We start from the raw sequence: 57,671 nt of genomic DNA, 5'->3' as shown, positions 1-57,671 counted from the left end.
CGCCCAACCACTCGATGATGTCTTCGAGTTCCTCAGTGCGCGCTTCGGTCGGGACGGTCTGTCGTAGCGCGCGGTAGGCGTCGGCGAGGTAGCGCAGGACGAGACCCTCGGACCGGGTGAGTCCGTAATGGCTGATCAGTTCGGCAAACGTCATGGCGCGTTCGATCATGTCGCGCACCACGGACTTGGGGGAGAGGGCGAACTCGGTGATCCACGGGTGGCCACCCCGGTACATTTCGAAAGCCGGGAACAGTAAGTCCGACAACGGTTTCGGCCAGGTGACCTCTTCGAGAAGCTCCATGCGCTCCTCGTACTCGATGCCGTCGGCCTTCATCTGTGCCACCGCTTCGCCGCGGGCGAAGTGCTGCTGCGCCATCAGAACCTGACGCGGATCGTCGAGCGTCGATTCGATGATCGAGACGACATCGAGTGCGTAACTGTCGGATTCGACGTCGAGAAGTTCGAATGCCGCCAAGGCGAACGGTGAGAGTGGCTGGTTCAAGGCGAAGTCGCGTTGGAGGTCCATCGTCAACCGAGCCATGCGGCCGTACTCGTCGGGTTCGTCGAGGCGTTCCACGATGCCGGCGCTGAGCAATCCGCGATACAGCGAGATCGCTTTGAGGATGTGCTTGCGTTGCGCCGGACGCGATTCGTGGTTGTCCTCCAACAGATGCCGCATCGCGTCGAAGCAGTTGCCCGGTCGGGCAATGACATTGAGCAGCATCGAGTTGCTGACCGAGAATCGCGACACCAACGGTTCGGGTGATGCTGCGACCAGGCGGTCGAACGTCGCTTCGCTCCAGGACACAAACCCCTCGGGAGCCTTCTTGCGTTGAATCTTCTTGATCTTCTTCGGATCGTCGCCGGCCTTGGCGACAGCCCGCAGATTCTCGACTTCGTGTTCCGGTGCCTGGACGACAACGGTGCCCATCGTGTCGTAGCCCGCACGACCCGCGCGGCCGGCGATCTGATGGAACTCGCGGGCTTTCAGATGCCTGGTGCGGACACCGTCGTACTTGGCGAGACCGGTTAGCAGCACCGTGCGGATCGGGACGTTGATGCCGACGCCCAGAGTGTCGGTACCGCAAATCACCTTGAGAAGCCCGTCCTGCGCGAGAACTTCGATGAGCCGTCGGTACTTGGGCAACATGCCCGCATGGTGAACGCCGATGCCGTGCCGGACCAGGCGAGAGAGTGTCTTTCCGAACCCTGTGGTGAAGCGGAAACCGCCCAGCGCTTCGGCGATCGCTTCCTTCTCTTCTTTGGAACAGAAGTTGACGCTCGTCAGTGCCTGGGCGCGTTCGAGCGCGGCGGCCTGCGTGAAATGCACGATGTAGACGGGGGACTGATTGGTGGTCACCAGATCTTCGATGGTTTCGCCGACGGGTGTGGTCGCGTACGAGAACATCAAAGGCACGGGGCGTTCCGTGCCGGAGACGACGGTGGTGGGTTTTCCGGTACGGCGCGTCAGATCCTCGGCAAAGAAGTCGACCTCACCGAGGGTTGCCGACATCAACAGGAACTGCGCGTGTGGCAACTCGATGAGCGGAACCTGCCACGCCCAACCTCGATCGGGTTCGGAGTAGAAATGGAACTCGTCCATCACGACCTGGCCGATATCGGAGTTCGGGCCCTCTCGCAGTGCAAGATTCGCGACGATCTCTGCCGTCGCACAAATGATCGGCGCCGACGAGTTCACGGCGGCATCACCGGTCATCATGCCGACGTTCTCGGCCCCGAAGACCTCACACAGTGCAAAGAATTTCTCGCTCACCAGCGCCTTGATCGGCGCTGTGTAGTACGTGCGCTTGCCGAGCGACATTGCATAGAAATGTGCGCCGATCGCCACCATCGATTTGCCTGACCCGGTCGGCGTCGCAAGGATCACGTTTGCACCCGAGACCAACTCCATGACGGCCTCTTCCTGAGCCGGATAGAGCGTCAAACCTCGTTCGATGGTCCACGAAGAGAAGGCGTCGAAAACGGAATCAGGATCCGCGTTGTCGGGGAGAAGTTCCGTCAGCAGCACTCGTACAGGCTAGCCGCAACCGCGGATCAGGTTGCGCTTCGCTCGTCCGAGCCCATGGCGTCGAGCACTGCCATGCGGGTGGACGACGTTCCGGTGATGGTGTTCTCGCCGACTCCGGAGATCAGCATGTGACGCCAGCGGGCCTCGTCGAAGACGAGTGGTGCGGTGCTGGAAAGAAAATCTTCGACGATCTGCAGGAAACGCATCGGATCGTCGCGGAACGGGAAGTGGCCCGAGCCGCGGAAGATTTCGAGACGTGAGTTCGGCATCGCCGCGTGCGCGAGGTGAGCGTGGGAGACGGGAATGACGGAGTCGTCGTCGCCCCAGATCAGTTGAACCGGCAGATTCTCGGTCAGATAACAGCGGTCGAGCATTGTGACGACCTGCCCGCGCCAGTCCACGACCGCCCGCAGCGTACGAAGGTAGGCCTCGTAGGCCGTGGGGTCGGGGAGATCAGCGAGCACGCGAATCAGGTCGGGTGTGTCGTGCAGCATGGTGCCGGGACGCAGATTTGAACCGTGGACGACACCGGCAAGGTTTCCGGCCATCCGGACGAGCGGCATCGCGCCAGGTATCCGGAGCAGTTTGACGAACTCGTTGACCACCGGAACGGACATGAGGCGCAGCAACGGGTGGACGTCCTTGGTGACGCCACCGGCCGAGACCAGCACGAGACGATCCACCATGTGTGGGAATTGGTAGGAGAACTGCATCGCGACGCCGCCGCCGAGCGAATGCCCGATGACGGTGACGTGCTCGATGCCGAGCGTCGACAGAAGATCCCGCATGCCGTTGGCGTACGCGGCTACCGAGTAATCCGCGCGTGGCTTGTCGGAGCGGCCGTGACCCAACAGGTCAGGTGCGATGACCGTGTACTTCTTGGCGAGGTGGGGAATGATCTCGGTCCACGTCGACGAATTGTCGCCGATTCCGTGCAGGAGGAGTACTGCCGGACCCTCGCCGGCTATCCGAAATGCGCGTCGGTAGCCGTGAATCGTCCGGAACATCATCCGCGGTTCCTCGTCGGGGACCGGTCGGAGCTGACGGTTCCGTGGTCTGCTCATGTCGCCTCCTGGCTCGGCGTGTGACCACGTTGACTGTCTGCTCCAGTTGTTGAGCCGTCAACGAAAATCACACAGAGTTTGAGGCTATCCGACGGATGTGTCCTGAACAACAGCCCAGGTAACGGAGGGGTTGCGGAATGCGCACAATGTCGAATTATGCGCCCTGCCCGTCACAATTTCGTCAGTTGTCGCCTCGATCGAGGTCTCCAGCTGAGCCGAAGTCGTCATTCCCCGCCTGTTCGGCCAGGAACTTTTCGAACTCTGCGCCGATCTCGTCACCGCTGGGAAGGTCGGCCTCGCCGGCCAGAAGGGACGACTGTTGTTCCTGAGCGGCGACAAAAGTGTCGTATTGCCGCTCCAAAGCGTGGACTACAGTCTGAACTTCTTCGTTCCCGGCTATGTGCTCGTTAACCTGTTCCCGAACGCGCGCCGCGGCCTCACCCAGCGCAACCAAGGGCAATTCCAGATCCGAAACCTCGGAAACGTTTTCGAGCAAAGTCTCTGCGGCGCCCGGGTAGTCCGTTTGCGCGAGATAGTGGGGGACATGCACCGAAAAGCCCATCGCCTCGTGCCCGTGCTGAGACATACGCAGCTCGAGCAGTGACGATGCGCTGCCGGGAACCTGTAGTTCACCTGACCAACGCTGATGGTCCTGGATCAGGTCCTTGTTGGTCGAATGTGCTGTCACGCCTAGCGGTCGGGTGTGCGGGATTGCCATCGGAATCGCGTTGAGCCCGATGGTTCGACGCACACCGAGCTGTTCGGACAACAGACGAACGGCTGTGGTGAACCGCTCCCACTTGAGGTCCGGTTCCATCCCTGCAAGCAGCAGGAACGGTGTGCCGGCCGTATCGCGCAGTGCGTACAGATTGAGCGCCGGAGCGTCGTAATCGGAGAAATGATCGGCCTTGAACGTCATCGTTGGTCGACGCGAGCGGTAGTCGATCAGCTCGTCGACAGCAAACGACGCGACAAGCTCGGTTTCCAGGCTTTCCCGCAGATGCGTCGTCGCCAATTTCACGGCGTGACCGGCGTCGGAGTAACCCTCGAGTCCGTGAATCAGGATCGGTCCCTGGCCGTCGGCAGCCGCCAACTGGGGCGCCGGAAATTCCAGCTCGTACATCCTCGACTGTTCGTCCATCGCAGTCCCCTTCGCTCTTCGGTCTTGATCTCAAGTGTCCACTATCGGCGCACGCTCGACAGCATCGGAGTCGGGTGCCCGACAGCACTGGATCAGACGTTCATCGGTAAGAACACCGAGTCGGTGACCGATCATTCCCGATCCGACGAGACAGGGCGTTCGCCGAGAGCGAAGCCGAGCGGTATCTTTCGACACTTGGCCTGGGCGTTCGGTAGATGTCGGGTGCGCGGCTTCGGACATGGCAGAGTGGAACACAAGGTCGGCACGGCTGATTTGTCCGAAATGGATTGGTCGATTGTCGGGATCGGTCGAGTGCGGAGGCTTACATGCGGGTGTGTCCACGATCGTCCAGGCGAGTGGCCGCATGCTCCCTTGCGGCGGTGGCCGCGGTTACACTACTCGCGGGCTGCTCCGGGTCGGTCCAAGGAGCACCCGTTCCGGACTCCGCGCCGGCGACTGCCGGTGTGACCGACAGCGGCTCAGCGGCGCCGAGTACGACGGCTGCCCCCAAATCCTCGTCGCCGAAATCTGCTTCTCCGAAAGCGGCGGCACCGTTGTCCGAACTCCTTCTGACTCCCGAGGAATTTCCCGAGCCCTTCGGTGCTGTTGTGCTGCCCCCGCAGGCCGTTCCGATGGCAGCGCCGGATCTAGTCGGCGTCCCACGCGGTGCCACCGTCGATCCATCCGAATGTGAGCCACCGGAACAGGATTACGGTCCGAACGGGACCGTGATGGCAGTCGGGACCGACAACGCGACGAGGGCAACGATTTCGGTCGAACTCACCAAGGTCGACGCACCCCTGGACGAGTTGGAAGCGCAAACTCGCCAATGCCCGTCCATGACTGTCACTGCGAACGGCGTCACCACTACAGTGACGACAGAAATTCTTCCGCCGTCGCCGATCGATGCCGACAAGACGATGTCACTTCGCCGCACTGTCGTTTCCCCCAAAGCCGCAGCCGGCGATCAGACGATGCTGACGTTGATCGCGCAGGTCGGCGACGTGCGGGTAGCGACAACACTGATGACGTTCGGTTCTGCGGCACCGTCGACAGCACCGCTGGATCAAGCGTTCACGGCAGCGGTACAGAAGGTCAAAGCAAGTAAGTGATGTCGCAGCACACAGGTCCGACAAGTAGCGGAACTGCTCGGTGCGGCGCGGTACTTGGTCCCCAACACATGCGGTAGTCCACAGATAACTTCGACGCAGCTGTTTTCCCTGGTCGAGCAGACTGCCGGGTCGGGGTGATCAGCGACGGTCTGTGCATGACAACATCACCTCTTCCGGGAGAATTCGAATTCTCCGACGACGACCTTGCCGCCCTTCTCGGATGCGTCGAACGCGTCTCCGATCCAGGGGAATTGATCGCGGCAATACCCGCACTCCTGGGCTTCCATCCATCCAACTCTGTGGTTGCGCTGTCTCTGATGGGCGCCTCCGCCTCGACGCTCGGCCCGGTGATGCGGCACGACTACTTTCCCAGTGTCAGGGGAAAGCCCGCGAGGCAGATGAGCGCGGCGCTGCGCCAGTTCGCCGCTGTCTGTGACGGGGAAGGCGCGCGTGCGGTAGTTCTCGTGGTGATCACCGATTGCTCGGCAGCTGAAACTCTCATCGATGAAACCATCGAGCTGGCCGAGGTATTCGAAGACATGCTCGGCGGAACCTGCGTCGAGCTGGCCGACGTATTGTGCACGGCCGCAATAGAATCTGGCCAGCCGTGGACGAGCGTCACGCGTTCGATTCACCGCGGCACCCTGCCCGACCCGGCATCTTCGTCGGTTGCGGCTGCACAGGTGTTGGGCGGCAGGGTCATTCGCCGTTCGCGTGAGGAACTGGTCCGGTGGGTACACGGTGCCGCTCGCAATCACGACACGATTGCCCGACTGATCGCGAGCCGACGAGAATCGAGTGCGTACAGCGGGGGGCCGAGCGGTGAAACCGCAGTTCAGCGCCGGGTCGATCTGGTGTTGGAACATGTCCGCCGTGTTGAGGCAGGCACTCGCTGCCCTGACCCGCAGGAATGCGCCGATCTGGTGGTCGCTTTGACGGACGTACACGTGCGCGACGTGGTGTTGGGATTGGCGATCACGTCAGTTGCGGCACATGCTGAGCAATTGTGGCTCGTACTCACCCATGAAGTACCGTCTCCCGAACGAGCTTGGCCGGCAACACTTCTCGGGTTCTTTGCATACGTTCGCGGGGACGGCCCTCTGGCGGGTGTCGCGCTGTCGGCCGCACTGTCGGCCGATTCGGAACACACTTTGGCCGGATTGCTGGATCTTTCCCTTCAATCCGGCGTGCGCCCCGACGGGATCCGCGACCTCGCGGCCGTCGGATTGTCCATCGGGGAATCGCTCGGAATCGCCGGCTTGCCGCCGGCACTGCCGAGTGGAAGCTAGCGAGCAGCGTGCGAGCGGTCGCCCAGATCCTGGAGGAACTGCCATGCATCGGCGACGATGACGTCGAGATCGGTACGCGTGGGCGTCCAACCCAACTCGGCAATGGCCTTGTCGCTCGATGCGATCAGCACGGCCGGATCACCCAGGCGTCGTGACGCGTCTTCGACGTTGATCGGCAGGCCGGTGACCCGCGCACAGGCAGCGATTACCTCGCGCACGCTGAAGCCGGCACCACTTCCGAGGTTGTAGATGCGGTGCTCGCCGGGAACCGAGGATTCGAGAGCCAGGAGATGCGCTTCGGCGAGGTCAAGCACGTGGATGTAGTCGCGTACTGCGGTTCCGTCCGGCGTGGGCCAGTCGGTTCCGAAGACCGAGATCTTGTCTCGCTGCTCGAGCGCGACCTGCAGGACGAGCGGAATCAGGTGGGTTTCGATCACCCGGTTCTCGCCGGCGGACTTGTACGCGCCCGCGACGTTGAAGTAGCGCAAGCTGGTCGCGCCGAGGCCGTGGGCGATCGAGTACGAGGTGATCGCATGATCGATCGCGAGCTTGGTCGCGCCGTACGGATTGGTAGGGCGGGTCGGAGCGGCCTCCACGATCGGGGACTGCTCCGGCTCGCCGTACGTTGCGGCGGTGGAGGAGAACACGAGGCGGGGAGTACCCGAGATGCGAATCGCCTCGAGCAAGTCGATGGTCGTGACGACGTTTCCGCGCCAGTACTTTTCGGGGTGCAACACCGATTCGCCGACCAGCGACTGTGCCGCGAAGTGAAGTACGCCGTCGAAAACCGGTGAACCCGCACTGCCGAGGACCTCGGCGGCCAGAGCCCCCGCGTCCCCTTCGATGAACTCGGCACCGGCAGGCACCGCGTCGGCATTTCCGGTGGAGAGGTCGTCGATGACGACAACTTCGTGTCCACGCTCGAGCAACACAGTGCTGCACACACTGCCGACGTAACCGGCGCCGCCGGTGACCAGGAGTTTCATCTACTACTTCCTCAGACCTGCTTGACCTGAACGGCGTGAGCCATTTCCTCGGACAGGTCGAATCCGCTGTGACCCGGCACGATGATGGTCACCGAGCCCGGACGGGTTTCGACCGTCACCCTGGCGTCGGGAACGACGCCGGCGTCACGCAGCTGCGCGATCACCTCGGGATCGGACTGCACGTGCTCGGCGAGTCGCCGAACGACCACAGCTGTCTGTGCGCCGTGCGGAATATCGGTCAGGCGCACCAACGTTTCGGTGGTGGCAACCGGGCCGTCGAGTCCCAACTGGTCCAACCCCGGAATCGGGTTGCCGTAGGGCGACGTCGTGGGGTTGTTCAGAACGACGACGAGTCGACGCTCGACCTCCTCGCTCATCACGTGCTCCCAACGGCATGCCTCGGCATGTACGTCTTCCCATTTGAGACCGATGACGTCCACCAGCAGGCGCTCTGCCAACCGGTGCTTACGCATGACAGAGATCGCGAGATCGCGACCCTTGTCGGTGAGTTCCAGATGTCGATCGCCGGCGACCATCAGCAAGCCGTCGCGCTCCATACGCGCAACTGTCTGGCTGACGGTGGGTCCGCTCTGTTCGAGCCGTTCGGCGATCCGCGCCCGGAGTGGGACTACGCCCTCTTCTTCCAAGTCGTAGATCGTCCGGAGATACATCTCCGTGGTGTCGACTAGATCCTTCACACTCAACCCCTTCGTCAGTTGATCATTCTACCGTTCAGTTCGTGGTTCCGGTGCCGCCTCCACCGCGGCGAGTCCAGCGCGTGTCCGAATTGGATTCGTCTCACTCGATCTCGGTCTCCGTAGCGGGCCACGAGTGTGGTGTGCGGCACGAAACGAGAAGGAAGTAGCGTGATCCCATGACCGCGTCGATCAGATCTGACGGGGACCCCGCGGCGTCTCGAGCGAATCGAGTCGTGGTGTGGAGTCCGGAGTACCTGAGCTATCGGTGGAGCGCCGATCACCCGATGAATCCCACCCGTCTGGATCTCACGATGGCGCTCTCGCGAAGCCTCGGACTTCTCGAGGGCATCGAGTTTCTCGAACCGAGCGCAGCGTCCGATGCCGACCTCCTCAGAATCCACACACCGGCATATCTTGCAGCGGTCAAAGACGCGGGTAACTCTGCGAACAACGGTGTGAGCGGCCAGGATGTTCCCCACGGGCTGGGTACCGAGGACAACCCCGTGTTCCCGCACATGCACGAAGCGAGTGCGATCCTCGCCGGCGGTTCGTTGGCCGCAGCGCAGGAAATCGCTTCGGGACGTACGCGTCGTGCGGTCAGCATCGGCGGCGGCATGCACCATGCGATGGCGGATTGGGCTTCGGGATTCTGCGTGTACAACGATGCGGCTGTGGCGATTTCGTGGCTGCTCGACAACGGTTACGACCGCATCGCCTACATCGACGTCGACGCTCACCACGGCGACGGTGTGCAACATGCGTTCCTCGGGGACCCCCGAGTACTCACGGTCTCGCTGCACCAGCATCCGGCAACGTTGTGGCCCAACACCGGGTGGTCGAGCGAAGTCGGCGACGGCGCGGCCGAAGGTACAGCGGTGAACATCCCGGTGCTGCCCGGGACCGTCGACGCGTTGTGGCTGCGCGCTTTTCACGCTGTCGTCCCGGGTGCCATTGCAGCCTTCCGCCCGCAGATCATCATCAGTCAGTGCGGAGTGGATTCGCACCGCGAGGACCCGCTCGCGGACCTCGCCCTCACCGTCGACGGTCAGCGTGCCGCGTTCCTGGCGATGCGTGACCTCGCCGACCGCTACTCCGAGGGGCGGTGGCTGGCGGTCGGCGGCGGGGGATACGGACTGGTTCGCGTCGTGCCGAGGGCGTGGACCCACCTGATCGCGGCCGCGCTCGATCGCGAGATCGACGTCGACACAGCTGTCCCCGAAGACTGGAAGGACTCGACGAAACTTCGTGCGCCGAGCGTCGACCTCCCGCCGACCATGGGAGATGGCGGCGATGTCGCTTACACGCCGTGGGACGGCCCGGGTGGTACACCGGAGACAGGTGTCGCTTCGGTAGATCGTGCGCTCACCCGCATCGACTCGGCGATCATCGCGACGCGCCGCGCTTCGTTCCCGCTACTCGGACTCGACCCGGAGGATCCCCGTGACTGAACAGTCCGATACCGAAGCAGCCGGCGCCGGAACGAGCGGCGAGGCTCCCGCGACCGATCCCGCCCACACATATCCGCATTCGTGGGTAGTCGACGTCCTCGCCTCCGACGGGGGCGCTGTGGCGCTGCGACCCATCGTTCCCGAGGATGCGGACAAGCTCGTCGAATTCCACGGCAAACTCTCCGAGCGCACACGGTACCTGCGGTACTTCGGCCCGTACCCCACGATGTCGGCGCGCGACGTCAAGAATTTCACGACTGTCGACCACCACAATCGCGTCGCGTTCGTGATGATGCTCGGCGACGAGATCATCGCGGTGGGCCGATACGAGCGACTCCTCGACGTAGGGGACGGCAAGTCTGCCGAGGTCGCCTTTGTCGTTGCCGACGCACACCAGGGGCGCGGCCTCGGACCGATCCTGCTCGAATACCTGGCAGCAGCAGCGGCCGAGAACGGCCTGACGATGTTCGTCGCCGAAGTCCTCTCCGAGAACCGCAACATGGTGACGGTGTTCCGTGAGGCTGGTTACCAGGTGAGTCGCTCGTTCGACGGCGGCGTGCTGCGACTCGAATTTGCGATCGACCCGACAGAAGCGCTTGTTTCGGTACGTAATTCGCGGGAGCGGGCAGCCGAAGCGCGCAGCATGGGTAACGTACTCAGTCCACGATCGGTGGCCGTGATCGGCGCATCGGCGGACCCTGCCAAGGTGGGTAACGCGGTGTTGACCAACCTGCTGCGCGGCGGATTCACCGGACCTGTTTACCCCGTCAATGCCGAGCATCGGTCGGTGCACGGGGTGCGGGCGTACCCGACTGTTCGTGACATCCCCGACGACGTCGACCTGGCTGTCGTGGCGGTTCCTGCGGAATCCATCAATTCGGTACTTGACGACTGCCTCGACAAGGGCGTCAAAGCGCTGGTGGTCGTCTCGTCCGGCTTCAGTGAGAGTGGTCCGGACGGGCGCTCATCCGAACGCAAACTGGTCCACGCGGCCCGTGCCCACGGAATGCGTCTCATCGGTCCGAATGCTCTGGGGGTGGCGAACAACGACCCGGCGATTTCGTTGAATGCGACGCTGGCGCCGGTTTTGCCGGTGGCAGGCAACGTGGGCTTCTTCTGTCAGTCAGGCGCGCTCGGTATCGCCATTCTCGATGAGGCTGCGCGCAGCCGAATCGGATTGTCCGCCTTCGTTTCTGCCGGTAACCGTGCGGACGTCTCGGGCAACGACCTTCTGCAGTACTGGGATTCCGACCAGTCCACCGAAGTGGTACTTCTCTACCTGGAGAGCTTCGGCAACCCCCGAAAGTTCTCCCGCATCGCTCGTCGAGTTGCGCGGAAGAAGCCGATCGTCGCGGTCAAGAGTGGTCGGCACGCGGTTCCGCCGGTGCTTGCCGCCACCGGAGTCGAGATTGACGATTCGATCGTCCGCGCCCTCTTCGAACAGGCCGGCGTCATCCAGGTCGGCTCCATCTCACAGTTGTTCGACTGTGCACTGCTCTTCGGGTATCAGCCGTTGCCGGCCGGTCCACGGCTTGCCGTCATCGGCAATTCGACTGCGCTCGGGGTCCTGGCTGCGGACGCCGCCCGCAGTGAAGGTTTGCAGGTCAGCGACCCGGTCGACCTTGGCGCACAGGCGAGCCCGGATCTGTTCGCCACTGCCGTGCGCGACGCGTTGGCGTCGTTCGACGTCGATGCCGTCATCGCCGTCTTCGTTCCTCCCGTTGCGATACCGGTCGAACCGTTCGCGAAAGCGCTCAAAGACGCGGTGGCCGGCTCGGACAAGCCGATTCTCACGACATTCCTCGCGGCCGAGGGTGTGCCGGACGTCCTGGCGGTCCGTGACGAAGTCGGTAACCCGACCCGCGGTTCGGTGCCGTCCTACCCGGGGCCAGAGCGTGCCGCACTGGCGTTGGCGAGGGCTTGGCGTTACGCGGAGTGGCGCAGCAAGCCTGCGTCGAAGGTTGTCCGCCCCGTGGGTATCGACTCCGAACGAGCCCAGAAGATGGTGGCCGATTGGCTTGAAAACTCTCCTGGGCGTTGGCTTTCGGACGTGGAAGCGGCGGCTCTCCTCGAGTGCTACGGCGTCGCCGTCGTCGAATTCCGTTCGGTCCTGAGCGAAGACGAAGCTGTAGAGGCAGCGGATGCGGTTGGTTATCCGGTCGCGGTCAAGGCAACCGGCGAAATGTGGCGTCATCGACCGGATCTGGGCGGCGTCAGGCTGGACCTGAGTGGACCGGAATCTGTGCGCCTCGCGTACCGCGACCTTGCGGCCGCGTCCGGTGAACCGCTGTTGCACGTGCAGAAAATGGCGACCAAGGGCATCGGATGTGTGGTCGGTGTCCAGGACGACCCGTCGTTCGGCTCGCTGATTTCGTTCGGGCTCGCCGGTGTGATCTCGGATCTCCTCGGCGACCGTGCCTATCGTGTGCTGCCACTCACCGAGGACGCTGCAACGGAATTGATCGACGCGCCCAAGGCAGCGCCGCTTCTATCCGGATATCGCAACGCCGTTCCGGTCAACAAGGGTGCGTTGGTGGATCTGGTTCAGCGCATCTCGGCGCTGGCCGACGACCTTCCCGAAGTCCGCGAACTGGCCTGCGAGCCGGTACTCGCTTCGGCCACGGGAGCGGAGATCACCGATTCACGCGTCCGAATCGGACCCGAACCGAGCGCAATCGACCTTGGGCCAAGGCGGTTGCGGTAGATACGGCGGTTGCGACAGGCGCAGCGAACAACACCGGCCACCGCACATTTCCCGAGGGGGAGGGAAATAGCGGTGGCCGGTGCTTTGTGCGGTGCGTCAGCGCGAGTGGTGTGGCGCGCCCACGCACGTGCTGTGTTGATCAGACGGCAGCGTTGATCAGCTGGCGTATGACCGCAGTTTCTCGGCGCGATCACCGACACGGAGCTTGCCCATGACCTCACGCTCGATCTGACGAACCCGCTCGCGCGAGAGACCAAAGAGCTTGCCGATCTGATCGAGGGTGCGGGGCTGGCCGTCGTCGAGACCGTAGCGAAGTCGGATGACCTGCTGTTCACGCTCGTCGAGCGTCCCGAGCACGCTGCGCACATCGCTGTGGAGCAGACCGGCGATGACGGCATTTTCAGCTGAGGTCGCCTCGGAATCTTCGATGAAATCGCCCAAGGGCGCTTCTTCGTCGTTGCCCACAGGCATGTCCAGGCTTACCGGGTCGCGGCTGTGGTCGAGCAGGTCGGCGATCTTGTGCGCCGGGATGCCCGACTCTTCGGCCAACTCGTCGTCCGTCGCTTCGCGCCCGAGCTGCTGGTGCAGTTCGCGCTTGATGCGGGCGAGCTTGTTGACCTGCTCCACGAGGTGGACTGGGAGCCGGATGGTGCGGCTCTGATCAGCCATTCCGCGGGTGATCGCCTGACGGATCCACCAGGTGGCGTACGTCGAGAACTTGAAGCCCTTGGCGTAGTCGAACTTCTCCATGGCACGGATGAGTCCGAGGTTGCCTTCTTGAATGAGATCGAGGAGCGGCATACCGCGGCCGGTGTAGCGCTTGGCCAGCGACACGACGAGTCGCAGGTTCGCCTCCAGGAGGTGGCTACGCGCCGACTGTCCCTCGCGAACGATCGTTGCGAGATCCCTCTTCTTGGCGACTGTCAGGCGCTTTCCCGTGGCAAGAACGTGGCTGGCGTACAGCCCCGCTTCGATTCGCTTCGCCAGTTCGACCTCGTCTGCTGCTGTCAGCAGTGCGGTACGACCGATCCCGTTCAGGTAGACGCGGACCAGGTCTGCGGCCGGGCTCTGGGCGTCCAGATCTGCGGCGCTCGGACGAATGCGAGTAGTGGTGCTGGGGCTTGTCATGACTTGCCTCCCTATCGGCGGTCTCTCACACAGTTCAACGTGTGAGAGTTCCGGGAAAGTTCCCGTGCCGATTTCCGCTAAATCGTCGTGACCTGCAGTTATTTCCCAGTCGTCCTGAGAAGTTGCTGAGAACACAAAAATCTGCAACTCACCGGGAACTCAATTCGTGACGGGAAGCACCAACCCGTGACGGACCAGCGAGACCAGCAATGTGACGACCGCCTCACGTAGCTGGTCCGGGTTTTCGCCGTTCGCAGCAGCAAGAAGTTCCACCAGTTCGTCGACCACCAATCCGTCCGCTCGGAGCCCAGCGAGCAGCGCAGCACCGAGCTCGTCGATCTCGTGCTGCCAGTGCGGTCCGTTGCCGCGGTGCACACGCGTGACCACTTGCTGCCATCCCTCGTCGCCGGGGAGGTAGACGCGTTCGAGAGCCGTGTCCGGATCGAGGACGAATCGTTCCTCGAGGACGTCGTGTTCACGCAACCAGGCAAGACGATCGAAGTACGCCGACGACTCGGCCCCGAGCGGGTCCGAGAACCCGTGCATGAGGTCCTCGGCCATCAGATCGGTGGGGAAGTCGGTACGCCGGAGGAAGACGAACCCGAATCCGACGCCTTCGACGTCGGCTTCTTCGAGGTGGTCAAGCCAGGCGTTCGCTCTGGACGCCGTTTCCGGGTCCCGTGGATCCTGCCCGCCGTCCTTGAGCCACGTTCCGACATACAGAGCCGGATCCGCCACGTCGCGCTGCACGACCCAGGCGTCGACTCCGTGCGCCGGCAGCCACGACGCGATCCGCGAACGCCAGTCCTGCCCTTCGATGTGTACCCACGACGCCAACAGTGCTGCCGTGCCGCCGGGGTTCAGGTAGTCGATCGAGCGCGAGATCATCAATTCGCTCGCACCGTCGAGATCGAGGCCGGAATCGCGGTACGTGTGATGGACGCGTGCCTCGCCGACGACAAACGGGGGATTGGCGACCACCTGGTCGAAGGTTCGACCCTCGACGGGTTCGAACCAGGACCCTTGAAGGAGTTCGACGTCGAGTCCGTTGAGCGCCATGGTCGCGGCCGTCAGATCGACCGCGCGTTGATTGATGTCTGTTGCCGTGACCGAATCGGCATACGTGTTCGCGTGAAGGGCTTGAATGCCGCATCCCGTGCCGAGATCGAGCACGCTGCCGACCCTCGCGGTGGGCGTGGCCTGCAACAAGGACAGCGATGCATGGCCGACACCGAGCACGTGATCGGCTGTGGCCTTCTTCGGGCGGATTCCGCCGTCGAGATCCGAGATCACCCAACGATCGCCGTCGCCGACGTCGATGGGGCGAAGATCGACCGCGGCCCGCACCAGCGGGTTCTCACTGTCGAAGTTCTCGCCTTCGAGCAGACCGGCGTCGACACACTGCGCCACCGTCAACGGAGCCAGCGCCGCAGCAACATCGGCCGCGGGGCAGTCATCGGCGAGAAGGAACAGTCTGATGAGAACGCCCAGGTCCCCGCGTTCGAGGGTGGCGCGGCGGACAGGTACCGGTTCACTACGGCCGAGAGCGGCGTGAACTTCGGGCCCCAATGCGTCGAGCATGGTTCCGGTGTCGAATCGATTGCGAAGCAGAGCCTCACGCAGCGCAGGGGTGATGGACAGGAGCGTTTCGCTTCTCACCCGGTCATTCTCGCAGGCGGAACTTGTCAGCCTTCGATGGTGTGGTGCGTCGCGGATTCGATCTCGCCTGCGGTCTTCTTTCGCCCGTCGTATCGACTCGGCTCGTCCTTGGTGCGCGGTGGTCGGTCGTTGGCGATCAGGACGGCGATCCAGGGAAGCGGAATGGATGCACCGATGATGAGCATCGAGATCCAGGCGTTGGCCCAGATGCCGTACGCGATCGCCGCGAGGATCAACGCCGGGAACCGGAAGGACATGATGATCATGTACTTGCGCACTCGGGCTTTGTGCTGTTCTTCGACGGACTTCTGCGCTTCGGTGATCAGTACGGGATTGTCGGGAGTCCCGGCCTCGTCGGACCTGCCGAACGCGCCATTTCGTGCCATGTCTCCACTGTTCCACTCTCGGCCGACAATTGCACACGACCCGTGGGTCGCACCGCTGTGACGGAGACGGCATTATTGGAGGGGTGAGCACTCAAACCAAGGAACGTCCCGACGTCTCCACCGACGAAACGACCGACGACGACACCCCGAAGTTCTTCCACTACGTGAAGAAGAACAAGATCGCCGAGAGCGCCGTCATGGGCACCCATGTCGTCGCCTTGTGCGGCGAGGTGTTTCCCGTGACGAAGTCCGCCAAGCCCGGATCACCGGTGTGCCCGGACTGCAAGAAGATTTACGAAGGACTCCGTAAGGGCGAGTGACCTCTGCTCACGCGAGCGGGAGAACTCCCAGAGCTCGGCGGATCGACAGCCTCGACGCAGTCGGACGCCGGGCTCTTCGCGTCTGTGTCCGGCTTACCGCAAGGATCTTGGTCGTTGCAGGAGTTCTGGCGCGACTCCGTTTGTCTGCTGCGCGGCCGTCCATACGAGGGAACCGTGGCCGGATCCGCTTTGTCGCCCGAGATGCGGATCGGGCTGGTGGCCAAGTGCCAGGTCAGGTTGGCGACCGGGCCCGTGGCGTCGTCGGTGTTCTGAGAAGCGAGCCACTCTCGCATCTGCTCCATCCGGGTGGCACGAGCCGGCCAGAATTCCTGCACCGTCGCGTTGAACTCGGCGCCGAGCACGACGGCAAAACCGAGGAAGAACGTGAAGAGCAGAAAAGCGATCGGCGTTGCCAGCGCGCCGTACGTGTATCCGGTGCTGGTGACAAATCCCAGGTACCAGCGCAATCCGGTGCTGGCGGCCATGAAGAACACACCGGCGACCAGAGCGCCGGCGAGAAGTCGATGCCACGGCAGCGACTTCGGCAGAGCGACCTTGTAGAGCGTCGTGAGGCCGATGATCACCAGCAGGCCGACAGCGGGGTAGTAGAAGGTGTCGACCAGATTCGATCCCACTTCGTACCAGGAGGCGGGCAGTGCTCGCCCGACGAGCGTCGGCCCGAGAGCTACCAGCGGCAGGATGAACACCGCCATCACCAGGAACATCACGTAGAGCAGCAGGGCGAAAATGCGCTGCCAGATGGGATTGCGCGCATCCTGCTGCCCGTGTGCTTCCACGATCGAGTCGACGAACGTACTGATCGCCGATGATCCCGCCCACAGGGAGAGCAGGAAGCCCACCGAGATGATCTCCGGGCGTCCGCGCTGAAGGACGTCCGTCACGGTCGGGCGGATGATCTGGTCGACGACGCTTTCGCTGAAGATCGTTCCGCTGAACGTGACGATCTTGGATTCGATGATCTCGACGGTGTTGGGTCCGAACCATCCACCGATGTAGCCGATCATTCCGAGAAGGCCGAGCAGGAGGGGAGCCAGTGACAGCGTTTGCCAGAACGCGGCCGTAGCCGCCTTTCCGAAGATGGAATCGTCCCAGGCCTTGCTCAGTGTGCGACCGATCAACTGCCCGGTGCGGCGTAGCGGATGCCATCTGCGGTGGTGCAGATCACTTCCGCTCGACTTGTCGCCTCGCGCTTCACTCATGATGTCTCCAGCATCCCTGACGACACACCCGGTTGCCCAACCATGGCGCCGACGTGTCGCACATTTCTGAGACAATTCGCGTGCAGGTCGGCAGGATGCGAGAGCAGTGAAACGTCGCCGGCCGGAGTGAGAACGGCCATGAGTACGCGCTTCGAGTGCGGCTTTCGTCGGTGGCGGCGGCTAGGCTCGTCGCCGGACATTGATGAAAATTCGAGGAGCGCGAGACAACAGTGCGATTCCAGTGGAGGCGCGGCCTATGACGTCTGAGACCGTGGCAGCCGAATTCGGCAATTCGACCGAACCTGCCGGAGCCCAATCCGCGGGAACCCAGCCTGGCGCCCCTACCGGTTCCCTTCGTGCATGGCAGCGCCGTGCACTGACCAAATACCTTTCCAGCAGTCCCCGTGACTTTCTGGCTGTTGCAACGCCTGGAGCAGGTAAGACCACCTTCGCTCTGCGAGTAGCGTCGGAATTGCTCCGCGACCGGACGGTCGACCAGATCACCGTCGTGGCCCCGACCGAGCACCTCAAGCACCAGTGGGCCGAGTCCGCTCAGCGCTCCGGCCTGGCATTGGACTCGCGGTTCTCCAACTCGACCGGCCAGACCTCGAGTGACTATCACGGAGTCGTGCTGACCTACGCCCAGGTTGCCTCGCACCCGTCGAAGCACCGTGTGCGCACCGAGGGCCGCAAGACGCTGGTCATCCTGGACGAGATCCACCACGGCGGCGACGCGAAAAGCTGGGGCGATGCCATTCGTGAGGCTTTCGGCGACGCGACCAGGCGGCTCGCGCTGACCGGAACCCCGTTCCGCAGTGACGACAGCGCCATTCCTTTTGTCGAATACGAGCCGGACAAGGAAGGTCTGCTCCGCTCGAAAGCCGATCACTCCTACGGATATTCGGATGCGCTCAAGGATGGCGTGGTCCGACCCGTCGTGTTTCTCGCCTACTCGGGCGAAGCGCGGTGGCGTAACAACGCGGGCGAGGAATTCACCGCCAGGCTCGGCGAGCCGCTGAGCGCCGAGCAGACGACTCGGGCCTGGCGGACGGCCTTGGACCCTGCCGGGGACTGGATTCCTGCCGTGCTGCACGCAGCAGACACCCGTTTGGCGCAGCTGCGCAGTACCGGTATGCCCGATGCCGGCGGACTTGTCATCGCGACCGACCAGACAGTGGCCCGCGAGTATGCGAAGGCGCTCGCCGCGATCACCGGCGAACAGCCGGCCGTCGTACTGTCCGACGACCCCACCGCGTCAAAGCGAATCGCCGAATTCGGTGCAAGCGACCAGAAATGGATGGTCGCGGTCCGGATGGTGTCCGAGGGCGTCGACGTTCCACGTCTGGCTGTCGGTGTGTACGCGACCAGCGCGTCGACCCCGCTGTACTTCGCTCAGGCGATCGGGCGCTTCGTGCGTTCGCGTCGCAAGGGCGAGACTGCCAGCGTCTTCCTGCCTTCGGTACCGGTGCTCCTCGACCTTGCCGCACAGCTCGAGGCTCAGCGTGACCACGTACTCGGGAAGCCGCATCGTGAGAAGGACGGCCTCGAAGACGACCTGCTCGCCGATGCGAACAAGCAGAAGGACGAACTGGGAGAGGAGGAGAAGGCGTTCACGTCCCTGGGCGCCGACGCCGAGCTCGACCAGGTGATCTACGACGGATCATCCTTCGGTACCGCGACATTCGCCGGAAGTGACGAGGAAGCCGACTACCTCGGACTCCCCGGCCTACTCGACGCCGATCAGATGCGGGCGCTGCTGCGTCAACGTCAGCAGACGCAGGTCGAGGCCAACTCGGCCAAGGCCGCCGCCCCGCAACCCACTGCTGCAGTGGTATCCGATCGAGCGGCGACGGCAGATCAACTCGGTGCGCTCCGCAAGGAGCTGAACGGGTTGGTGGCGATGAACGTTCACCGCACCGGTAAGCCCCACGGCATCATTCACGCGGAACTGCGCCGGGTGTGCGGCGGCCCGCCGACGGCCATCGCGACCGTGGATCAGCTGACCGAGCGCATCGCGATCCTACGCAGCTGGTAGCAGCTGATACCGGCCCCAGAACGGCAGAACGGGCGATCACAGTGATTGTGATCGCCCGTTCTGGCGTTCATGGCGCGCCTCGTGAAGAGGCCACCCCCGGCTGACAGGTCAGATTGCGGGTTCGCTGTCGGAGACGACGGCATTCATCTCGCGAAGTCGATCCGCGTGTTCGGTTGCGTGGTGTCCACAGAAGAGAAGCTCGCCGCCGGTGGGAAGCACGGCGCGTACGCGTGCTCCGGCACCGCACCGGTCGCACCGGTCGGCAGCGGTCAACTGTGGGCTGGTCAGTGTTCCGGGCATGACTCCTCCGTACTGGCTTTGCGGCATTCGGGCCGCGTGCCTGGGGCCTGGTCCGCCGCGTCGGAATGGCGCGGTAGATCCACTCTTACAGACGTTTGGGGTTTACGGGTTGTTCCCGAAGCCGTTTCTTAGTGTTGTGTCTCACTGGAAATGCGCTGGGCAGGCATTCTGCGGTGAAGATTGTTCGCTGACAGCTGATTCGAATCGTCGACCTCAGCCCGATATTCTGGGCTGATGAACCCGGGACGCGAACCACGTATCGACGAGAGCGTCGAGTTGCTCCACATGTGCACGCGCGAGGAATGGGCGCGAGCACAACAGATCGGTGAACGCATCCCCGACGGATTCGAGGCCGAGGGATTTGTCCACATGTCGACTCCGGCGCAGGTTCATCTCCCGGCGAATCGGATTTTCGCCGGCCGCGACGACATTGTTCTTCTCACCATCGATCCGGCCTTGCTCGGCGGTCAGGTGAAGTACGAACCCGGTGTTCCCTCGGACCCGGAATCGATGCGTTTCCCGCATCTGTATGCCCCGATTCCGGTCGCTGCCGTCATCGCTGTCGTCGAGTATTTTCCGGATGAGAACGGCGTGTTTCCGCCGGTTCGGTAGGTCGCCGGTACGCCTACCGTGAACGGCTCCCAGCGGATTACGGCCCTCACGCGATGCAGGTCGCCGATCGGCGCTACCGTTGGTATATGAACGTAGAAGTCACCCCACTACCGGGGATCGGGACGCGCAAGGATTTTGTTCTGTCTTCCGGTCGTCGCGTGGGTGTCGTCACCCATCGGGACGGTCATACCGATCTCATCGTGTCCAAGGCAGACGACCCTGACGCGTGTGCTGCCTCGCTGCCTCTGACCACCGAGGAAGCGGCAGCGCTCAGCAATCTCCTGGGTGCCCCACAGCTCGTTGCCCAACTCGAAGAAGAGCACCGCGACCTTCCGGGAATTCGAACCAAACAGCTCTACATCAAGGACGGCTCGCGCTACGACGGGCAGACCCTCGGGGACACCGGCATGCGCACGCGTACCGGAGTCTCCATCGTCGCCGTCATGCGCGCAGGACAGGTGAGCCCGTCCCCGAATCCCGACTTCACCTTCACTGGGGGAGATCTTCTCGTAGCCGTCGGAACGCCGGACGGTTTGGCCGCAGCGGCAAAGATCTTGGCCAACGGCTGACTGGCGCGTGGACACAACCACCCTTGCACTGATCGAACTCGGCGCGGTCTTCTTCGCGCTCGGACTGCTCGGACGACTGGCTGCTCGCGTCGGGATGTCGCCGATCCCGTTCTACCTGATCGGCGGCTTGTGCTTCGGGCAGGGCGGTTTCATCCAGCTCGGAGACATCGGCGAGTTCTCCCATCTGGCCAGTGAGATCGGGATCGTCCTGCTCTTGTTGCTGTTGGGGCTCGAATACACCGCGGCCGAGCTCGTGACCGGTCTCAAACGCTCGCGAGTAGCGGGCATCGTCGACATCGTTCTCAACGCGACTCCCGGCGCGGTCGTCGGCTTGATTCTGGGCTGGGGCATTGTTGGGGCGACAGTCATGGCCGGCGTCACCTACATCTCGTCTTCGGGCATCATCGCCAAGGTGCTCAGCGATCTGGGGCGCCTCGGTAACCGCGAAACGCCAGTCGTCCTGTCGATTCTGGTGTTCGAAGATCTGGCAATGGCGCTGTACTTGCCGATTCTGACCGCGATGCTCGCGGGCGTCAGCTTCCTGGGTGGACTCGAAGCGGTCGGTATCTCGTTGTTGGTCATCACCGTGGTTCTGGTTGTGGCCCTACGATACGGACGGTACGTTTCGGCGCTTCTCGACAGCCCTGACAGTGAGACGCTGCTGCTCAAACTGCTCGGTGCCGCACTGTTGGTTGCCGGTATCAGCTCGGCGATGCAGGTGTCGGCGGCTGTGGGTGCGTTCCTCCTCGGAATCGCGATCTCCGGTTCGACCGCGCACAACGCCAGTCGCGTACTCGAGCCACTGCGGGACCTGTTTGCCGCGATGTTCTTCGTGGTTTTCGGTCTCAACACCGATCCCAGTTCCATTCCGCCGGTCCTCGGGTGGGCCGCGATCCTGGCCGTCGTCACCGCGATCACGAAGCTGATCACCGGGGCATGGGCAGCCAGACGTCAGGGTGTCGCGCGAATGGGCCAGGCGCGCGCCGGTGCTGCTCTGATCGCCCGCGGTGAGTTCTCCATCATCATTGCCGGGCTCGCAGTGTCCGCCGGTGCGGTCGACGCCGAATTGGCGGCATTGGCAACGGCTTACGTACTCCTGATGGCGGTGATCGGTCCGGTGGCGGCAAGAGTTATCGAACCGGCTGCCTCGTTGTACATCAAGGTTCGTACGAAGTCCTGATTGCGGTCCTATTCTGTCCGGATGTCGAACAGAATTGCTCGCCCGGCCGCGATACTCCTGTGTGCGGCGATCCTCGCGTGTGCTCCGGTCCCGGCGCTCGCCGGTGGAATTCCCGCACTCGAACAGGCCGGACCCGCAGCTGCGCAGGCTACCGCGGACCGATCGCTGCACCTCGAGGGAGCGTCGAACGCACGGGACATCGGCGGCTACGTCACCGAGGACGGGCACACGGTTCGATGGGGGAAAGTGTTTCGCTCGAACGCCCTCGACAAGCTGACACCGTCGGATCTGTCGTCGTTGAGCGAACGAGGAGTGGAATCGGTGGACGACTTCCGCACCGTCGTCGAACGTACGCTCTCGCAGGACCGCATTCCGGAGGGGGCACGAAGCAACTGGTTCGATGTCATCGGAACCAATCCGGCCAACCTCCCGGCTCTGGTGGACATGCCCACGATGTACGCGTTGATGGTGACCGATCCGGGGGCGAGCCGCGCATTCCACGACGCTCTCGCGAACGTCGCGACCACCGGCGGTGCAGTCCTCTACCACTGCTCGGCGGGCAAGGACCGGACCGGCTGGATGACCGCGGTACTCCTGACACTCCTCGGCGTGAGCCGCGCGGACGTGAACGCCGACTACATGCTCAGCAACCAGTACCTCACCGGACCTCGAACGGGGAGTGCGTTCATCGACGGTGTCGAACAGTCTTGGCTGGACACGTCTTTCGCCACTGTGGATCGGATGTACGGCAGCTTCGACAACTACGTCCGGGACGGACTGCAGTTGGGCGAGGACGATGTCGCACTACTCCGGGATACGCTCTTGGATTGAGGCGGCAAACGCAGAAGAGCCGCTCTCCGGTAGTACGGAGAGCGGCTCTTCTACGTTTAGCTGGTGTGACTAGTCGAGGTAGTCGCGCAGAACCTGCGAACGCGACGGGTGGCGCAGCTTCGACATCGTCTTCGATTCGATCTGGCGGATACGCTCACGCGTGACGCCGTAGACCTGTCCGATTTCGTCTAAAGTCCTCGGCTGACCGTCGGTGAGACCGAAGCGGAGGCGAACCACGCCGGCTTCGCGCTCGGACAGCGTCTCGAGGACCGACTGCAGCTGATCCTGCAGCAAGGTGAACGAGACGGCGTCGACTGCGACAACAGCTTCGGAGTCTTCGATGAAGTCACCGAGTTGGCTGTCGCCCTCGTCGCCGATGGTCTGGTCGAGAGAGATCGGCTCACGCGCGTACTGCTGGATTTCCAGCACCTTCTCCGGCGTGATGTCCATTTCCTTGGCGAGTTCCTCGGGCGTGGGCTCGCGGCCCAGGTCCTGGAGCAGCTCACGCTGGATACGGCCGAGCTTGTTGATGACCTCGACCATGTGCACCGGGATACGGATGGTGCGGGCCTGGTCCGCCATGGCGCGGGTAATGGCCTGACGGATCCACCACGTGGCGTAGGTCGAGAACTTGTAGCCCTTGGTGTAGTCGAACTTCTCGACTGCACGGATCAGGCCCAGGTTGCCTTCCTGGATGAGGTCGAGGAATGCCATGCCGCGGCCCGTGTATCGCTTTGCGAGCGAGACGACGAGTCGGAGGTTGGCTTCGAGAAGGTGGTTCTTGGCGCGGTTTCCGTCGCGGCAGATCCAGCTCATGTCGCGTCGCTGAGCCGCAGGCAACTTCTCGCCCTTGTCAGCAAGATCCTGCATGATCTGCACGGCGTAGAGGCCGGCCTCGATGCGCTTGGCCAGTTCGACTTCCTCTTCGGCGTTGAGGAGTGCGACCTTGCCGATCTGCTTGAGGTAAGCGCGAACCGAGTCGGCGGACGCCGTCAGTTCGGCGTCCTTGCGTGCCTGGCGGAGAGCCTCGGACTCTTCCTCGTCCCAGACGAAGTCGCCGGAAGCCTTGTCCTTCTCGGACGGCTCTGCAGCGGTCTCTTCGTCTTCGCCGACTGCTACGACCTCGACGACATCGGACTCGACCTCGGCAAGGTCGCCGTCCGTGATGTCGATGTCTTCCAACTCGACATCGCCGTCTTCGGCATCAGGATCGCCGGCCTTCTTGGGGCTGGCCTTCTTAGCTGCTGCCTTCTTGGCCGGAGCTTTCTTGGCCGGAGCCTTCTTAGCTGCTGCCTTCTTGGCCGGAGCCTTTTTCGCCGGAGCCTTCTTGGCTGCCGGAGCGGTGACGGTGGCCGCCTCCACGGCTGGAGATTGTGGCTCTGACTCTGATGGAGAATCAGCAGTCTGACGTGTATCGGTGGCTGCCACGTACGCCCTTTCGTGACGGTGTCGTGCGGCGTCACGCCAGAGTGGTGATCCGGCGGAGAGGTCAATGGTTGTTGGCCGGCGCGCAGCCGGACTTCACCATTGTAACGACTCTCAGGAAACTCTTACGTCACGGCGGGCCGTAACAGGTAGATTTTCCGCTTTTCACGTGCAGGTTTTCTCATCCGGCGACGGGGGCCGGCCTGGTCAGTCCGACCGACGCGAGCGCAGCTCCGGCGATTCCCGCGGTGTTGAGGAGGGTGGCGGGGACGACCTTCGTGCGGTTGGTCAGGTGCGGAATCCACTTCTCGTGCTTGCGGCTGATTCCGCCTCCGGCGATGAAGAGATCAGGCCACAGCAGGTTCTCGAAGGTGGTCAGAACTCGGGAGACCTCGACCGCCCACTCCTTGTAGCTCCAGTCCTTTTTTTCCTTCACCGACGACGCCGCTCGATGCTCGGCTTCCTTGCCGTCGACCTCGAGGTGGCCGAACTCGGTGTTGGGCAACAGAACTCCGTTGTGCAACACGGCCGATCCGATTCCGGTACCGAAGGTCAACAAGATCACGACGCCGGAGGTATCCTTGCCCGCTCCGAACGAGTCCTCGGCAATTCCGGCGGCGTCGGCGTCGTTGAGGACGGTGACCTCGCGCCCACCCAGGGCCTTGCTGAAGAGCGCTGCCGCATCTGTGTCGATCCACGACTTGTCGATGTTCGCGGCACTGCGCGCGACGCCGCCGGTCACAACCGCGGGCAAGGTGATGCCGACCGGACCGGTCCACTTTGCCTGCTCGACGATCTCGGCGACAGTGCCCGCGATCGCATCGGGAGTGGAGGGCTGCGGGGTCAGGATCTTGATGCGGTCACCGATCATTTCCCCGGTGCTCAGGTCGATCGTGCCGCCCTTGACGCCGCTGCCGCCGACGTCGATCCCGAAACCTGTGGTTGTCATCGTCCTGCGCTCCTGAGTGTCGAATTCGAGGTCACGATCTACCGTTGCAAACACTAACCCGAACAAGGACCCGGGCGCGTGCGACTCCGGGCGTTCGAGTGGTGCCCCTCGGTGCAGATGTGTTGCGATGGTCCGGTGCGCCCTTCAGAAAGAACGTTGCCCGACTTTTCCGCCGATTCGCTGGACCCCGCGCAATTGCGGGAGGTTGCCGTAGCCGTCGCCGAACGCGCGGCCGAACACGTCCGCTTGCGTCGGCCCGAGGTATTCGGCCTGGTGGGTTCCGGTGCCGCCGAAGGTGGTTCGGTTGCTGCGAAGAGCACGCCCACCGATCCCGTCACGGTGGTCGATACCGAAACCGAACAGGTGATTCGCGACCTTCTGGCGCAATTGCGGCCTGCAGATTCGATCTTGGGTGAGGAAGGTGGGGGAGACACCGACGATGCCGCGGGAGTTCGATGGGTTGTCGACCCCATCGACGGCACCGTGAATTTTCTCTACGGAATCCCCGCGTTCGCCATCTCGGTGGCCGTACAGATCGACGGGGTCTCGGTCGCAGGGGCTGTCGTCGACGTGTCGTTGGAAACCACGTACGCCGCGCATCGGGGCGGTGGCGCAAGCATGACCACGGCCGACGGAGTCGTCAGTGAACTGCAGGCCAACGCGGTGACCGAACTGTCAATGGCGCTGTTGGCCACCGGCTTCGGATACGGAGCGGATCGCCGGAAGGTGCAGGGCACGTTGATCGGGCAGATCCTGCCGCAGGTCCGCGACATCCGACGTATCGGTTCGGCTGCGTTGGATCTGTGCATGGTTGCCACCGGCCGGGTCGACGCTCACTTCGAACACGGACTGAGCCCGTGGGACTGGGCAGCGGGCTCCCTGATCGCTTCCGAAGCGGGCGCTGTCATCAACGTCCCGGCGCCCAATTCCACTTCGGCTGACGGCGATGTCGTCTATGCCGTGGCTCCGGCGATCGCGGATCAGTTCGCGCAGATGCTCAGCTCGAGTGGCGCGGATCAGCCGATTCCGAGCTGAGGTCGTTCAACAGCGCGCGGTGCGGGCTGCTTTGAGCAGTGCGATGTCCATCGGGGCGACTTCGGCGTTCGCGGGCTGCTCGGCCAGAGCGTGCAGGATCGCGGTGGCGTCGGTGTTGGGCGTCAGGGCGCCCTTGTTGTAGGTGCCCAGAGCCAAGTCGACGGTGTCGTCGCCGCGGCCGTCCTGGACCAGTTCGGTGCAGGGGGCGACCAGCCACACGGAACTGGCGGCGGCGAGGCCGTTCGCTCCGAAGCGGATCTGACCCTGGCACTCCATGTTCTGGTCGACGTAGACGGGGTCGTTTCCGACCTGGACGTCCGGCGCGCTGGCGAAGCCGAACTCGCTCAGTTGCGCTGCCACCTGGGCCGCTTGACCGTGTTCACCGTTGGCGTTGAACACACGAACCTTGGTGGCGGCGAGGGGAGCGGGATCCACGTCGAGCAGCTTCGAGCGGTCGACGACGGATCCCAGCGGAAGTGGCGCCGCTGCCGAAGGATCGGACGAAGGTTGCGGGAGGTTGCAGGCGACGGTGTCACTGACTTCTGCCTCGGCGCTCAGGATGCGGACCCACAAGACACTGCCGATCAATGCGAGTACCGCGAACACAGCGATCACCGGCCACGCGCGCCGACGGCGGAACGGACGTCCCTGGTCATCGGTAGAGCTGCCTTCGGTGATCAGAGAAACCACGGTATCCCTCGACTTTCTTGACGAAACTTCTACTTCGCCATCGGGCCGAGCGGTGCCGGCATGACGTTCGGTGCCTACCTTAGAGGGCCTGTGTGACTACACAGGCGAAGCGCGGCTCGACGCGTCGAGTCCTTGTTGATTGCGAAACGGCAGTTGGCCGATTACCGGCCTGTTTCTACCCGGATTCAGCCCGAAAACGTCATGGAAAGGTCACAGCTTGCTCTTGCCTTGGTGACAATTCGCAGTCATTTTTCGGAAATTTCCGATTCAGTTACTACTTTCGTGCTCGCGTCGGCTACTGTCTGGCGGCCCAGGTCGTTCAACTGGGCATCGGCCGGACGCCGAAATGACAACCAAATGAGGCGCAGATCACGTTCCCGGAAGGAACTTCCGGGCACTAATTCCAGTCCTGCAGCGTTATGCAGCGACAGGGAATGATCTGGATGCCACGGCGGTTTCCATGCGCATCAAGGATCTACCGGATTCTCGGCGCACACGGGACCGGGATACACGAAGAGGATGGGGTAGACGAGATGGCAACTGACTACGACGCACCGAGGCGTACAGAGTCCGACGAGGTTTCGGAGGACTCGCTCGAGGAGCTGAAGGCGCGACGCAACGAAGCGCAGTCAGCCGTCGTCGACATCGACGAGACGGACACCGCGGAGTCCTTCGAGCTGCCGGGTGCCGACCTTTCCGGCGAGGAACTCTCGGTTCGAGTTGTTCCGAAGCAGGCAGACGAGTTCACGTGTTCGAGCTGCTTCCTGGTTCATCACCGCAGCCGCCTGGCCAGTGATGCCAACGGACAGCTCGTATGCATGGACTGCGCTGCCTGATCTCCCTTCCCGGTGGTCGACCCGTCAGCTCGAGGGTCGACCAAGGGTCGGGAAGTACTGCTTTGCTGTGACCGCGCTGGTCAGCGATCCAGCGCAGCCAGCAGATCAGCGGGACGACGTGTGCTCACCAACCAGTACGGCGTGGGATCCTCCGGGTCGTCGAGCACGATCAACACCATTGTCTTGACCCATGGGCGATGCTGGACGAATGCCGACGGATCGAGTTGGCGCCCCATCGCAGCACTCTTCGCGGAAGCCGGCACTGCTGCCGCCCGTGAAATCAATTCGACCGGCAGGTGGGCTCTACCCACGTGCAGTTCCTTCACCCCTGCTGTCTCCACCACGTCGACACGCATCCGGCTGAGCCAGAACGCGGCCCAGATCGGGATGGGGAGCAGTACGACGTACGCCAGGTACGAGAGAAGCCCCGGGCGGCCCATGTGGACCTCGGCCGCGAGGAGTCCGGCTACTGCCAGTCCGGCGATCCACCACCAGATCGGCACCCACAGGCGCTCGGAGTACAGCGTCGTGGACGGGGGCGTTGTGGTGGCGACGTCAGGTCGAGATGTTTCGGGCACCTGTCAAGGATAGTCCGTCGCTACGAGTAGTCTTGGCCCACGTGAGCGACCATCTCTCCATCGCCTTGAAGCGACTGGATCCAGACCTGCCGGTTCCACAGCGTGCGCATCCCGGAGATGCGGGTGTGGATCTGTGCTCCACCAGCGACGTCACCATCGAACCCGGCCACCGAACACTGGTCGGAACGGGGATTGCGATCGCTCTGCCGGTGGGCACCGTCGGGTTGATTCATCCGCGTTCCGGCCTCGCCGCCAAATCGGGACTGTCGATCGTGAATGCGCCCGGAACAGTGGACGCGGGATACCGGGGCGAGCTCAAGGTCTGCTTGATCAATCTCGATCCGGCCACAGCCATCGACATCCGCCGCGGTGACCGAATCGCTCAGCTCGTGGTTCAACGAGTCGAACTTCCGGTTTTCGAGGAAGTCGAGTCGCTGGACGACACGACCAGAGGGACCGGAGGCTACGGTTCCAGCGGCGGTCACTCGATACTCGATACCGATGCGCCTGGCGCGGTAGTCGGAGAGGGAGTCTGAATCATGTTCGGACGCAAGAAGAAGACAGACGTCGACGAGGAGCCCACCAGCTTCTTCGGTGACGAAAACGACGAGTCGGTGGAGGTCGACGAGGTCGAAGAAGACTTCGACGATGCCGCCGGTGACGAATTCGGCGACGAGTCGCAGGGCCCCTACGACATCACGGAGATCGATTCCGATGATCCGACGGCAGGCCGCGACGGTCAGCGTCTTGATCTCGGATCCGTTCTGGTGCCGATGCCGACCGGCGGACAGTTGCAGGTCGAGATGGCGCCCAACGGTTCGCCGCAGGCCGTGCACCTGGTCACCGAGCACGGCCGCATCACCGTTGCCGCCTACGCCGCTCCGAAATCGCCCGGTCAGTGGCGTGAAGTCGTTGCCGAGCTCGCGCAGTCGCTTCGCGACGACAATTCCGCGGTGAGCGTCGAGAACGGACCGTGGGGCCGTGAACTGGCTGCCGTGACGGCCAACATGGACCTGCGATTCATCGGAGTAGACGGTCCGCGGTGGATGGTGCGCTGCGTGGTCGCGGGTCCGAGTGGATCCACCGCCGCGAACGCACCTTTGGTGGCAATCGCACGGGACATCCTGCGCGACACCGTCGTCAACCGAGGATCAGAGCCGCATCCGGTGCGGACACCGCTGCCCGTCGTGCTCCCGCAGGTACTTGCCGAGCAGTTGGCGGCCGCGCACGAGCAGCAGTTGGCGGCGGCGCAGCAGCAACAGGTCGCAGCCCAACAGCAGCAGTCAGCTCCGCCGGCACCTCCGGCGCGGCCGACCCCGCCGCCGCGTAGCGGCGAATCCGGTTCTGCCATGCAGCAATTGGGTCAGTAACAGATTTTTTCAGGGTTTCTGTCAAGCGCTCGCGGTGGTATCGGATTCGATCGCCGCGAGCGCTTTGATGCAGGTGGACCCGAGAACGGCGGGGTCGCGCCCGATCATGTCGAGCGTCGTCGTGGCGACTGCGCTGCGGGGGAGTGCATTCGCCCAGGCTTGCGCCACCGCCGCCGGATGAACCGGGTCGTCCACTGCCGAAGCGATGCCGACCGGAATGCCCACCGACTGCAACGCGCTCTCGCTGAGCGAGTTGTACGACGCCGCCTCGTCGAGCGCGGCCGCGAGATCGGGCCACTGCGAGCGCCACGAGCGCTCGAGTTCGGCTCCGAGCCACGCCGGACTCGATGCGAGCATCGCCGCGATCACCGCCTCCAAACCTTCGGAGCGCAGTTGCCCTGCGGTGAACCTCGCGCTCGCCGCTGCGGGTGCGTCGTCCGCCGACCCGATCCAGGCCGGAAGCGCTGCCAACACACTCACTGTTCGATCGGGGTTGGCGGCGGCCCACTGGAGCGCAACGGCCGCCCCGATCGAGACGCCTCCGACGACGATTCGGCCGTGGGTGTCCGCGGCTCTGTCCATCGCGTCCAGATAGCCGTCCACGACACGCCGAGGGTCCGGTTCAATTGCGACGATGCGCACACCCAGAGCCGCCAGCGGCGCCCGGAATGCGCGGTCCGCGAAGTGAGCGTCAGAGCCTGTACCTGGGAGAACGACGGCAACGGTCGCCGATTCTGAGTTCTGCATCTTTTGATCTTGCCCGGTGCCCCCGAGACGCGGACTGACCGGTGTGGTTACACGCTCGTAATGGGTCTACAGTGGCGATCACACAGCCCTTCACGTGACGCGAAACCCTTGCGTCACACATGTTCGCAGGAGCGCGCAATGGCACCCGCCGCCGCAGGATATTTTCGTCGACTGACCCAGCGTCTGACCGAGGACGTCGACCAGTTGGACGCCCAGGAAATGGCCGAGTCCAACAAGGCTTCCGGAGGTCAGAAGGCTTGCGATTGTCGTCGCGGTGAAGAAGTCACGATGGTGGGCCGACTCCGCAGCGTCGACGCGTGTCCCAAGTCGGGAAATGCCAGCATCGAGGCCGAGTTCTTCGACGGCACCGAAGTGATCAATCTCGTTTGGATCGGGCGTCGCCGGATCCCGGGAATCGAGACAGGTAAGACCCTGCTTATCCGCGGGCGCGTGGGCGAGCGTGACGGTCGCAAGGCGATCTTCAACCCGTACTACGAACTGCGCGGCGAATAGGCGCGTTTCCCGCATTTACCGTGCAACTCGGTGACTGTGGCACCCTCGACAGGTGACTGAAACACAACAGCGATCGGTAATCGACCAACTCGGCGGGCTGAGTGGTCTGATCTATTCGTCTTTGCCGATTCTGATTTTTGTCCCGGTCAACAGCATCTGGAACCTCACCGCGGCAATCTGGGCCGCGTTGGGCGTCGCCGTCGCGATCGCGGCCTGGCGCCTCTTCCGCAAGGATTCCCTCCAACCCGCCATTTCCGGGTTTCTCGGAGTCGGAGTCTCCGCGTTCATTGCCTATCGCACCGGCGACGCCAAAGGATATTTCCTCTTCGGTATCTACACGAGCCTGGCCTACGGCGCGGTCTTTCTGATTTCCATCCTCGTCCGCTGGCCCCTCGTCGGTATCATCTGGGGCTACCTCAACGGGCACGGCAATCTCTGGCGCAAGCACCGCTCTGCCGTCCGCCTCTACGACATCGCGACGGCGGCATGGGCTCTGGTCTTCGGTGCGCGCTATCTCGTTCAGTCACAGCTCTACGACACCGACCACACCGGATGGCTCGCAGTCGCCCGTATCGGTATGGGGTGGCCACTGACGGGTCTGGTCCTGCTGGTGACCATCTGGGCCGTGCGCAGGGCGGATCGCATCGTCGAGCCGGAACCGGTCGTGGGGTCTGAAAGCACCGAGCCCACCGCAACGGACGCGGGGTCCGAAGAGGTGGGCTCGGTGAATCTGACGAAGCCGCGCGAAGACCGCGATCTCAGCTGATCAGGTCCTGGTACTCAGGGTGCTTGTCGAGGAACTTCACGACGTACGGGCACACGGGGTGAACTTTGAGGCCGCGTGCTCGTAGGTCGTCCAGCGCCTGGCGGACGAGAACCCCGGCCAACCCGAAACCTTCGAAGGCCGGGTAGATCTCGGTGTGGTTGAACGAGACAACGTCACCGGACGTGGTGTAGTCCTCGATCCCGGCGAGGTTGCCGTCGGCATGGATCTCGTAACGGCTCTGGCCCGGATTGTCGGTGACTACGGTGTTTTCGGGTGCTTGTGCCATGTGATTCCCTTTCGTCGTCCGTGTGTTCGTCGGTCACTTCTCCAGGCGGAGTGCAACGCGCAACTGATCCTCGGCGTCGACGGCAGCAACGAAAAGCAATTCGTCCCCGCCTTCGATGGGATCGTCCATCTGCGGAACGATCACGCGGCCGCCACGCAAGATGGTGACCAGTGCGCAGTCTCGCGGAAGTTCGAGTTTCTTGACGGCCTTACCGGCGAGCGGTGTGTTGTCGGGCAACGTGATCTCGACGAGGTTCGCCTGTCCCTGCCGCAGTGTCATCAGTTTCACCAGGTCACCGACGGAGACGGCCTCTTCGACGAGCGAAGCGAGCATCCGCGGTGTCGAAACGGCGACGTCGACGCCCCACGACTCGTCGAAGAGCCATTCGTTGCGGGGATCGTTGACGCGGGCGACAACTCGGCGAACACCGAACTCGGTTTTCGCGAGCAGACTGAGGACCAGGTTTGCCTTGTCGTCTCCGGTCGCGGCAATCACGACCTCGTACGACTCCATCGACGCGTCCTCGAGTCGGCTGAGTTCGCAGGCGTCCGCGTGTACCCACTTCGCCTCGGGCACCGACTCCGGTTCGATGTGATCGAGTTTGCGTTCGATCAGCATGACGTCGTGTGAGCTTCGAATCAGCTCTCGCGCAATGGAGCGGCCTACGGCGCCGGCTCCGGCGATGGCGACCTTCATCGAGAACTTCCAATCACGGTGTAGTGCAACACAGTCGCAGGTTTGTTGTGAGGGACGGCGTTCGGATCAGTCATCTGCGGCCTCCTCAGTCGTCACTCGGCGGCTGGTTGCCGGCCAGTGCGATCGCCTCGGCGACGGTCCCCGACACGGCAGCGATGTAGACCTGATCGTCGGCCTGGATGACGGTCTTGCGGTCGGGGAGAATGCCGGTCCCGAAGCGGATGATGAAGGCGACTCTCGAACTGGTCGCGCTCTCGAGTAGTGCGATCGGCTTGCCTGCCCAATCCTCGTGCAGGGCAAGTTCGGTAATCGCAACAGTGCCCGAAGGATCGCGCCACTTCGCGGTCTGACTTTCCTTGGTCAGCGTGTGCAGGAAGCGATCCGTCGACCACGGCACGGTCGCGACTGTGGGGATGCCGAGGCGCTCGTAAACGGCGGCACGCTTGGCGTCGTAGATACGCGCGACGACGCGTTCGACGCCGAAAGTCTCGCGTGCGACGCGTGCTGCGATGATGTTGGAATTGTCTCCCGAGGACACCGCGGCAAAGGCGTCGGCGCGTTCGATGCCTGCCCGGACCAGCACGTCACGGTCGAACCCCATTCCCAGGACCTTGGTTCCCGGGAAATCGAGATCGAGACGCAGAAACGCACTCTGATCGCGGTCGATGACGGCGACCTCGTGTCCGATCCTGGTCAGAGACGCGGCGAGGGACGAACCCACCCGACCGCACCCCATGATGACGACATACACGCCCTACTCCGTTCATGGACCCTCGTGGCGCGATTGCACGCCGAATCGAACGGTACAGCCCCTCACGGGAAGAGCAAGTACAACGGTCGCCTGCGTGCCGGTTGTCACGACAAAAGGTGAAGTTGGGGCGCTGATGACTCCGAATCGGGTGCGACGGCTTACGCTTTGCACGTGTCTAAGCTCTCGACCGCTACCAAGCGGCTCCTGCTCGGTCGGCCGTTCCGAAGCGACAAACTCGGGCACACGCTGCTACCCAAGCGAATTGCACTACCGGTCTTCGCGTCCGACGCGATGTCGTCCGTCGCATATGCCCCCGAAGAAATCTTCCTGGTTCTCTCTGTCGCGGGTATTTCCGCGTACGCGTACACGCCCTGGATCGGCTTGTCCGTAGCCATCGTCATGGCTGTGGTGGTGGCGAGTTACCGCCAGAACGTGCACGCTTACCCGTCCGGTGGCGGCGACTACGAGGTCGCAACGGTCAACTTGGGCCCGACCGCCGGTCTGACCGTCGGTAGCGCGCTGATGGTCGACTACGTGCTGACCGTCGCGGTGTCGATTTCGTCGGCGGCGTCGAACATCGGCTCGGCCCTGCCGTTCGTCGCGCAGCACAAGGTGTTGTTCGCGGTCGCGGCGATCGTGTTGCTGACGGCGGTCAACCTTCGCGGCATCCGTGAATCCGGCACGGCGTTCGCAATTCCGACGTACGCATTCATCGTCGGTATGTTCCTGATGCTCGGGTGGGGATTCTTCCGGATCTACGTCCTCGGTGAGGATGTGCACGCGGAATCGTCGTCGTTCACTCTGAACGCCGAGGACTCGCATCTGTACGGAATTGCCTTCGCGTTCCTGATCGCGCGCGCATTTTCCTCGGGTTGTGCCGCACTGACCGGCGTCGAGGCCATCAGCAACGGCGTACCGGCGTTCCAGAAGCCGAAGTCGCGCAACGCTGCCACTACCTTGCTGCTGCTCGGCTCGATCGCCATCGTCTTGCTGATGGGCATCATCATCCTGGCTCAGAAGATCGGCATCGTCTACGCACACAATCCGCAGGAACAGCTGGTCGGGGCGCCGGAGGGGTACCACCAGAAGACCCTGATCGCGCAGATCGCCGAAGCCGTGTTCAGTGGTTTCCCGATCGGGTTCTTCTTCATGGCGATCGTCACGGCACTGATCTTGGTTCTGGCCGCGAACACCGCCTTCAACGGATTCCCGGTACTCGGATCGATCCTGGCGCAGGACCGGTACCTACCGCGTCAGCTGCACACGCGCGGGGACCGACTGGCATTCAGCAACGGAATCCTCTTCCTGTCCGGTGCTGCCATCGCATTCGTCGTGGTGTTCGGCGCCGAGGTCACCAAGCTCATCCAGCTGTACATCGTCGGCGTCTTCGTCTCGTTCGTGCTCAGTCAGACGGGCATGATCAAGCACTGGACTCGGCATCTGAAGTCCGAGACCGACAAGTCACAGCGGGCCCGCATGCAGCGCTCGCGAGTGATCAATTCGATCGGTCTGGCCATGACCGCCACCGTCTTGATCATCGTTCTGATCACCAAGTTCGCTGCCGGCGCGTGGATCGCCATCGTCGCGATGGTCGCGATCTTCATCGTGATGAAGATGATCCGCAAGCACTACGACAGCGTCGCCGCCGAGCTCGAGGAGCAGGAGTGGGACGGCGTGCTGCCCAGTCGTACGCACTCGATCGTGCTCGTCTCGAAGCTGCACATGCCGACCATGCGAGCTCTCGCCTACGCGCGAGCAACGCGACCGGACACTCTCGAAGCCATCACGGTCAACGTGGACGAGCCTGACACGCGTGCGCTCGTGCGTGAATGGGAGAAGAGCGACGTAACGGTTCCGCTCAAGGTGATCGAGTCGCCGTACCGCGAAATCACCAAGCCGGTTCTCGACTACGTCAAGCGTGTACGACGTGATGCTCCGCGTGACGTCGTCACCGTGTTCATCCCCGAGTACGTCGTCGGACACTGGTGGGAGCAGATCCTGCACAACCAAAGCGCGCTCCGCCTCAAGAGTCGCCTGCTCTTCCAGCCCGGTGTGATGGTGACGAGCGTTCCGTGGCAGCTGAGTTCGTCGGCAAAAGCGAAGCCGCTCGACATCGAGAAGACCGCAGGTGCGACGCGTCGTGGGTACGACACCGGCGAGAAATGACCAGCGGCGAGAAATGATCGGCAACACCGAAATGGCAGGCGTAGTTCGTTGAGTGAGAATTGGACCGGGCAGAGCTTCGAGGTCGATCTGGGCAACCCCGGCCACGGCGGGTTCGTCGTCGCCCGGCACGAGGGGCGCGTCGTCTTCGTCCGTCACGGTTTGCCGGGGGAGCGGGCGCTGGTCCGGGTGACCGAGGACAAAGGTGGATCCTTCTGCCGCGCCGACACGATCTCCGTCCTCGACGTATCGCCGCATCGCATCGATCCGACCTGCCCTATCTCCGGGCCGGGCGGGGCGGGCTGCTGCGACTACTCGCATGCGGATCTGAGCGTCCAACGTGAGATGAAGACCTCGGTCGTGCGGGAACAGCTTCTGCGACTCGCTCGCGTCGAATCGGACATCGAGGTGGAGGAGCTGCCCGGAACCGGAGACGGAACGGGCTGGCGCACGCGGGTCCGGCTGGCGGTGGACGCGCAGGGCGTCGCGGGATACCACGCGTACCGCAGCAACCGGATCGTCACCAATCTGCGGTGCACGCAGATCGATCAGAGCGCGTACGACGGTCTGGGCGGCCCGCAATGGCAGCCGGGCAGTGAGCTGCAGGTCGTTCTCGACGCTGCCGGTGAGCGGCACGTCGTGGAAATCGCCGCACCCGCGGTGTCCAAGACGGGACGGCGGACTCCGGGGCGTCGCGGCGCGATGGCACGCCGAGCGGCAAGCGGCGGCCCGCGAAAGACCCGAGTGGCCATCGGATCGGACATAGTGATCGAGCGCGTCGGCAATCGAGAATGGGCGCTGGCCGCGACCGGTTTCTGGCAGGCCCATCGCGGCGCTGCGGCCGCGTACTCACAGGTGGTCGGTGATTGGGCCGGAGCCGCTACCGCGGACACGGCCTGGGATCTCTACGGCGGAGTCGGCGTTTTCGCAGCTGTGCTCGCCGACCTTGTCGGGCCTTCCGGCGTGGTGGAGTCCGTCGAATCTTCGGTGCGAGCAGTCGCTGACGGACGGGAAGCGCTTTCGGATCTCGGTCAGGTGCGCTTCCACAGTGCCCGGGTCGAGAACATTCTCGCAGATCTGGAGCGTTCGCCTGCCGTCATCGTGCTCGATCCACCACGGGCGGGGGCGGGGCGTCCGGTCGTGGAAGCTCTCGCCGCAACGGGCACTGAACGGATAGTCCACATCGGGTGCGACCCGGCGTCGTTCGGTCGCGATATCGGTCTCTACTTGGAGCAGGGCTTCAGAATCGGCGGCCTACGGGCGTTCGACGCCTTCCCACAGACTCACCACATGGAGTGCATCGCGCTCCTCGAACGCTGACACGTCCCGAAATCTTTCGCTGAAACGGTGTGACGCTTATCGCGTTCACTACAGTTGCTTGCATTACGCAACTAATCGTATAGTTTCGTTCTGCAAGTAGTTTTCCGTTTTCAAGTCACGGCTCGTTCGGGCCACTCGAATTCAGGGGTAGGCAATGTCGGTACAGCCGGAGACGGCCCAAGCGCTCGTCGACACGATCTTCATGTTCGGCAGATCGCTGCGAGCCGCGGTCACCACCGGTGCAGACAGCCTGCTGCCGCCTGCGCTGGTCAGTGTGTTGTTCATGCTGGCAGCGCGTGGGGAGTGCCGACAGAACGAATTGGCCGTCGATCTGTGTGTCAGTCAGTCGTCGCTCAGCCGACAAATGTCGGATCTGGTCGACGCGGGGTATGTCGAGAGAAATCCCGATCCGGCTGACAAGCGGGCGTTCCGCATCCGAGTATCGGAAGAGGGACACGACGTTTTACGGAGAACCACGCAACGGCGTGCGGCGCGTTTGCGCAACATGCTCGAAGACTGGAGCCAGGAAGAGGCCATGGCCGCAGTGACATCGCTGCAACGTCTCAACGAGACGTTCGGCGCATCGAATCGGCAGGCCTCACCGGCAGTTCCGCACACGGGCGTAGAAAGTATTGGGAGATAAGGCACATGGCAGCAACAGTAGGAGAAACCCGGGCAAGTACCGGAGGTGACGGATCGGCTCGCGAAGCGGGCGCGATGACTCACCGCGAAATTCTCGAAGCACTCACCGGACTCATCGCAGCGCTGTTCACCGCGCTGCTCAGCAGCACCATTGTTTCGACAGCGCTTCCCACCATCATCGGTGAACTGCACGGAACGCAGACGCAGTACGCCTGGATCATCACCACGGCACTGCTCGCCACCGCGGCATCGACGCCGATCTGGGGCAAGCTGGCCGACCTCTACAACAAGAAGATCCTGGTCCAGACCGCGATCGTCATCTTCGTGATCGGCTCGGTCATCGCCGGCGCGGCGCACAACGTTCCGTTGCTGCTCGGTGCGCGTGTCATCCAGGGCATCGGCATGGGTGGCCTGACCGCTCTCGTCGTAGCCATCATCGGCACGATCATCCCGCCGCGAGATCGTGGTCGCTACTCCGGATACATGGGTGCGGCCATGGCCATCTCGATGTCCGGTGGACCGATCCTCGGCGGCGTCCTCGTGGACACTGCCGGCTGGCGCTGGTGCTTCTACGTGTGTGTTCCGTTGGCAGTCATCGCACTGTTCCTCCTTCAGCGCACCCTGCACGTCGAGACCGTGAAGAAGGACAACGTTTCCATCGACTGGATGGGCGCCACCCTGCTCACCGCCGGTGTCAGCGTCCTGCTGATCTGGGTTTCGTTTGCCGGCCAGGACGACTACTACGCCTGGCTCTCGAAGGAGTCGGCATTCTTCGTCATCGGTGGTCTGGCCCTGCTCGGCCTCACGATGTTCGTCGAATCCAAGGTCAAGGATCCGATCCTGCCGATCAAGATCATCACCGAGCGCACCACGGCCCTCGCGATCATCGCCTCGATCGCCGTTGGTGTCGGCCTCTTCGGCGCGACGACCTTCCTGACGCAGTACTTCCAGACCGCACGCGGGTTCGATCCCACCGAAGCCGGATTGCTCACCATCCCGATGGTCGCGGGCATGCTCGTCGCGTCCGTCGGCTCTGGCCAGCTGATCACCAAGTTCGGTCAGTGGAAGCCCTTCATCGTCGCCGGCGCAGTTCTGTTGTTGGTCGGTTTCGGGCTGCTGTCGACGATCGACCACGCCACCAGCCTCTGGACCATCGGAATCTTCATCGCCATCGTCGGTCTGGGTACCGGCATGTTGATGCAGAACATCGTGCTCGCCGTGCAGAACACGGTCAGCGTCGAGAACATCGGCGCGGCCAGCAGTATCGTGGCGTTCTTCCGTACCTTCGGCGGCGCGATCGGTGTTTCGGTGCTCGGTTCGATTCTCGCGACCCGCGTCAAGACACTGACAGTCGATTCGGTCTCCACCTTGCCGCCCGAGCAACAGGCAGTAGCTGGAAAGAGCCTCCAGGACGGCCTCGACCTGAGCAACATGCCTGACTTCGTCTCGCAGATCGTTCGGTTCGCCTACGGCGATGCAACTGGACGGATCTTCCTGGTCGCAGCCGTCGTCGCGGTGGTCACGCTCGTGTCGGTCATCTTCATCCCGAACCGTCCGCTGCGCACCACGATCGACCTGGCGACTCCTGACGCCGAGCAGAAGTTCGAAGAAGAGCGCGAAGAGAAGAACGAGGAGAAGAACCTCACTCGCTGATCCGCATGCCCGGCTGGTCTACCGCCAGCCGCGTCTTCCGAATTACTTCTGTCACGCCATAGCCCATCGAACGCGGACCGAGATCGATTCTTCGATCTCTCCGCGTTCGACGGCTATCGGGGCCGAATCCGCTTTCATCGCCGCGACACGTCCGCGCATCGGCACGATCTGGTCGAAGTCTTCGAGTACCTCGAGGACTTCGACCAGATCTTTGTCTGCCAGGTCCGCGAACTGTCTGGCCTTCGATTCGGCTGCCGTCCACGCCAATTCGCGTGCTTTTGTCGCCAGATCGCTGCGGTCGTCGAGATCGAACTCCAGTCCGTCGAGCCGTATCGCGTCGCCGCCCACCGATACACATGCCGCGATGACGGCAGCGGGGGAGTTGGCCGCATCTGGCTCCAGCTCTCGCAGTACGACTCGGAAAGTTGTCGATGCCGTGAATCCTGTTGTCTCCTGGCGGCCTCCGTCACTCCAGTGAGTCTGCGGATGGACGCTCAGCCCGGCGGTGGTGAGGTCCGCTCCGCGCACACCGCGCGCATGCAGGGTCTCGGTCAGGGCAGTGGACAGACGCGCGACGGCGTCGAATGCGTCGGAAACGGCCGTCTGTGTCACCGATACTCCGATCGTCAGCCGCACGATGTCGGGAACAGCTGTGGCAGTGGCGGTTCCGGTCACCGTGACAGTCGACGGCTCCGAGGTGAGGGCGGTGGTGGGCATGTGCGGTTCCTATCCGATTCGTCCGGCGGATATGACACTCCGCAACATCAGGTCCAATTGCTCGTAGGCTCCCGCAGCCAGTCGTTCGAGCAGCGCAAGTTTCAACTCCGGTGCCTGCGCGGTCAGTTCTGCATATCGCTCCGGAGTCAGGACGGCCACGGTGACCGTCGAATCGGCGCGGATGTCGTTGAGGAAGGGGGTGTCGAGGAACATCGTCATCTCGCCGAACGTCATTCCGGCGGAGAGCGTCGTGATGCGGTGCTCGACCCCGTGCGCGTCGGTGAACATGGTGCTGACCTGGCCACTGAGAATCAGGTAGAACCCCGAGGCCGCTTCGCCTCGGCGGGCGATCTTCTCGCCGCGGGCATAGGTTCGCGTCTCCAATTCTGCGGAGAATCCCTCGATCTGTGCCGCGGACAGAGCATCGAGAACTGGGTGGTCCTCGATCGAGATCGTCGACGCCTGCCGATCGGCTTCACAGTGCACCGCGAGCAACGTGTCTTCGCACCACTGCATGGCGGAATCGAGGTCCGCAAACACCCGACCACTTCTTCTGGCGGGGTCGATGCTCGAACTTCGTTGTCCCAGCAATCCTTGCGGATCGACGACGGCCACCGCGCAGGCTTGTTCGGCCAGCTGAACCTGCAGCGCAGTGATCATGCGCACCGCGACGTCGCTGGCGTCGTCGACGCGGCGGACGTCGATGACAACAACTTCGAGGCCCTCGTCCACCGAGCCGATTTCGCGCACCGCCGATTCGGCACCGGTGAAGAGGAGATCGCCGTGCAGTTCGTAGACCCGGCTGCGCTTGCCGACGTCGTCGAGCACAGCCTGTTCGGTCGGGGTGCGTCGCACTCGCGACGGCGCTTCGATGACGCTGTACCTTGCCCGGATCGAGGAGCGTGACGCACGCGTCACGTGGAGGAAGTGCAGTTCGAGTTCCTTCGACAGCGCCCGGGCAGCAGCAACTCCGCGAACACTGTTTCCGTGAACGTCGAGTCTGGGGGAGTACACCGCGATGCCGATCTGGCCGGGCAAGACGGCCAGGACCCCGCCGCCGACGCCGCTCTTGGCCGGCAATCCGACCTCCACCAGCCACTTGCCGGCGCCGTCGTACATTCCGCAGGTAGCCATGACGCTGAGGACTTGTTCGACGCCCGCGGGAGCCAGCGCACGCTCGTGGGTGAGCGGATTGACACCGTTGTTCGCCATCGTCGCAGCCATCAGACTCAGATCGCGGCAGGTCACGTCGATCGAGCACTGACGGAAGTACAGGTCGACGGCCTCGTCGGGATTACCGGTGATGACGTCGAAGGATCGCAGCATGTGGCCGATAGCGCGGTTGCGGTGCCCGGTACGGGCTTCGGAGGTGTACACCGATTCGTTGAAGGCCAGCTCGCGGCCTGCATATCGCGAGTACGCGGAGCGAATGCGTTCGAAGCGGGCCTCGGGATTCGGGCCGGCGACCAGTGACGCAGCGGTGATCGCTCCGGCATTGATCATGGGGTTTCGCGGACGTTCGGTGAGCGGGTCGAGGCTGATTTCGTTGAACGGCTCGCCGGATGGTTCGACGTCGATTTTCGCGGCAACCGCCTCGCTTCCCCGATCGGCGAGAGCCAGGGCGTAGGTGAAGGGTTTCGAGATCGACTGAATGGTGAACGGGATTCGCGAGTCGCCGATCTCGTAGACGTAACCGTCGACGGTGGCTATGCAGATTCCGAACGAATCGGGGGCGACCGCCGCGAGTTCGGGGATGTAGTCGGCCAACTCGCCCTCGTCGAGTGATCGGACTTCGTCGAACACTCGCGTTATCAGGTCGTCGACCACAGTTCCCATACGTCGACCTTAAGCTGACATGGCGGTCGTTTCGTGGAACAAGAGTTGTCGAGTTTCGATTGCTACGGATCCCATTTGTCTGTGATTGCGATCACGAGCGATCTGTGAGATTTCGTTGTTACGCGAAGTCACACCGGAATCGGGCCGAGTCCGCGTGTCGGTTCGCCGGAACGCTCCGTAGACTGGCAGCACTGTCGCGAAGACAGCCGCGGCGCGCACCGGTGCAGCTGTGAAGCACGGAGGGAGCGATCTCGTTGGGTGTTCTTGCCCGCATTCAGGGTCCTGACGATCTACGTCAGTTGAGCCACGCCGAGATGACGGAGTTGGCCGACGAGATTCGTGAGTTCCTCGTGCTGAAGGTCGCTGCGACCGGTGGTCACCTCGGGCCCAACTTGGGCGTCGTGGAGTTGACCCTCGCACTGCACCGAATTTTCGACTCGCCGCAGGACGCGATCATCTTCGACACGGGCCATCAGGCCTACGTGCACAAGATCCTCACCGGTCGTCAGGATCAGTTCGACACTCTGCGTAAGCAGGGCGGACTGTCCGGGTATCCGTGCCGCGCCGAGAGCGAACACGACTGGGTCGAGTCCTCTCACGCTTCCGCCGCGTTGTCCTATGCCGACGGCCTCGCGAAGGCCTTCGCGCTCACGGGCCAGAATCGCCACGTTGTTGCCGTCGTCGGTGACGGCGCCCTGACCGGCGGAATGTGTTGGGAAGCCCTTAACAACATCGCAGCCGGAAAAGACCGTTCGGTGGTGATCGTCGTCAACGACAACGGTCGCTCGTACGCGCCGACCATCGGCGGCCTCGCCGACCATCTTTCGGCACTGCGCACCGCACCGAGTTACGAGCGTGCCCTCGACAGTGGCCGACGCATGGTCAAGAAGTTGCCCTGGGTCGGGCGCACTGCATACTCCGTCCTGCATGGGATGAAGGCCGGTCTCAAGGACGCGGTCAGCCCTCAGGTGATGTTCACCGATCTCGGTATCAAGTACCTCGGGCCGGTGGACGGTCACGACGAAGCTGCCATGGAATCGGCGTTGCGCCGGGCGAAGGCTTACGGCGGGCCGGTCATCGTTCACGCCGTCACCCGCAAGGGCAACGGTTATGCACACGCGGAGAACGACGTGGCCGATCAGATGCATGCCACCGGCGTCATCGATCCCGTCACAGGTCGCGGCGCCAAGTCGTCCGCGCCGGACTGGACGTCGGTCTTCTCGGCCGCATTGATCGAGCAGGCTTCGCGTCGTGAGGACATCGTCGCCATCACCGCGGCCATGGCCGGGCCAACCGGACTCGCGGCCTTCGGTGAGAAGTTCCCCGATCGGATGTTCGACGTCGGTATCGCCGAGCAGCATGCGATGACCTCGGCCGCCGGCCTGGCGCTGGGTGGACTTCACCCCGTCGTCGCTATCTACTCGACGTTCCTCAACCGAGCTTTCGATCAGTTGTTGATGGACGTCGCTCTGCTCAAGCAACCGGTGACAGTCGTGCTCGACCGCGCCGGGGTCACCGGAGTCGACGGCGCCAGCCACAACGGCGTCTGGGATCTTTCGCTCCTCGGAATCATTCCCGGGATCCGCGTCGCGGCACCGCGTGACGCAGACACACTGCGCGAAGAACTGGACGAGGCGCTTCTCGTCGACGACGGCCCGACGGTCGTACGGTTCCCGAAGGGTGCTGTACCCGAAGCTATTCCGGCAGTGAAGCGACTCGACGGAATGGTCGACGTTCTCAAGGCCAGCGAGGGTGAGCGCGGCGACGTGCTCCTCGTCGCGGTGGGCCCGTTTGCATCCTTGGCGCTCGAGATCGCGGAGCGGCTCGACAAGCAGGGCATCTCGGTTGCCGTGGTCGATCCGCGGTGGGTTCTGCCGGTCGCGGATTCGCTGGTGAAGATGGCGGACAAGTACGCGCTCGTGGTCACCATCGAAGACGGCGGTCTGCACGGCGGCATCGGTTCGACGGTCTCGGCTGCGATGCGTGCCGCCGGCGTGCACACGTCCTGCCGTGACATGGGCGTTCCCCAGCAATTCCTCGATCACGCCAGCCGCGAAGCCATCCACAAGGAACTCGGACTCACGGCTCAGGACCTCTCGCGCAAGATCACCGGCTGGGTGGCGGGGATGGGCAGCGTCGGCGTCCACGTCCAGGAGGACGCGTCCTCGGCGTCGGCTCAGGGTGAAGTCGCGCAAGGCTGACAGCTCGTCTCACAATAATCTCGAAAAGCGGTGGCCCGCGGATCAATCCGAGGGCCACCGCTTTTCGGTGTGAAACCGCGAGATCTCGCTACTGGACGGATTCGAGTGTGCTGCCTCGCGTTTCCTTCACGAACCTCAGGACGACGAACAGCGACAGTAGCGCCATGACGGCGTATCCGGCGTAGGTGTAGGACAGATTCCAATCGGCCAGGGCCGGGAACGTCCAGGACACCAGGAAGTTCGCGACCCAGTTGGTGGCGGTGGCGATTCCGACTGCAGCGGCGCGTACCCGGTTCGGGAACATTTCGGAGATCAGTACCCAAACCACGGGACCCCAGGACAAAGCGAAGAAGAAGACGAACGCGTTGGCTCCGATGAGTGCGATCGTGGCGTTGGCGCCGGAAAGCGTCGCTACGGATTCACCGATCTCGTTTTTCGTCACTGTTGCCGAATGGAAACAGAACGCTGCGGTGCCCAGCGAGATGGCCATGCCGATAGAGCCGACTAGGAGCAGCGGCTTCCGCCCGACGCGATCGATGACGGCGATGGCGACAAACGTACCGACGATGTTGACCAGGGCGCTCACGACGCTGATGAGCAGCGAGCGATCGGCTCCGAAGCCAACTGCCTGCCACAGGGTGCTCGAGTAGTAGAAGATCACGTTGATGCCGACCAGTTGCTGCAGTGCGGCGAGCGCGATGCCGACCCAGACCAGATGGGATACGCCGAGCCGCTTCGAGAAGAGTTGACGCACCGTGGTTTTGGCTTGTTTCTCGCTGAGTGAATCGCGAATCTCGTTCATGCGCACGGTGACGGCGTCGTGATCTCCGCCTTCGAGATCGGAGATGATCTTGCGTGCACGATCGTCCTTGCCTTGCGCCACCAGGAATCGTGGAGACTCCGGAATCGTGGTTGTCATGATCAGGTACAGGACTGCGGGAACGGCCTCGAGCATCAACATCCACTGCCAGGCTTCGAGACCAGCGATCTGATTGCGATCGCCACCGGCCGCGGCTTGGAGTGCGTAGTTGACCAACTGCGATACAGCGATTCCGAGAACGATCGCCAATTGGTACATCGAACCGAGGCGACCGCGTATCGCGGCGGGGGAGATCTCGGCGATGTAGGCCGGGGCGATGACGGATGCGAAGCCCACTGCCAGGCCGCCGACCACTCGCCAGAAGGTGAGGTCGTAGACGCTGAACGGAATTGCGGAACCGACGGCGCCGATGATGAACAACACCGCGGCTATCTGCATGACGCGGATTCGGCCGAGGCGATCTGCGAGTGTGCCTGCGATCCAGGCGCCGAGTGCTGCGCCGAGCAGGGTCAGTGAGACCGTGAGCCCGGTGCCCGAGGCGCCGATGTCGTACTTGTCCCGGATCGCACCGACTGCCCCGTTGATGACGGCGGTGTCGTATCCGAACAGAAAACCGCCGAGCGCGGCGGCGCCGGCGAAGAGCACTGCATGCCCGACGTCGGCGCGAGTAGCGCCGGTTCCACCGCCGGCGGCGGTTCCGCTGAATGCCATTCCTGCCCCCTCAAAAGGCCCTACGGTCGACACCCCGATGCGTCGATCCATCCGCGAGCACTCTGCACGCTACGCCCACCGGGGCAGATTTGGCGGGGACTCACGCGCCGTTATCCAGCTGAGTCCATTCAGAGGTCGAATCAACCGGTCGCAGAGATGGAGTATTGATTGCAGTGATCATGCAAACAATAAGAATGATGCAGTTGAGAGCGGTTTATTTGCCCGCGAGGCGCTCGGCTTTTGTCGCGATGTCAGGCTTCAGGGTGAACCCACTCGTGTAGTTCATGCCGTGGGAGTTGGCTTTGACGACCGTGCGGGAGGGAGCCTCGACCTCGGTGACCCACATGTCTTCGGTTGCTTCCTTGCCCATCATCTTCCGAGTTTCACGCCACTTGGTGCCGACGGCGTATCCCTCTCCGGCGAGACGTTCGATCCGGATCACGCCGGAGAGGGTGTCGGGGAGACCCCGTTACTAGGCGGTCGTGCGCTTTGCGGCTTCGCTCAACGCCGGTGTGATCTGGCCGAGTACCCACGGCGTGCTGAGGACGTTGACGTTGCTCAGTCCACCGATGACGCGGGTGTCGCTGAGGAAGGCGGTAGATCCGCGCTTGACCGCGTCGAGCCCGCCGACCGCAGGGATGCCGGACGGATCGCCGGAGCCGTCGGTGAAGCCGACGATCACGTCGGCATCGATGTCGGCGATATTCTCGTAGGAGATCGTCTTGAAGAAGGTTCCGCCTGCGTTGTCCGCCGCGAGCTTCTCGACGCCGGGCGCATTGACGAATCCGAGTTCCGTCAGCACCTGGACACGCGGATCGGTGGGCAGGTAGACGTTGATGTTGCTCGAATCGGTGTCGAAGTTAACCACTGCAATTGTCTTTCCGGCGAACTCCGGGTGGGCTGCAGCGGTATCGGCGAGAGTTGTGTCGAGGCCGTCGACGAGCTTTTCGGCCTCTTCGCTCTTACCGACGGCTTTGCCGACGATACGGGTCTGGTCCTGCCAGTTCGTCTGCCACGCTGCGCCGGGGTAGGCAGCCGTCGGTGCGATCTTGCTCAGCTGGTTGTAGACGGACTCTTCGAAGCCCTCGTACGGCGCCAGGATCACATCCGGTGTCAATGACGCAATGGTCTCGACCGGCGGCTCGCCGCTCGCCGGCATGTCGAAGAGTGTGGTCTTGTCCGCGTCGAAGTAGTCCTGCGCCCACGGCATGACGCCGTTGTCGTCCGCGCCGTAGGTGTACTTGGGCTGTCCGACCGGAGTGAGATCGAGTGCGTACAGGATGTCCTGTGCGTTCCAGCCGAGAGTGACCAGCCGTTCGGGCTTGGATTCGATCGTCGTCGTGCCGAATGTGTTCTCGATGCTGACGGGGAATCCGTCCGCACCTTGGGATGTCGTGGATGTGTCTGAATCCGAGGAGCAAGAGACGAGTGCCGTGACTGCGATGGCAGCCGCACCGAGGGCGGCGAAGCCCCGAACAGATGTTTTCATGAAGGGCAGCCTAACCTACTGAATTTCGGCAGCCAAACGAAACCGATTGCGCCGTTTATGCAGGTGGGAGTCGAATCTAGATCGTGTTTCCTGTTGCGCGGTTTCGGTGGGCGATACGTTCCTTGTGCGATCACAGCAGAAGATTCTCGCCGCCGCTCTCGGACTGATCGAAGGTGGCGGATTCGAGGCTGTGAACATTGCCGCAGTTGCCACCGCGGCCGGTGTATCGCGACAGACGGTGTACTCGATTTTCGGTACGCGTGAAGAGGTCGTCTCCCAGGCGATGGGCGGTCTCGCCATCGAGGTTCTCGGGGAGATTACGGCACAGGTGGAGTCGGTCGACACGGCGTGTGACTATGTCGTCGAATTCATCGTTGCCGCGCGAACTGCCGTGCGTGCTCACCCGGTTCTGGCGACACTGCTCTTGGCCGAGCGTGGAAATCCCGTCTTCGATCTCGAAATGATGAGTCGAGCAATACCTTTCGCTGGTCAGATGCTCGCTCCCATGGTCGAACGTGGTCTCGTCACGGAGGCGGAGTTGGGTGAGATAGTGGAAATTGCCGTGCGCCTGGGGCTTTCGGTTATTGCTTTCGACAGTGAACTCGTCCATTCCGACGACTCCCTGCGGGCCTTTCTCGGGCGATGGCTTGGACCCGCGATGCGATCGACCTCGTAGATTGTCGTTGTGATCAATGCCTTGACACTTTATTGCGAGAGTGTCTAGTTATTGCGAGAGTGTCTAGCTTTGGCGTGCCCGGAATTCTCTGGCGACATTCTTCGAAGGAGCACCAGTCATGTCCGGAGTGAAACGTAGATCGTTCTTGGCCGGTACGGCCGCCGTGGGAGTTGCGATGATGGCGCCACGCACTGCCAAGGCTGCAACCGGGGTTCCGCTGACACGTGAAGAGCACCGCGTCGTGGTAGTCGGCTCAGGTTTCGGGGGCGGGGTGACGGCCCTGCGCCTGGCCGAGGCCGGGGTTCCGGTCACCCTGCTGGAGAGAGCGATTCGGTGGCAGACGGGGCCGAATGCCGAAACTTTTCCGCATCCTGCACGCCCGGACAAGCACATCCTCTGGTATCAGTCCAACCCCAGGTCACCGACGTCGAACGGGCAGCTGACGGGCGGTGGCGCGTGCACGTGGACCGGACCGATATTGCCGGCACGGTTCTCGAGAACAAGATCGTGACGACGGATGCGCTGGTGATGGCTGCCGGCAGCATGAACACCACCAAACTCCTGGTCCGCGCCGCGGCAACGGGGCGGATCACCGACCTACCGGACGAGCTCGGCGCGGGGTGGGGGACCAATGCCGACCGGATCTACATCTCGTCGGATCTCGCCGAGAACTTCGGTGCCACCCAGGGCGGGCCTGTTGTCTACGGCAGCCGAAACTGGGAGGACCCGCTCAGCGCGTTCACCGTCATACAGGCGTCGTTCCCTCCCGTGGCGTTCGACGCCCACAGCACGGTGATGGTCGGATTCGGTGTGAGCAGCGACCGAGGTCGGTTCGTGTACGACTCAGCGCGGGGTGAGGCGGTGCTCCGTTGGCCGAAGGACGGGGATTCGGCGATCCAGCAAGGCCACATCGGGCCGGCGGCCCACCAGATCGCGGCAGGCGGTCTACTCACCGACACGAACGCGATACTGCCGTCCACGTGGCATCCCCTCGGCGGTGCCTGCATGAACTCGGTGTGCGACCTCGACGGTCGGGTTCTCGGCCAGCGGGGGTTGTACGTGCTCGACGGTGCTCTGCTGCCGGGAAACTCCGCCGCGTGCAATACGTCGATGACTATCGCCGCAGTGGCGGAGCGCGCGCTCGAGAACATCGTGAAAGACGATGTGGGAACACTCTTCTGAGCCTGCGCAAACGTCACGGACGGCGTACCCGAAGGCGCGCCGTCCGCGACGGGTCTATCGACTTTCTCAGACGCTGGCAACACCGGGCGCGAGGAAGCGCTTGCCGTTGACAGCCTCGGAGGTACCGGTGCGGTCCAGGTACGGCGTGATACCGCCGTTCCAGAATCCGAATCCGCCGCCGAGCAGCAGGCAGAGGTCGATGTCCTCGGCCGCCGCTACGACGCCCTCGTCGAGCATGATCTGAATTTCCTCGGCGAACGCGCGACGTGTGCGCTCTAGGACCTCTTCCGAGGTGGACGCCTTGTCCCCCTGCGGCCACAGTGCGGCAACCTCGGGGTCGACGGCCTGACCGTTCTCGCCCCAGGTCCACACGCCGGGCTTGCGGGCCTCGACGAGTGCTTCGAGTCCGGGTGAGCTCTTGAACCGGTCCGGGTACGACTCCTGCAGGGTCTCGCCGGTGTGCAGTGCCACTGCGGGTCCGACGAGAGCCAGCAGCGTGAACGGCGACATCGGCATACCGAGTTCGGCGATCGCATTGTCTGCGACGTCGAAGGGGGTGCCTTCGTCGACAGCGGACATGACCTCACCCAAGGTGCGGGTGACGAGGCGGTTGAAGACGAATCCGGCCTTGTCGCCGCAGAGGACGGCGGACTTCTTCAGCGACTTCGCGGTCGCGAAAGCCGTTGCGAGAGTTGCGTCGTCGGTCTTTTCGCCCTTGATGATCTCGAGGAGGGGAAGCACGGCCACCGGGTTGAAGAAGTGGAAGCCCACCACGCGCTCTGGATGCGCGAGCCCGGACGCCATCTCCGTGATGGAGAGCGAGGAGGTGTTGGTCGCGAGGATGGTTTCGGGAGCGATGAACTGCTCGAGTTCCGCGAAGACCTTCTTCTTGACGTCCATGTTCTCGAAGACGGCTTCGATGACGAAGTCGGTCTTGGCGAACGCGGCCTTGTCGAGCGAGCCGGAAACGAGTGCCTTGAGGCGGTTCGCGGCGTCGGGGGACAAGCGTCCCTTGCCCTGAAGCTTCTCGATCTCGGTGTGGACGTAGCCGACACCCTTGTCGATGCGCTCCTGGTCGATGTCGGTCAAGATGACCGGCACCTTGAGCTGGCGGACGAAGAGCAGCGCGAGCTGGCTCGCCATGAGGCCGGCACCGACGATGCCGACGCCGCTGACCTTGCGAGCGAGTGAGCGATCGGGTGCTCCGGCGGGACGCTTGGCGCGCTTGTTCACCAGATCGAAGGCGTACAGACCAGCACGGAGCTCGTCCGTCAGCAGGAGGTCGGCAAGAGCCTCGTCCTCGGCCGCGAAGCCCTTGTCGAGCGAAGCGGCATCGGTGATGTCGGTGCTGCGAGCCAGTTCGAGCAGCTCGACGGCCTTGACAGCGCCGGGTGCATTGCCCTTGGTCTTGCCGTCGACGATCGCCTTCGCGCGAGCGATCGCGTCGTCCCAGCCCTGGCCACGATCGATCTCGGGGCGAGCGGGGGTGACGGTGCCGGCGAGGACCTGCGACGCCCAGGCGAGGGACTGCTCGATGAAGTCGGCAGAATCGAGAACGACGTCGACGACGCCGAGTTCGAGTGCCTTCTTGGGGGAGAGCACCTTGTTCTGGTTCAGCGAGTTCTCGATCACCACGGTGACGGCGTTGGACGGGCCGACCAGGTTGGGGAGCAGTTGCGTTCCGCCCCAACCGGGGACCAGACCGAGGAATGCTTCTGGAAGGCCTAGCGCGCCCGCGTTGGCGGCAACCGTGCGGTAGTGGCTGTGGAGGCCGACTTCGAGGCCGCCGCCCAGGGCGACGCCGTTGATGAAGGCGAACGTGGGAACTGAGGACTCACGTAGGCGTCGGAACACTTTGTGGCCCAAGCGGCCCAGCTCGAGTCCCTGCTCACGCGAGGTGATCGCGGGAACACCCTTGAGGTCCGCGCCGGCGGCGAAGATGAAGGGCTTGCCGGTGACCGCGACGGCAACCGGGTTGGCGGCAAAGGCTTCGTCGAGGGCAGCGTCGAAAGCTGCGAGTCCGCCGGGACCGAAGGACGATGGCTTGGTGTGGTCGAAGCCGTTGTCGAGGGTGATCAGTGCAAACGGGCCCTCGATACCGGGAACCGAGATGATCTTGGTGTAGGCGTTCGTGACGACCTCGTCGGCGAATGCTGTTGCAATATCAGACATTTAGTTGACTCCTGCCTGGTAGTCAGCGTGGTTCGGGTTCTCCCAGATGACGGTGCCGCCCATACCGAGGCCGATGCACATGGTGGTCAAGCCGTAGCGCACGTCGGGGCGTGTCGCGAACTGGCGGGAGAGCTGGGTCATCAGACGAACGCCCGAGGAAGCGAGGGGGTGGCCACACGCGATGGCGCCGCCCCACTGGTTGACGCGTGGGTCGTCGTCGGCGATTCCGTAGTGCTCGAGGAACGCGAGGACCTGGACGGCGAACGCCTCGTTGATCTCGAAGAGTCCGATGTCCTCGATCTTCAGGCCGGTGCGGGCCAGGAGCTTCTCCGTGGCGGGAACCGGGCCGATGCCCATGACGGCGGGGTCGACGCCCTGGTAGGCGAACCCGACCATGCGCATGCCGACCGGCAGGCCGAGTTCTGCTGCGGTGTCCTCACCGGCGAGCAGGGCGGCGGTGGCGCCGTCGTTGAGTCCGGCGGCGTTACCGGCGGTGATGCGTCCGGCCGGGCGGAACGGAGTCTTGAGCTTCGCAAGATCTTCGACGGTGGTTCCGGGGCGCGGCGGCTCGTCCTCGGTGGCCAGACCCCAGCCCGCGGAACTGCGAGTGGCGACGGGGACCAAGGTGTCGGCGATGAAGCCGGCCTTCTTGGCAGCCTCGTACTTGTTCTGGCTGCCGACGGCGTATGCATCCGTGCGTTCCTTGGTGATGGTCGGGAACCGGTCGTGCAGGTTCTCGGCGGTGTTACCCATCACGAGGGCGCTCGGATCGACCAGGCGGTCGGCGAGGAAACGCGGGTTGGGGTCTGCGCCCTCACCCATCGGGTGGTGGCCCATGTGCTCGACGCCACCGGCGATCACGACGTCGTACTGGCCGAAGCCGATGCCCGACGCGGTGGTGGTGACGGCGGTCATCGCGCCGGCACACATGCGGTCGATGGCGAATCCGGGAACGGTTTCGGGGAGACCGGCGAGGATCGCAGCGGTGCGGCCGATGGTCAGGCCCTGGTCACCGGTCTGCGTGGTGGCTGCGACAGCCACTTCATCGATCCGTGCGGGATCGAGCTGCGGATTGCGGCGAAGCAGCTCACGAATCGCCTTGACGACGAGATCGTCTGCGCGCGTGTCGGCGTACATGCCTTTCGGGCCGGCCTTGCCGAACGGGGTGCGAATGCCGTCGACGAAGACGACGTTGCGTTGGTTGTTTGTGGATGGAGCCACGCGAATTCCTCCTGATGGAGCTGCCCACCACTCCGAAGTGCGGTGAGACGTTGGTTCGGCGATCACGGCCAGGCGTCCGGCCTCGTATCGAGCGTACTACTGCCCATTACTGACCGGTAACTTAACGTGCCGAATTGCTCCAACCCCACACCGGGGTCAGCTCAGGATTCTGTTTCTTCCTCTTCGGGCTCGGCCGGGACCACGGAGTTCAGGGCCTCGGCGAGGACGGCAACCGTCAAAGTGCGTTGCCAGCCACGTGCGCCGCCGGAAGTGAGCTTGGTCTCGATTGCACTCTCGACTTCGGCGATGTCCGAGTCGGGTTCCAATTTCCAGTCCCAGCACAGGCGCCTGACCAGGTCGGGTTGGAGCAGATTCTCGACCGGTACCGAAACCTCTTTGCTCAGGTCCGACAGTGCTGCGCGCGCCGCCGTCAACCGGTCGGCTGCCGCCGGATCCTGGCGGGCCCAGCGACCGGCGGCCGGTGGCCCGACGATCGGCGGAGTCTTCGGTGGAAGCTCACACTCGGGGAGCCTGCGCGCCGCTTCCAGTGCGTCCATCCACACGCGTGAATAACGGCGCTGACGTGGTCCGCCGAAGACGGGAAGCGAGCGGAGCGCGTCCAACGACTGAGGATCTTTGAGAGCGGCATCGATGATGGCGGAGTCAGGAAGAACCCGACTCGGCGACACGTCGCGCTTGCGTGCGAGATCCTCACGTGCCTGCCACAGCGCCCGTACCGCCGCCAACTGACGGGTGGTCTTGAGTGAGGTGATGTGCGACGTACGACGCCAACGGTCAGGCTTGGGCTTGGGCGGGCCGGCCAGACGGATGTACTCGAACTCTTCCTTCGCCCACTCGAGCTTGCCTTGGGATTCGAGTTCGGCCTCCATCGCGTCGCGCAGCTCGAGAAGTACTTCGACGTCGAGGGCGGCGTAGTTCAACCACGCGTCCGGCAGTGGGCGCGTCGACCAGTCGGCAGCGCCGTGCCCCTTGCGAAGTTCCACCCGCAGGGTTCGCTCCACTATCGCGGCCAGCCCGACTCGCTCGAAACCCGCCAGTCGTCCGGCCAGTTCGGTGTCGAAGAGTTCCGCCGGTGTCAGGCCCAATTCGGCGAGGCCGGGGAGATCTTGATCCGCAGAGTGCAACACCCATTGCAACGGATTGATCGCCTCGGCCAACGGCTGTAGATCCTGCGCCGTCGGAATCGGATCGAGCAGGAACGATCCTGCGCCTTCGCGTCGGAGCTGGATCAGGTACGCCCGTGCCGAATAGCGGAATCCGGATGCCCGCTCGGCGTCCACGGCGAGCGGGCCGTGGCCGGAAGCCAGCGCGGCTGCGGCGCCCGCGACGCCGGCGGCAGTGGTGATGACTTCCGGAACTCCGTCACGAGGTACGAGCAGCGGAACTACGTCGGAGGTGGGCTCGGTAGCATCATCGGTGACTTCGGACATGGTCACTGACTCTACGTCGCAGTGGGGACAGTGGTTGTCACCTCAGCCTCGAACAGTTCGTCGAGAGCTGCCCCGAAACCTTGCGCGAGCTGGTCTAATTCGGGTGCCAGATCAGAGCAACTGACAATGCCGACGTCGAGTTTTCCGTCGAGCGACATCACCGTCACGTTGAGGCCCGCCCCGTGAAAGATCGGACCGAGTGGGAACATTCCTTTGATCTGCGCGCCCAGGAAGTAGAGCGGGACCGGCGGCCCTGGCACGTTGGAGACCACCAGGTTGGACACGACGGGGTGACGTTCGGCAAGTTTGAGTGACGAGTACACGCGCATGGCAGCGCCGAACACTGCCGGCGATGCGAACTGCGACCAGTCTTGAAGCATGTTCGCCCCCAGTGCTTCGTTGTGGTTCTTCGAGGTGGCGTTGTAATCGCTGATCGCGTGCAGGCGTTCGACCGGATCGGCGATCTGGGTGCCGAGTTGCGTGAACATGCCCGAGATCTGGTTCGTGCCCGGCCGATCGGATTTGCCGTGGACAGACACCGGCACCATGGCGACGAGGGAATCCTCCGGCAGTTCGTCCCGGTCCTCCAGATACTTACGCAATGCTCCGGCGCAGAGCGCGAGAACCACGTCGTTGACCTTCACGCCATGACGGTCTTTGACGGCTTTGACCTTCGCGAGATCGAGCTGGCTGAACGCGACGTTGCGGTGACCGGTGATAGCGCCGTTGAACGAGGTTCGCGGCGCGGTGAACGGTGCAGGCATGGCTTCACCCTTCCGTGCGCGCGTCACCCACTTGGGAAGCATGGCGATTCCGCCGGGAACTAATCGGGCAATTCGTGCGGGCCGTGCAATCACGGCCATGAGCCCACCGATCGCGATGTCCAGCGTTCCTGCGTCGCCCGCGCCCTGAGCGTCGGGGTCCACCAAGGCTGCTGAATCCGGTTCGAGGCTGCATAGCTGAGCCAGGATGTTTGCGCCGGTTATGCCGTCAGCGGCGCTGTGATGGATCTTCGACATGACCGCGATCTGTCCGTCGGCGAGTCCCTCGATGACCCACATCTCCCACAGCGGACGCGACCGGTCCAATGGCTGGCTGGCGATGTGCCCGGAGAGTTCCGCCAGTTCCGCGTGGGTGCCTGGCGCGGGTACCGCGGTCCGATGGCAATGCCGCTCGATGTCGAAATCGTGATCGTCGACCCACACCGGGTAGTCGAGATTGAGGCGCGAATCCTTGAGCTTGCGCCGGAAGGTCGGCATGGTCGCCATCCGCGAGTCCAACTCGCGAAGCAGCTTCCGGTAGTCGTAACCGCCCGGGATGGTCGTGGGGTCGAGCAGGACAAGTCCACAAACGTGCAATAGCTGGGTCGGTGTTTCCAAGTAGAGGAAGGTCGCGTCGAGTCCGCTGAGACGTTGCATGACTCATTTTAGAACAGGTTCTAGTATTTTCCGGCGGAATGCTCAAACGAGCAGCGGAGTCAGTCGTTCTGCCGCGACAGCGTGGTTATCCCGGCGGGAGGAAGTCCCGCGGCATAGGCGAGAACTTCACAGAAAGCCTCGACGTGGTGAGCCAGTTCGGACGAAGTTGCAGTCCAGGACGCTCGGAGTTCGAGCTGATGGGCTCGGGGCGGCCCGGCAATGTCGCCGTAACGCACCGATGTCGTGGCCGTGACCGTGCCGCCCAGGGCGACAAAAGGTTCCGGCCCCGCTTCCAATGCGTCCACCAGCCAACTCCAGGCTACTTCGGGGAGTAGTGGATCCGCGGCGACAGCTTCGTCGAGATCGGCCTGAATATAGGCGACCAACCGCATGGTGCCGTTCCACGCCTCGTCGCCGTCCGGATCGAACAGCAGGATGAGGCGGCCGAAAGCGTCACCTTCGGACTGCTCTGCCACGACGTCGGAGTCCGGATGCAGCACCTCCGCCCCCACAGCGTGGCTGTACGGAGCGAGACGTTGCGGCGGACGGATGGGACCGACCTCTATCTCGGGCCGAACCCGCGCAGCGGTCATCGCCTCCACGGCGGCACGGAACTCGGCCGGGTCGGCTGTCGATCCGGATGTCGTCACAGGTCAGGACGTTAGTCGGGGATGCGGGCGGGTAGGTGGAGGCGCGCCGACCGAGAGTGGCTCGGGTGTGGGGGCGCTCACGAACCGCTCGGGTGTCCGATCCGGAGTGTGGGGCATGGCAGCATTGAGTCGATCGAAGACACACGTTGGCGGAGAGCGCGAGGACTGATGAGCGGGTTGGACAACATGAATTCAGGCACCACCGGGTCGGCGGAATACAGTGCTCGGCGAGTTTTGCCCGACGCACCGTTGCTTGCCGCGGCGACCGGACGCACTCCGAGTCGACGGCCGGTGTGGTTCATGCGCCAGGCCGGGCGTTCGTTGCCCGAGTACCGCGAGATCCGCGCGGGGATCGGCATGCTGGAATCATGTTTCGATCCGGCGCTGGTTTGTGAGATTACGATGCAGCCGGTGCGCCGTCACGACGTGGACGCGGCAATCCTGTTCTCGGACATCGTTGTTCCGCTCAAAGCCGCGGGAATCGATCTCGACATCGTTGCCGGCGTCGGACCGGTGGTTGCCAATCCGATTCGCTCCGTCGCCGACGTCGCAGCACTCCCGCGTTTGGTCCCCGAAGAGGTAGGCGCAATCGCGCAGGCCGTTCGGCTTCTCACCGCCGAGTTGGGCTCGACTCCGCTGATCGGTTTTGCCGGAGCGCCGTTCACGTTGGCGTCGTATCTGGTCGAGGGCGGTCCGAGCCGGAACCACGAGAAGACCAAAGCGCTCATGCACTCCGACCCGAAGACCTGGCACGCGTTGCTCGGAAGCTTGGCCGACACCACGATCTGCTTCCTGCAAGCGCAGCTCAAGGCAGGTGTCGACGCAGTCCAGTTGTTCGACTCGTGGGCTGGCGCACTCTCGCTGGCCGACTACCGGGAATTTGTTCTCCCGCATTCCGAGCGCGTATTCGCCGAGGTTGCCGCTGCCGGCGTTCCGCGCATCCACTTCGGTGTCGGAACCGGTGAACTCCTCGGCGCGATGGGGGAGGCCGGCGCCGACGTCGTGGGTGTCGACTGGCGAATCCCGCTCGACGTCGCGGCTGGTCGTGTCGGTCCGGGCAAGGCGCTCCAGGGCAACCTCGATCCCGCCGTCCTGTTCGCCGGACCCGAGGTGATCGATCGCGAGGTACGACGGATCGCCGCCGAAGGGGATCGCGCGATCGAAGCCGGTGCCATCGGCCACATCTTCAATCTCGGCCACGGCGTACTTCCCGACACCGATCCCTCGGCGATCACCGCGGCGGTGGAGCTGGTGCACTCGCTGTGACGACCACTCGGCCGTCGGTTGCGGTGATCGGAGGCGGAATCTCCGGTCTGGTTGCCGGGTACCGGCTTCGCCGCAGCCTGGGTTCCGATGCCGACATCACGGTCGTCGACGACTCGCCGCGACTGGGCGGGAAGCTGCGAACAATCGATCTGGGCGGCGGCCCGATCGACATCGGTGCCGAGGCGTTCATCGCCCGTCGGCCCGAGGTTCCTGCGCTTCTCGCCGAGCTGGGACTGACTGATCAGATCGTCTATCCCGCTGGCCTGAGCCCGTTGATCTGGTCGCAGGGCTCACTGAATCGGTTGCCCACCGGAACCCTGATGGGAATCCCGGCGTCGGCGGAGTCGGTGCGAGATCTTGTCGACGAGCAGACTCTGGCGCGCATAGCGGCCGAGCCGGACGTCCCGTTCGAGTGGACCCGCGGTTCCGATTGCAGTGTTGCCGAATTGGTTTCGCAGCGATTCGGTGATCAGGTGGTCAGCCGATCGGTGGATCCGCTTCTGGGTGGGGTGTACTCGGGGCTGGCGGAGACCATCGGTGTCCGCGCAGCACTACCGACGCTCGCTGCGACGCTCGATGCCGGGGCTCAGAGCCTCACGGATGCAGTCGCGGCTGCGTTGCCGACACCTGCACCCGGACCGGTGTTCGGAGCGCTCAGGGGCGGTTACGGTGTCTTGCTCGATGCGCTGTGGGAGGCCGCCGACGCGAAGTTCGTCCGCGGAGAGGCTTC

At 63.5% G+C, this 57,671-nt stretch carries 52 protein-coding genes and 1 pseudogene (2 of these 53 cut by a window edge); 25 read left to right on the top strand and 28 right to left on the bottom strand.

The annotated features are described in order from the left end of the window. The 3 genes from R4P65_RS25260 to R4P65_RS25250 form a co-directional block, all read right to left on the bottom strand. A protein-coding gene (locus R4P65_RS25260; RefSeq protein ID WP_230817176.1) for a DEAD/DEAH box helicase crosses the window boundary here: on the bottom strand, positions 1–2,029 show its 5' portion. It extends 476 nt beyond the left edge of the window; 2,029 of the gene's 2,505 nt are visible here — the first part of the coding sequence; the start codon lies at positions 2,027–2,029; its stop codon lies beyond the left edge, outside the window. A gap of 26 nt (positions 2,030–2,055) precedes the next feature. Beyond that, the gene (locus R4P65_RS25255) at positions 2,056–3,093 is read right to left on the bottom strand and encodes an alpha/beta hydrolase (protein WP_317828561.1); all 1,038 of its coding nucleotides are present in this window, start codon (positions 3,091–3,093) and stop codon (positions 2,056–2,058) included. A gap of 181 nt (positions 3,094–3,274) precedes the next feature. After that, positions 3,275–4,234 (bottom strand): proteasome assembly chaperone family protein, encoded by a 960-nt coding sequence (locus R4P65_RS25250; RefSeq protein WP_003942198.1) that lies wholly within the window; start codon positions 4,232–4,234, stop codon positions 3,275–3,277. 356 nt (positions 4,235–4,590) lie between these two features. Here R4P65_RS25250 and R4P65_RS25245 point away from each other — a divergent pair, with 356 nt between their 5' ends. Further along, the gene (locus R4P65_RS25245) at positions 4,591–5,346 is read left to right on the top strand and encodes a sensor domain-containing protein (protein ID WP_317828560.1); all 756 of its coding nucleotides are present in this window, start codon (positions 4,591–4,593) and stop codon (positions 5,344–5,346) included. A gap of 155 nt (positions 5,347–5,501) precedes the next feature. Continuing rightward, the gene (locus tag R4P65_RS25240) at positions 5,502–6,635 is read left to right on the top strand and encodes a DUF4192 domain-containing protein (protein ID WP_317828559.1); all 1,134 of its coding nucleotides are present in this window, start codon (positions 5,502–5,504) and stop codon (positions 6,633–6,635) included. Here R4P65_RS25240 and galE read toward each other — a convergent pair. Then, positions 6,632–7,621: a UDP-glucose 4-epimerase GalE gene (galE, locus tag R4P65_RS25235; protein WP_230817179.1), complete on the bottom strand. Its 990-nt coding sequence runs from the start codon at positions 7,619–7,621 to the stop codon at positions 6,632–6,634. The two genes, R4P65_RS25240 and galE, sit on opposite strands and share 4 nt — an antisense overlap. An 11-nt stretch (positions 7,622–7,632) precedes the next feature. After that, entirely contained in the window at positions 7,633–8,319 is a 687-nt protein-coding gene (locus R4P65_RS25230) for a metal-dependent transcriptional regulator (RefSeq protein ID WP_003942150.1), read from the bottom strand. A 176-nt stretch (positions 8,320–8,495) separates the two neighbouring features. Between R4P65_RS25230 and R4P65_RS25225 the strand changes: the two genes are divergently transcribed. Together R4P65_RS25225 and R4P65_RS25220 are read left to right on the top strand one after the other, a co-directional pair. Continuing rightward, a complete protein-coding gene (locus tag R4P65_RS25225; protein WP_230817180.1) occupies positions 8,496–9,767 on the top strand; it encodes an acetoin utilization protein AcuC in 1,272 nt (423 codons plus the stop codon). Beyond that, complete coding sequence (locus R4P65_RS25220) at positions 9,760–12,471, top strand: GNAT family N-acetyltransferase (RefSeq protein ID WP_317828558.1); 2,712 nt, start codon at positions 9,760–9,762, stop codon at positions 12,469–12,471. Before R4P65_RS25225 ends, R4P65_RS25220 begins: the two co-directional genes overlap by 8 nt. Before the next feature lie 156 nt (positions 12,472–12,627). On the opposite strand, the gene R4P65_RS25215 is transcribed toward R4P65_RS25220, so the two are convergent. The 3 genes from R4P65_RS25215 to R4P65_RS25205 form a co-directional block, all read right to left on the bottom strand. After that, entirely contained in the window at positions 12,628–13,599 is a 972-nt protein-coding gene (locus tag R4P65_RS25215; RefSeq protein ID WP_003942639.1) for a sigma-70 family RNA polymerase sigma factor, read from the bottom strand. Positions 13,600–13,758: 159 nt separating this feature from the next. After that, positions 13,759–15,258: a class I SAM-dependent methyltransferase gene (locus R4P65_RS25210; protein ID WP_317828557.1), complete on the bottom strand. Its 1,500-nt coding sequence runs from the start codon at positions 15,256–15,258 to the stop codon at positions 13,759–13,761. Positions 15,259–15,284: 26 nt separating this feature from the next. Then, positions 15,285–15,644, bottom strand: coding sequence for a DUF3099 domain-containing protein (locus tag R4P65_RS25205; RefSeq protein ID WP_019748237.1), 360 nt, complete (start codon positions 15,642–15,644; stop codon positions 15,285–15,287). Between the two features lie 83 nt (positions 15,645–15,727). Between R4P65_RS25205 and R4P65_RS25200 the strand changes: the two genes are divergently transcribed. Continuing rightward, positions 15,728–15,964 (top strand): DUF3039 domain-containing protein, encoded by a 237-nt coding sequence (locus R4P65_RS25200; RefSeq protein ID WP_138868197.1) that lies wholly within the window; start codon positions 15,728–15,730, stop codon positions 15,962–15,964. On the opposite strand, the gene R4P65_RS25195 is transcribed toward R4P65_RS25200, so the two are convergent. Next, positions 15,937–17,184, bottom strand: a complete 1,248-nt coding sequence (locus R4P65_RS25195; protein ID WP_317828556.1) for a YihY/virulence factor BrkB family protein — start codon at positions 17,182–17,184, stop codon at positions 15,937–15,939. The genes R4P65_RS25200 and R4P65_RS25195 overlap by 28 nt on opposite strands. Positions 17,185–17,440: 256 nt before the next feature. On the opposite strand from R4P65_RS25195, the gene R4P65_RS25190 reads away from it, so the two are divergent. Then, positions 17,441–19,219, top strand: coding sequence for a DEAD/DEAH box helicase (locus tag R4P65_RS25190; RefSeq protein WP_230817184.1), 1,779 nt, complete (start codon positions 17,441–17,443; stop codon positions 19,217–19,219). Between the two features lie 108 nt (positions 19,220–19,327). Here R4P65_RS25190 and R4P65_RS25185 read toward each other — a convergent pair whose 3' ends face one another. After that, positions 19,328–19,519: a hypothetical protein gene (locus R4P65_RS25185; protein ID WP_230817185.1), complete on the bottom strand. Its 192-nt coding sequence runs from the start codon at positions 19,517–19,519 to the stop codon at positions 19,328–19,330. A gap of 234 nt (positions 19,520–19,753) precedes the next feature. On the opposite strand from R4P65_RS25185, the gene R4P65_RS25180 reads away from it, so the two are divergent. From R4P65_RS25180 to R4P65_RS25165, 4 genes are all read left to right on the top strand, one after another. Next, positions 19,754–20,131 carry a DUF952 domain-containing protein gene (locus R4P65_RS25180; protein WP_317828555.1) on the top strand — a complete coding sequence of 126 codons (378 nt, stop codon included), beginning with the start codon at positions 19,754–19,756 and terminating at the stop codon, positions 20,129–20,131. Between the two features lie 86 nt (positions 20,132–20,217). Beyond that, a complete protein-coding gene (locus R4P65_RS25175; protein WP_021344116.1) occupies positions 20,218–20,700 on the top strand; it encodes a cation:proton antiporter regulatory subunit in 483 nt (160 codons plus the stop codon). Between the two features lie 7 nt (positions 20,701–20,707). Beyond that, positions 20,708–21,880 carry a cation:proton antiporter gene (locus R4P65_RS25170; RefSeq protein ID WP_230817187.1) on the top strand — a complete coding sequence of 391 codons (1,173 nt, stop codon included), beginning with the start codon at positions 20,708–20,710 and terminating at the stop codon, positions 21,878–21,880. Positions 21,881–21,901: 21 nt separating this feature from the next. Next, entirely contained in the window at positions 21,902–22,711 is an 810-nt protein-coding gene (locus R4P65_RS25165) for a tyrosine-protein phosphatase (protein ID WP_317828554.1), read from the top strand. A 69-nt stretch (positions 22,712–22,780) separates the two neighbouring features. Here R4P65_RS25165 and R4P65_RS25160 read toward each other — a convergent pair whose 3' ends face one another. After that, the gene (locus tag R4P65_RS25160; protein WP_370333980.1) at positions 22,781–24,205 is read right to left on the bottom strand and encodes an RNA polymerase sigma factor; all 1,425 of its coding nucleotides are present in this window, start codon (positions 24,203–24,205) and stop codon (positions 22,781–22,783) included. Positions 24,206–24,317: 112 nt separating this feature from the next. Beyond that, complete coding sequence (gene ppgK, locus R4P65_RS25155; protein ID WP_317828553.1) at positions 24,318–25,085, bottom strand: polyphosphate--glucose phosphotransferase; 768 nt, start codon at positions 25,083–25,085, stop codon at positions 24,318–24,320. A gap of 156 nt (positions 25,086–25,241) precedes the next feature. On the opposite strand from ppgK, the gene R4P65_RS25150 reads away from it, so the two are divergent. After that, positions 25,242–26,120 carry an inositol monophosphatase family protein gene (locus tag R4P65_RS25150; RefSeq protein ID WP_317828552.1) on the top strand — a complete coding sequence of 293 codons (879 nt, stop codon included), beginning with the start codon at positions 25,242–25,244 and terminating at the stop codon, positions 26,118–26,120. Positions 26,121–26,126: 6 nt separating this feature from the next. Here R4P65_RS25150 and cei read toward each other — a convergent pair whose 3' ends face one another. Then, positions 26,127–26,810, bottom strand: a complete 684-nt coding sequence (cei, locus tag R4P65_RS25145) for an envelope integrity protein Cei (protein ID WP_317828551.1) — start codon at positions 26,808–26,810, stop codon at positions 26,127–26,129. 533 nt (positions 26,811–27,343) lie between these two features. Here cei and R4P65_RS25140 point away from each other — a divergent pair. After that, positions 27,344–27,646: a DUF4193 domain-containing protein gene (locus R4P65_RS25140; protein ID WP_003942593.1), complete on the top strand. Its 303-nt coding sequence runs from the start codon at positions 27,344–27,346 to the stop codon at positions 27,644–27,646. Positions 27,647–27,726: 80 nt separating this feature from the next. Here the strand turns inward: R4P65_RS25140 and R4P65_RS25135 are convergent, their stop codons facing one another. Continuing rightward, entirely contained in the window at positions 27,727–28,224 is a 498-nt protein-coding gene (locus tag R4P65_RS25135; protein ID WP_317828550.1) for a DUF3093 domain-containing protein, read from the bottom strand. A gap of 41 nt (positions 28,225–28,265) precedes the next feature. Here R4P65_RS25135 and dut point away from each other — a divergent pair, with 41 nt between their 5' ends. Beyond that, positions 28,266–28,760: a dUTP diphosphatase gene (gene dut / locus R4P65_RS25130; protein WP_317828549.1), complete on the top strand. Its 495-nt coding sequence runs from the start codon at positions 28,266–28,268 to the stop codon at positions 28,758–28,760. Positions 28,761–28,763: 3 nt separating this feature from the next. After that, positions 28,764–29,594, top strand: coding sequence for a DUF3710 domain-containing protein (locus R4P65_RS25125; protein WP_317828548.1), 831 nt, complete (start codon positions 28,764–28,766; stop codon positions 29,592–29,594). A gap of 21 nt (positions 29,595–29,615) precedes the next feature. On the opposite strand, the gene R4P65_RS25120 is transcribed toward R4P65_RS25125, so the two are convergent. Further along, the gene (locus R4P65_RS25120) at positions 29,616–30,341 is read right to left on the bottom strand and encodes an alpha/beta fold hydrolase (protein WP_317828547.1); all 726 of its coding nucleotides are present in this window, start codon (positions 30,339–30,341) and stop codon (positions 29,616–29,618) included. 138 nt (positions 30,342–30,479) lie between these two features. On the opposite strand from R4P65_RS25120, the gene R4P65_RS25115 reads away from it, so the two are divergent. Both R4P65_RS25115 and R4P65_RS25110 read left to right on the top strand, forming a co-directional pair. Beyond that, positions 30,480–30,854: an OB-fold nucleic acid binding domain-containing protein gene (locus tag R4P65_RS25115; RefSeq protein WP_003942613.1), complete on the top strand. Its 375-nt coding sequence runs from the start codon at positions 30,480–30,482 to the stop codon at positions 30,852–30,854. Between the two features lie 52 nt (positions 30,855–30,906). Next, positions 30,907–31,620, top strand: coding sequence for a DUF3159 domain-containing protein (locus tag R4P65_RS25110; RefSeq protein WP_317828546.1), 714 nt, complete (start codon positions 30,907–30,909; stop codon positions 31,618–31,620). Here R4P65_RS25110 and R4P65_RS25105 read toward each other — a convergent pair. The 3 genes from R4P65_RS25105 to R4P65_RS25095 form a co-directional block, all read right to left on the bottom strand. Then, positions 31,613–31,906: a GNAT family N-acetyltransferase gene (locus R4P65_RS25105; RefSeq protein ID WP_230817196.1), complete on the bottom strand. Its 294-nt coding sequence runs from the start codon at positions 31,904–31,906 to the stop codon at positions 31,613–31,615. The two genes, R4P65_RS25110 and R4P65_RS25105, sit on opposite strands and share 8 nt — an antisense overlap. Positions 31,907–31,939: 33 nt before the next feature. Further along, a complete protein-coding gene (locus R4P65_RS25100) occupies positions 31,940–32,602 on the bottom strand; it encodes a potassium channel family protein (protein ID WP_230817197.1) in 663 nt (220 codons plus the stop codon). An 85-nt stretch (positions 32,603–32,687) separates the two neighbouring features. Continuing rightward, positions 32,688–33,353: a potassium channel family protein gene (locus R4P65_RS25095; protein WP_230817198.1), complete on the bottom strand. Its 666-nt coding sequence runs from the start codon at positions 33,351–33,353 to the stop codon at positions 32,688–32,690. Positions 33,354–33,524: 171 nt separating this feature from the next. Between R4P65_RS25095 and R4P65_RS25090 the strand changes: the two genes are divergently transcribed. The 4 genes from R4P65_RS25090 to R4P65_RS25075 all read left to right on the top strand — a co-directional run bounded on the left by R4P65_RS25090 (position 33,525) and on the right by R4P65_RS25075 (position 39,131). Continuing rightward, positions 33,525–35,519, top strand: a complete 1,995-nt coding sequence (locus R4P65_RS25090; protein WP_095970528.1) for an APC family permease — start codon at positions 33,525–33,527, stop codon at positions 35,517–35,519. 48 nt (positions 35,520–35,567) lie between these two features. Next, positions 35,568–36,836, top strand: a complete 1,269-nt coding sequence (locus tag R4P65_RS25085; protein ID WP_317828545.1) for a class I SAM-dependent RNA methyltransferase — start codon at positions 35,568–35,570, stop codon at positions 36,834–36,836. A gap of 154 nt (positions 36,837–36,990) precedes the next feature. Beyond that, positions 36,991–37,479, top strand: coding sequence for a MarR family winged helix-turn-helix transcriptional regulator (locus R4P65_RS25080; RefSeq protein WP_003942624.1), 489 nt, complete (start codon positions 36,991–36,993; stop codon positions 37,477–37,479). Positions 37,480–37,484: 5 nt separating this feature from the next. After that, complete coding sequence (locus R4P65_RS25075; protein ID WP_317828544.1) at positions 37,485–39,131, top strand: MDR family MFS transporter; 1,647 nt, start codon at positions 37,485–37,487, stop codon at positions 39,129–39,131. Positions 39,132–39,182: 51 nt separating this feature from the next. Here the strand turns inward: R4P65_RS25075 and R4P65_RS25070 are convergent, their stop codons facing one another. After that, a complete protein-coding gene (locus tag R4P65_RS25070) occupies positions 39,183–39,848 on the bottom strand; it encodes an SIMPL domain-containing protein (RefSeq protein ID WP_317828543.1) in 666 nt (221 codons plus the stop codon). 9 nt (positions 39,849–39,857) lie between these two features. Beyond that, entirely contained in the window at positions 39,858–41,684 is a 1,827-nt protein-coding gene (gene glsA, locus R4P65_RS25065; protein ID WP_317828542.1) for a glutaminase A, read from the bottom strand. A gap of 254 nt (positions 41,685–41,938) precedes the next feature. On the opposite strand from glsA, the gene dxs reads away from it, so the two are divergent. Beyond that, a complete protein-coding gene (gene dxs / locus R4P65_RS25060) occupies positions 41,939–43,885 on the top strand; it encodes a 1-deoxy-D-xylulose-5-phosphate synthase (protein WP_317828541.1) in 1,947 nt (648 codons plus the stop codon). A gap of 88 nt (positions 43,886–43,973) precedes the next feature. On the opposite strand, the gene R4P65_RS25055 is transcribed toward dxs, so the two are convergent. From R4P65_RS25055 to R4P65_RS25045, 3 genes are all read right to left on the bottom strand, one after another. Next, complete coding sequence (locus tag R4P65_RS25055; protein WP_317828540.1) at positions 43,974–45,416, bottom strand: sugar porter family MFS transporter; 1,443 nt, start codon at positions 45,414–45,416, stop codon at positions 43,974–43,976. 214 nt (positions 45,417–45,630) lie between these two features. After that, entirely contained in the window at positions 45,631–45,858 is a 228-nt protein-coding gene (locus tag R4P65_RS25050) for a hypothetical protein (RefSeq protein ID WP_317828539.1), read from the bottom strand. A gap of 30 nt (positions 45,859–45,888) precedes the next feature. Beyond that, entirely contained in the window at positions 45,889–46,905 is a 1,017-nt protein-coding gene (locus tag R4P65_RS25045) for an iron-siderophore ABC transporter substrate-binding protein (protein WP_317828538.1), read from the bottom strand. Positions 46,906–47,029: 124 nt separating this feature from the next. On the opposite strand from R4P65_RS25045, the gene R4P65_RS25040 reads away from it, so the two are divergent. Continuing rightward, a complete protein-coding gene (locus tag R4P65_RS25040; protein WP_317828537.1) occupies positions 47,030–47,581 on the top strand; it encodes a TetR/AcrR family transcriptional regulator in 552 nt (183 codons plus the stop codon). Positions 47,582–47,699: 118 nt separating this feature from the next. After that, positions 47,700–48,763: pseudogene (locus R4P65_RS25035) on the top strand (GMC oxidoreductase). 66 nt (positions 48,764–48,829) lie between these two features. Here the strand turns inward: R4P65_RS25035 and R4P65_RS25030 are convergent. The 5 genes from R4P65_RS25030 to R4P65_RS25010 form a co-directional block, all read right to left on the bottom strand. After that, positions 48,830–50,935 carry a 3-hydroxyacyl-CoA dehydrogenase NAD-binding domain-containing protein gene (locus tag R4P65_RS25030; RefSeq protein WP_317828536.1) on the bottom strand — a complete coding sequence of 702 codons (2,106 nt, stop codon included), beginning with the start codon at positions 50,933–50,935 and terminating at the stop codon, positions 48,830–48,832. Beyond that, the gene (locus R4P65_RS25025; RefSeq protein WP_317828535.1) at positions 50,936–52,156 is read right to left on the bottom strand and encodes a thiolase family protein; all 1,221 of its coding nucleotides are present in this window, start codon (positions 52,154–52,156) and stop codon (positions 50,936–50,938) included. Between the two features lie 161 nt (positions 52,157–52,317). Continuing rightward, entirely contained in the window at positions 52,318–53,607 is a 1,290-nt protein-coding gene (locus R4P65_RS25020; protein WP_317828534.1) for a ribonuclease D, read from the bottom strand. Between the two features lie 11 nt (positions 53,608–53,618). Continuing rightward, positions 53,619–55,025 (bottom strand): wax ester/triacylglycerol synthase family O-acyltransferase, encoded by a 1,407-nt coding sequence (locus R4P65_RS25015; RefSeq protein ID WP_317828533.1) that lies wholly within the window; start codon positions 55,023–55,025, stop codon positions 53,619–53,621. Between the two features lie 59 nt (positions 55,026–55,084). Next, on the bottom strand, positions 55,085–55,675 hold the full coding sequence (locus tag R4P65_RS25010; RefSeq protein WP_003942604.1) for a DUF3000 domain-containing protein: 591 nt from the start codon (positions 55,673–55,675) through the stop codon (positions 55,085–55,087). 168 nt (positions 55,676–55,843) lie between these two features. Here R4P65_RS25010 and hemE point away from each other — a divergent pair, with 168 nt between their 5' ends. Both hemE and R4P65_RS25000 read left to right on the top strand, forming a co-directional pair. Then, positions 55,844–56,941 carry a uroporphyrinogen decarboxylase gene (gene hemE, locus R4P65_RS25005; RefSeq protein WP_230817213.1) on the top strand — a complete coding sequence of 366 codons (1,098 nt, stop codon included), beginning with the start codon at positions 55,844–55,846 and terminating at the stop codon, positions 56,939–56,941. Continuing rightward, on the top strand, positions 56,938–57,671 hold the 5' portion of the coding sequence (locus tag R4P65_RS25000; RefSeq protein ID WP_317828532.1) for a protoporphyrinogen oxidase. It continues 646 nt past the right edge of the window; the window shows 734 of its 1,380 coding nt (coding positions 1–734); it begins with the start codon at positions 56,938–56,940; its stop codon lies beyond the right edge, outside the window. Before hemE ends, R4P65_RS25000 begins: the two co-directional genes overlap by 4 nt.

It is taken from the genome of Rhodococcus sp. IEGM 1318 (assembly GCF_033142465.1).
GTDB classification, from domain to species: Bacteria; Actinomycetota; Actinomycetes; order Mycobacteriales; family Mycobacteriaceae; genus Rhodococcus_F; species Rhodococcus_F qingshengii_B.
This window is presented reverse-complemented; position numbering and strand designations above follow the sequence as displayed.

Excerpts from the sequence above, each read along its gene's own strand:
- R4P65_RS25255 (WP_317828561.1), bottom strand. The coding sequence starts at position 3,093 with ATGAGCAGACCACGGAACCGTCAGCTCCGACCGGTCCCCGACGAGGAA.
- R4P65_RS25250 (WP_003942198.1), bottom strand. The coding sequence starts at position 4,234 with ATGGACGAACAGTCGAGGATGTACGAGCTGGAATTTCCGGCGCCCCAG.
- R4P65_RS25240 (WP_317828559.1), top strand. The coding sequence starts at position 5,502 with ATGACAACATCACCTCTTCCGGGAGAATTCGAATTCTCCGACGACGAC.
- galE (WP_230817179.1), bottom strand. The coding sequence starts at position 7,621 with ATGAAACTCCTGGTCACCGGCGGCGCCGGTTACGTCGGCAGTGTGTGC.
- R4P65_RS25225 (WP_230817180.1), top strand. The coding sequence starts at position 8,496 with ATGACCGCGTCGATCAGATCTGACGGGGACCCCGCGGCGTCTCGAGCG.
- R4P65_RS25215 (WP_003942639.1), bottom strand. The coding sequence starts at position 13,599 with ATGACAAGCCCCAGCACCACTACTCGCATTCGTCCGAGCGCCGCAGAT.
- R4P65_RS25205 (WP_019748237.1), bottom strand. The coding sequence starts at position 15,644 with ATGGCACGAAATGGCGCGTTCGGCAGGTCCGACGAGGCCGGGACTCCC.
- R4P65_RS25195 (WP_317828556.1), bottom strand. The coding sequence starts at position 17,184 with ATGAGTGAAGCGCGAGGCGACAAGTCGAGCGGAAGTGATCTGCACCAC.
- R4P65_RS25190 (WP_230817184.1), top strand. The coding sequence starts at position 17,441 with ATGACGTCTGAGACCGTGGCAGCCGAATTCGGCAATTCGACCGAACCT.
- R4P65_RS25185 (WP_230817185.1), bottom strand. The coding sequence starts at position 19,519 with ATGCCCGGAACACTGACCAGCCCACAGTTGACCGCTGCCGACCGGTGC.
- R4P65_RS25180 (WP_317828555.1), top strand. The coding sequence starts at position 19,754 with ATGAACCCGGGACGCGAACCACGTATCGACGAGAGCGTCGAGTTGCTC.
- R4P65_RS25175 (WP_021344116.1), top strand. The coding sequence starts at position 20,218 with ATGAACGTAGAAGTCACCCCACTACCGGGGATCGGGACGCGCAAGGAT.
- R4P65_RS25165 (WP_317828554.1), top strand. The coding sequence starts at position 21,902 with ATGTCGAACAGAATTGCTCGCCCGGCCGCGATACTCCTGTGTGCGGCG.
- ppgK (WP_317828553.1), bottom strand. The coding sequence starts at position 25,085 with ATGACAACCACAGGTTTCGGGATCGACGTCGGCGGCAGCGGCGTCAAG.
- R4P65_RS25140 (WP_003942593.1), top strand. The coding sequence starts at position 27,344 with ATGGCAACTGACTACGACGCACCGAGGCGTACAGAGTCCGACGAGGTT.
- R4P65_RS25125 (WP_317828548.1), top strand. The coding sequence starts at position 28,764 with ATGTTCGGACGCAAGAAGAAGACAGACGTCGACGAGGAGCCCACCAGC.
- R4P65_RS25120 (WP_317828547.1), bottom strand. The coding sequence starts at position 30,341 with ATGCAGAACTCAGAATCGGCGACCGTTGCCGTCGTTCTCCCAGGTACA.
- R4P65_RS25115 (WP_003942613.1), top strand. The coding sequence starts at position 30,480 with ATGGCACCCGCCGCCGCAGGATATTTTCGTCGACTGACCCAGCGTCTG.
- R4P65_RS25105 (WP_230817196.1), bottom strand. The coding sequence starts at position 31,906 with ATGGCACAAGCACCCGAAAACACCGTAGTCACCGACAATCCGGGCCAG.
- R4P65_RS25100 (WP_230817197.1), bottom strand. The coding sequence starts at position 32,602 with ATGAAGGTCGCCATCGCCGGAGCCGGCGCCGTAGGCCGCTCCATTGCG.
- R4P65_RS25080 (WP_003942624.1), top strand. The coding sequence starts at position 36,991 with ATGTCGGTACAGCCGGAGACGGCCCAAGCGCTCGTCGACACGATCTTC.
- R4P65_RS25075 (WP_317828544.1), top strand. The coding sequence starts at position 37,485 with ATGGCAGCAACAGTAGGAGAAACCCGGGCAAGTACCGGAGGTGACGGA.
- R4P65_RS25070 (WP_317828543.1), bottom strand. The coding sequence starts at position 39,848 with ATGCCCACCACCGCCCTCACCTCGGAGCCGTCGACTGTCACGGTGACC.
- glsA (WP_317828542.1), bottom strand. The coding sequence starts at position 41,684 with ATGGGAACTGTGGTCGACGACCTGATAACGCGAGTGTTCGACGAAGTC.
- R4P65_RS25055 (WP_317828540.1), bottom strand. The coding sequence starts at position 45,416 with ATGGCATTCAGCGGAACCGCCGCCGGCGGTGGAACCGGCGCTACTCGC.
- R4P65_RS25045 (WP_317828538.1), bottom strand. The coding sequence starts at position 46,905 with ATGAAAACATCTGTTCGGGGCTTCGCCGCCCTCGGTGCGGCTGCCATC.
- R4P65_RS25030 (WP_317828536.1), bottom strand. The coding sequence starts at position 50,935 with ATGTCTGATATTGCAACAGCATTCGCCGACGAGGTCGTCACGAACGCC.
- R4P65_RS25020 (WP_317828534.1), bottom strand. The coding sequence starts at position 53,607 with ATGTCCGAAGTCACCGATGATGCTACCGAGCCCACCTCCGACGTAGTT.
- R4P65_RS25015 (WP_317828533.1), bottom strand. The coding sequence starts at position 55,025 with ATGCAACGTCTCAGCGGACTCGACGCGACCTTCCTCTACTTGGAAACA.
- hemE (WP_230817213.1), top strand. The coding sequence starts at position 55,844 with ATGAGCGGGTTGGACAACATGAATTCAGGCACCACCGGGTCGGCGGAA.